Annotated in this window: 51 protein-coding genes and 4 pseudogenes; 13 read left to right on the forward strand and 42 right to left on the reverse strand. The window is 40.9% G+C overall.

Annotated elements, in window-relative coordinates; genetic code table 11:
* Nucleotides 1–14: 14 nt before the first annotated feature.
* The 3 genes from CSQ79_RS27615 to CSQ79_RS09660 all read right to left on the reverse strand — a co-directional run bounded on the left by CSQ79_RS27615 (nucleotide 15) and on the right by CSQ79_RS09660 (nucleotide 2,561).
* Nucleotides 15–770 carry a CheR family methyltransferase gene (locus CSQ79_RS27615; RefSeq protein WP_289500984.1) on the reverse strand — a complete coding sequence of 252 codons (756 nt, stop codon included), beginning with the start codon at nucleotides 768–770 and terminating at the stop codon, nucleotides 15–17.
* Nucleotides 697–1,215, reverse strand: a complete 519-nt coding sequence (locus CSQ79_RS27620; RefSeq protein WP_289500985.1) for a CheR family methyltransferase — start codon at nucleotides 1,213–1,215, stop codon at nucleotides 697–699. The genes CSQ79_RS27615 and CSQ79_RS27620 overlap by 74 nt, the downstream gene beginning before the upstream one ends.
* A 704-nt stretch (nucleotides 1,216–1,919) precedes the next feature.
* A complete protein-coding gene (locus tag CSQ79_RS09660; RefSeq protein WP_289500987.1) occupies nucleotides 1,920–2,561 on the reverse strand; it encodes a TraX family protein in 642 nt (213 codons plus the stop codon).
* A gap of 139 nt (nucleotides 2,562–2,700) precedes the next feature.
* Between CSQ79_RS09660 and CSQ79_RS09665 the strand changes: the two genes are divergently transcribed.
* The 4 genes from CSQ79_RS09665 (at nucleotide 2,701) to CSQ79_RS09675 (ending at nucleotide 4,734) form a co-directional block, all read left to right on the forward strand.
* Nucleotides 2,701–2,973 (forward strand): hypothetical protein, encoded by a 273-nt coding sequence (locus CSQ79_RS09665; RefSeq protein ID WP_099700971.1) that lies wholly within the window; start codon nucleotides 2,701–2,703, stop codon nucleotides 2,971–2,973.
* Nucleotides 2,936–4,045: an A/G-specific adenine glycosylase gene (locus CSQ79_RS09670; RefSeq protein WP_289500989.1), complete on the forward strand. Its 1,110-nt coding sequence runs from the start codon at nucleotides 2,936–2,938 to the stop codon at nucleotides 4,043–4,045. The genes CSQ79_RS09665 and CSQ79_RS09670 overlap by 38 nt, the downstream gene beginning before the upstream one ends.
* Before the next feature lie 162 nt (nucleotides 4,046–4,207).
* Nucleotides 4,208–4,366 (forward strand): VOC family protein, encoded by a 159-nt coding sequence (locus CSQ79_RS27625; RefSeq protein ID WP_289500991.1) that lies wholly within the window; start codon nucleotides 4,208–4,210, stop codon nucleotides 4,364–4,366.
* Between the two features lie 5 nt (nucleotides 4,367–4,371).
* Complete coding sequence (locus tag CSQ79_RS09675; protein WP_289500992.1) at nucleotides 4,372–4,734, forward strand: VOC family protein; 363 nt, start codon at nucleotides 4,372–4,374, stop codon at nucleotides 4,732–4,734.
* 336 nt (nucleotides 4,735–5,070) lie between these two features.
* On the opposite strand, the gene CSQ79_RS09680 is transcribed toward CSQ79_RS09675, so the two are convergent.
* Nucleotides 5,071–5,745 carry a hypothetical protein gene (locus CSQ79_RS09680; RefSeq protein ID WP_099700973.1) on the reverse strand — a complete coding sequence of 225 codons (675 nt, stop codon included), beginning with the start codon at nucleotides 5,743–5,745 and terminating at the stop codon, nucleotides 5,071–5,073.
* The gene (locus CSQ79_RS09685; protein WP_289500993.1) at nucleotides 5,745–6,149 is read right to left on the reverse strand and encodes a RusA family crossover junction endodeoxyribonuclease; all 405 of its coding nucleotides are present in this window, start codon (nucleotides 6,147–6,149) and stop codon (nucleotides 5,745–5,747) included. The genes CSQ79_RS09680 and CSQ79_RS09685 overlap by 1 nt, the downstream gene beginning before the upstream one ends.
* Nucleotides 6,150–6,436: 287 nt before the next feature.
* Here CSQ79_RS09685 and gatB point away from each other — a divergent pair, with 287 nt between their 5' ends.
* Both gatB and argJ read left to right on the forward strand, forming a co-directional pair.
* Nucleotides 6,437–7,921 (forward strand): Asp-tRNA(Asn)/Glu-tRNA(Gln) amidotransferase subunit GatB, encoded by a 1,485-nt coding sequence (gatB, locus tag CSQ79_RS09690; RefSeq protein WP_099700974.1) that lies wholly within the window; start codon nucleotides 6,437–6,439, stop codon nucleotides 7,919–7,921.
* 278 nt (nucleotides 7,922–8,199) lie between these two features.
* Complete coding sequence (argJ, locus tag CSQ79_RS09695) at nucleotides 8,200–9,540, forward strand: bifunctional ornithine acetyltransferase/N-acetylglutamate synthase (RefSeq protein WP_099700975.1); 1,341 nt, start codon at nucleotides 8,200–8,202, stop codon at nucleotides 9,538–9,540.
* 135 nt (nucleotides 9,541–9,675) lie between these two features.
* Here argJ and CSQ79_RS09700 read toward each other — a convergent pair whose 3' ends face one another.
* Both CSQ79_RS09700 and CSQ79_RS09705 read right to left on the reverse strand, forming a co-directional pair.
* A complete protein-coding gene (locus CSQ79_RS09700; RefSeq protein WP_099700976.1) occupies nucleotides 9,676–10,290 on the reverse strand; it encodes a hypothetical protein in 615 nt (204 codons plus the stop codon).
* 152 nt (nucleotides 10,291–10,442) lie between these two features.
* A complete protein-coding gene (locus CSQ79_RS09705; protein WP_099700977.1) occupies nucleotides 10,443–10,844 on the reverse strand; it encodes an NIL domain-containing protein in 402 nt (133 codons plus the stop codon).
* A gap of 133 nt (nucleotides 10,845–10,977) precedes the next feature.
* Here CSQ79_RS09705 and CSQ79_RS09710 point away from each other — a divergent pair, with 133 nt between their 5' ends.
* From CSQ79_RS09710 to CSQ79_RS09720, 3 genes and pseudogenes are all read left to right on the forward strand, one after another.
* Nucleotides 10,978–11,547 carry a thioredoxin family protein gene (locus CSQ79_RS09710; RefSeq protein WP_099700978.1) on the forward strand — a complete coding sequence of 190 codons (570 nt, stop codon included), beginning with the start codon at nucleotides 10,978–10,980 and terminating at the stop codon, nucleotides 11,545–11,547.
* Between the two features lie 54 nt (nucleotides 11,548–11,601).
* Nucleotides 11,602–12,663 carry a hemolysin family protein gene (locus tag CSQ79_RS09715; protein WP_099700979.1) on the forward strand — a complete coding sequence of 354 codons (1,062 nt, stop codon included), beginning with the start codon at nucleotides 11,602–11,604 and terminating at the stop codon, nucleotides 12,661–12,663.
* Nucleotides 12,664–12,697: 34 nt separating this feature from the next.
* A pseudogene (locus CSQ79_RS09720) lies at nucleotides 12,698–13,286 on the forward strand (Uma2 family endonuclease).
* A 140-nt stretch (nucleotides 13,287–13,426) separates the two neighbouring features.
* Here CSQ79_RS09720 and CSQ79_RS09725 read toward each other — a convergent pair.
* The gene (locus tag CSQ79_RS09725) at nucleotides 13,427–13,642 is read right to left on the reverse strand and encodes a DUF6737 family protein (RefSeq protein ID WP_099700980.1); all 216 of its coding nucleotides are present in this window, start codon (nucleotides 13,640–13,642) and stop codon (nucleotides 13,427–13,429) included.
* 137 nt (nucleotides 13,643–13,779) lie between these two features.
* On the opposite strand from CSQ79_RS09725, the gene CSQ79_RS09730 reads away from it, so the two are divergent.
* The 3 genes and pseudogenes from CSQ79_RS09730 to CSQ79_RS09740 all read left to right on the forward strand — a co-directional run.
* Nucleotides 13,780–15,036: a sulfotransferase family protein gene (locus tag CSQ79_RS09730; protein WP_099700981.1), complete on the forward strand. Its 1,257-nt coding sequence runs from the start codon at nucleotides 13,780–13,782 to the stop codon at nucleotides 15,034–15,036.
* A 512-nt stretch (nucleotides 15,037–15,548) separates the two neighbouring features.
* Complete coding sequence (locus CSQ79_RS09735) at nucleotides 15,549–16,463, forward strand: sulfotransferase domain-containing protein (protein ID WP_099700982.1); 915 nt, start codon at nucleotides 15,549–15,551, stop codon at nucleotides 16,461–16,463.
* A 236-nt stretch (nucleotides 16,464–16,699) separates the two neighbouring features.
* Nucleotides 16,700–16,918, forward strand: a pseudogene (locus tag CSQ79_RS09740) (hypothetical protein); the annotation flags it as partial.
* On the opposite strand, the gene murG reads toward CSQ79_RS09740, so the two are convergent.
* The gene (gene murG / locus CSQ79_RS09745) at nucleotides 16,915–17,979 is read right to left on the reverse strand and encodes an undecaprenyldiphospho-muramoylpentapeptide beta-N-acetylglucosaminyltransferase (RefSeq protein WP_099700983.1); all 1,065 of its coding nucleotides are present in this window, start codon (nucleotides 17,977–17,979) and stop codon (nucleotides 16,915–16,917) included. The pseudogene CSQ79_RS09740 and the gene murG sit on opposite strands and share 4 nt — an antisense overlap.
* A gap of 82 nt (nucleotides 17,980–18,061) precedes the next feature.
* Here murG and CSQ79_RS09750 point away from each other — a divergent pair, with 82 nt between their 5' ends.
* Entirely contained in the window at nucleotides 18,062–18,931 is an 870-nt protein-coding gene (locus CSQ79_RS09750; RefSeq protein ID WP_099700984.1) for a DUF8623 domain-containing protein, read from the forward strand.
* A gap of 274 nt (nucleotides 18,932–19,205) precedes the next feature.
* On the opposite strand, the gene CSQ79_RS09755 is transcribed toward CSQ79_RS09750, so the two are convergent.
* From CSQ79_RS09755 to CSQ79_RS09915, 33 genes and pseudogenes are all read right to left on the reverse strand, one after another.
* Nucleotides 19,206–20,078 (reverse strand): glycosyltransferase, encoded by an 873-nt coding sequence (locus CSQ79_RS09755; protein ID WP_099701033.1) that lies wholly within the window; start codon nucleotides 20,076–20,078, stop codon nucleotides 19,206–19,208.
* A 232-nt stretch (nucleotides 20,079–20,310) separates the two neighbouring features.
* Nucleotides 20,311–21,024 (reverse strand): sugar transferase, encoded by a 714-nt coding sequence (locus CSQ79_RS09760; RefSeq protein ID WP_099700985.1) that lies wholly within the window; start codon nucleotides 21,022–21,024, stop codon nucleotides 20,311–20,313.
* A 341-nt stretch (nucleotides 21,025–21,365) separates the two neighbouring features.
* Nucleotides 21,366–21,917, reverse strand: coding sequence for a dTDP-4-dehydrorhamnose 3,5-epimerase (gene rfbC, locus CSQ79_RS09765; RefSeq protein WP_099700986.1), 552 nt, complete (start codon nucleotides 21,915–21,917; stop codon nucleotides 21,366–21,368).
* A gap of 204 nt (nucleotides 21,918–22,121) precedes the next feature.
* The gene (locus CSQ79_RS09770; protein WP_099700987.1) at nucleotides 22,122–23,102 is read right to left on the reverse strand and encodes a glycosyltransferase family 2 protein; all 981 of its coding nucleotides are present in this window, start codon (nucleotides 23,100–23,102) and stop codon (nucleotides 22,122–22,124) included.
* Nucleotides 23,103–23,130: 28 nt separating this feature from the next.
* Nucleotides 23,131–24,081 (reverse strand): SGNH/GDSL hydrolase family protein, encoded by a 951-nt coding sequence (locus CSQ79_RS09775; RefSeq protein WP_099700988.1) that lies wholly within the window; start codon nucleotides 24,079–24,081, stop codon nucleotides 23,131–23,133.
* Between the two features lie 108 nt (nucleotides 24,082–24,189).
* Complete coding sequence (locus tag CSQ79_RS09780) at nucleotides 24,190–24,924, reverse strand: GAF domain-containing protein (protein ID WP_099700989.1); 735 nt, start codon at nucleotides 24,922–24,924, stop codon at nucleotides 24,190–24,192.
* A 101-nt stretch (nucleotides 24,925–25,025) separates the two neighbouring features.
* On the reverse strand, nucleotides 25,026–26,213 hold the full coding sequence (locus tag CSQ79_RS09785; protein ID WP_099700990.1) for a thioesterase domain-containing protein: 1,188 nt from the start codon (nucleotides 26,211–26,213) through the stop codon (nucleotides 25,026–25,028).
* Nucleotides 26,214–26,299: 86 nt separating this feature from the next.
* Nucleotides 26,300–27,940 (reverse strand): class I adenylate-forming enzyme family protein, encoded by a 1,641-nt coding sequence (locus CSQ79_RS09790; protein ID WP_099700991.1) that lies wholly within the window; start codon nucleotides 27,938–27,940, stop codon nucleotides 26,300–26,302.
* A gap of 2 nt (nucleotides 27,941–27,942) precedes the next feature.
* On the reverse strand, nucleotides 27,943–29,622 hold the full coding sequence (locus CSQ79_RS09795) for an HAL/PAL/TAL family ammonia-lyase (RefSeq protein WP_099700992.1): 1,680 nt from the start codon (nucleotides 29,620–29,622) through the stop codon (nucleotides 27,943–27,945).
* A gap of 120 nt (nucleotides 29,623–29,742) precedes the next feature.
* Nucleotides 29,743–30,825, reverse strand: coding sequence for a 3-deoxy-7-phosphoheptulonate synthase (gene aroF, locus CSQ79_RS09800; protein ID WP_099700993.1), 1,083 nt, complete (start codon nucleotides 30,823–30,825; stop codon nucleotides 29,743–29,745).
* Nucleotides 30,826–31,058: 233 nt separating this feature from the next.
* The gene (locus tag CSQ79_RS09805) at nucleotides 31,059–32,117 is read right to left on the reverse strand and encodes a glycosyltransferase family 2 protein (RefSeq protein ID WP_099700994.1); all 1,059 of its coding nucleotides are present in this window, start codon (nucleotides 32,115–32,117) and stop codon (nucleotides 31,059–31,061) included.
* A gap of 121 nt (nucleotides 32,118–32,238) precedes the next feature.
* Nucleotides 32,239–33,519 carry a glycosyltransferase gene (locus tag CSQ79_RS09810; protein WP_099700995.1) on the reverse strand — a complete coding sequence of 427 codons (1,281 nt, stop codon included), beginning with the start codon at nucleotides 33,517–33,519 and terminating at the stop codon, nucleotides 32,239–32,241.
* A gap of 122 nt (nucleotides 33,520–33,641) precedes the next feature.
* Nucleotides 33,642–34,499: an alpha/beta hydrolase gene (locus tag CSQ79_RS09815; protein ID WP_099700996.1), complete on the reverse strand. Its 858-nt coding sequence runs from the start codon at nucleotides 34,497–34,499 to the stop codon at nucleotides 33,642–33,644.
* 30 nt (nucleotides 34,500–34,529) lie between these two features.
* Complete coding sequence (locus tag CSQ79_RS09820; protein WP_099700997.1) at nucleotides 34,530–35,753, reverse strand: glycosyltransferase family 4 protein; 1,224 nt, start codon at nucleotides 35,751–35,753, stop codon at nucleotides 34,530–34,532.
* 268 nt (nucleotides 35,754–36,021) lie between these two features.
* Nucleotides 36,022–37,872: a heterocyst formation ABC transporter subunit HepA gene (hepA, locus tag CSQ79_RS09825; protein ID WP_099700998.1), complete on the reverse strand. Its 1,851-nt coding sequence runs from the start codon at nucleotides 37,870–37,872 to the stop codon at nucleotides 36,022–36,024.
* Between the two features lie 45 nt (nucleotides 37,873–37,917).
* Complete coding sequence (locus tag CSQ79_RS09830; RefSeq protein WP_099700999.1) at nucleotides 37,918–38,664, reverse strand: acyltransferase; 747 nt, start codon at nucleotides 38,662–38,664, stop codon at nucleotides 37,918–37,920.
* A gap of 11 nt (nucleotides 38,665–38,675) precedes the next feature.
* Nucleotides 38,676–39,449, reverse strand: a complete 774-nt coding sequence (locus CSQ79_RS09835) for an acyltransferase (protein ID WP_099701000.1) — start codon at nucleotides 39,447–39,449, stop codon at nucleotides 38,676–38,678.
* Between the two features lie 110 nt (nucleotides 39,450–39,559).
* Nucleotides 39,560–40,486 carry a beta-1,6-N-acetylglucosaminyltransferase gene (locus CSQ79_RS09840; protein WP_099701001.1) on the reverse strand — a complete coding sequence of 309 codons (927 nt, stop codon included), beginning with the start codon at nucleotides 40,484–40,486 and terminating at the stop codon, nucleotides 39,560–39,562.
* A 119-nt stretch (nucleotides 40,487–40,605) separates the two neighbouring features.
* Entirely contained in the window at nucleotides 40,606–41,874 is a 1,269-nt protein-coding gene (locus CSQ79_RS09845; protein ID WP_099701002.1) for a glycosyltransferase family 4 protein, read from the reverse strand.
* Between the two features lie 85 nt (nucleotides 41,875–41,959).
* Nucleotides 41,960–43,627 carry an FAD-dependent oxidoreductase gene (locus tag CSQ79_RS09850; protein WP_099701003.1) on the reverse strand — a complete coding sequence of 556 codons (1,668 nt, stop codon included), beginning with the start codon at nucleotides 43,625–43,627 and terminating at the stop codon, nucleotides 41,960–41,962.
* Nucleotides 43,628–43,690: 63 nt separating this feature from the next.
* The gene (locus CSQ79_RS09855) at nucleotides 43,691–44,914 is read right to left on the reverse strand and encodes a polysialyltransferase family glycosyltransferase (RefSeq protein ID WP_099701004.1); all 1,224 of its coding nucleotides are present in this window, start codon (nucleotides 44,912–44,914) and stop codon (nucleotides 43,691–43,693) included.
* Nucleotides 44,915–44,932: 18 nt separating this feature from the next.
* Nucleotides 44,933–45,439, reverse strand: coding sequence for a KdsC family phosphatase (locus CSQ79_RS09860; RefSeq protein WP_099701005.1), 507 nt, complete (start codon nucleotides 45,437–45,439; stop codon nucleotides 44,933–44,935).
* Between the two features lie 5 nt (nucleotides 45,440–45,444).
* Entirely contained in the window at nucleotides 45,445–46,281 is an 837-nt protein-coding gene (kdsA, locus tag CSQ79_RS09865; RefSeq protein ID WP_099701006.1) for a 3-deoxy-8-phosphooctulonate synthase, read from the reverse strand.
* Between the two features lie 119 nt (nucleotides 46,282–46,400).
* Nucleotides 46,401–47,648: a glycosyltransferase family 4 protein gene (locus tag CSQ79_RS09870; RefSeq protein WP_099701007.1), complete on the reverse strand. Its 1,248-nt coding sequence runs from the start codon at nucleotides 47,646–47,648 to the stop codon at nucleotides 46,401–46,403.
* Nucleotides 47,649–47,842: 194 nt separating this feature from the next.
* Nucleotides 47,843–48,934 carry a hypothetical protein gene (locus CSQ79_RS09875; protein WP_099701008.1) on the reverse strand — a complete coding sequence of 364 codons (1,092 nt, stop codon included), beginning with the start codon at nucleotides 48,932–48,934 and terminating at the stop codon, nucleotides 47,843–47,845.
* Between the two features lie 466 nt (nucleotides 48,935–49,400).
* Nucleotides 49,401–51,071 carry an FAD-dependent oxidoreductase gene (locus CSQ79_RS09880; protein WP_099701009.1) on the reverse strand — a complete coding sequence of 557 codons (1,671 nt, stop codon included), beginning with the start codon at nucleotides 51,069–51,071 and terminating at the stop codon, nucleotides 49,401–49,403.
* 134 nt (nucleotides 51,072–51,205) lie between these two features.
* Nucleotides 51,206–51,328, reverse strand: a pseudogene (locus CSQ79_RS28855) (glycosyltransferase family 2 protein); the annotation flags it as partial.
* Between the two features lie 65 nt (nucleotides 51,329–51,393).
* Complete coding sequence (locus CSQ79_RS09890; protein WP_099701010.1) at nucleotides 51,394–52,140, reverse strand: acyltransferase; 747 nt, start codon at nucleotides 52,138–52,140, stop codon at nucleotides 51,394–51,396.
* A 22-nt stretch (nucleotides 52,141–52,162) separates the two neighbouring features.
* The gene (gene kdsB / locus CSQ79_RS09895) at nucleotides 52,163–52,897 is read right to left on the reverse strand and encodes a 3-deoxy-manno-octulosonate cytidylyltransferase (protein WP_099701011.1); all 735 of its coding nucleotides are present in this window, start codon (nucleotides 52,895–52,897) and stop codon (nucleotides 52,163–52,165) included.
* A gap of 205 nt (nucleotides 52,898–53,102) precedes the next feature.
* Nucleotides 53,103–54,122, reverse strand: coding sequence for a glycoside hydrolase 5 family protein (locus tag CSQ79_RS09900; protein WP_143755447.1), 1,020 nt, complete (start codon nucleotides 54,120–54,122; stop codon nucleotides 53,103–53,105).
* 163 nt (nucleotides 54,123–54,285) lie between these two features.
* Complete coding sequence (locus CSQ79_RS09905) at nucleotides 54,286–55,278, reverse strand: KpsF/GutQ family sugar-phosphate isomerase (RefSeq protein ID WP_099701013.1); 993 nt, start codon at nucleotides 55,276–55,278, stop codon at nucleotides 54,286–54,288.
* Nucleotides 55,279–55,350: 72 nt separating this feature from the next.
* Complete coding sequence (locus tag CSQ79_RS09910; protein WP_099701014.1) at nucleotides 55,351–56,190, reverse strand: 2OG-Fe(II) oxygenase family protein; 840 nt, start codon at nucleotides 56,188–56,190, stop codon at nucleotides 55,351–55,353.
* 560 nt (nucleotides 56,191–56,750) lie between these two features.
* Nucleotides 56,751–57,183 (reverse strand): annotated as a pseudogene (locus tag CSQ79_RS09915) (NAD(P)-dependent oxidoreductase); the annotation flags it as partial.

Here is a 57,183-nt window from a genome sequence, read left to right on the forward strand (position 1 = left end):
AGCTAAATGAGAGACTACGAATTACTAAACTGCGTCTTTTGGTATACAGATGCTAACTCGTGTTGAGTGCATTCGAGTTCAACACAAGTACTCTTTAGTGCAACTTTTGTTTGCTCAAGTGTTTCAGAAACTTTACTTAATTGTGCAATTGTGTCTTCAAGTTCTGCTGCTTGTGAGATGCGATCGCTAACATCAATAAATGTCAAATTGACTCCCAATAGATGTTTGTTATGGTTGAAGACGGGGGCGATAGTAATGTCTAAGTATTTTATGCCGTCTGCAACGATCCACTCAACATTCTTCAAAGTAACTGGACGGCGATCGCGGTATATTGATTTCATTGCCGCACACTTACCTACCAACTTTCCTGGTTCTAGTTCTTTAAAAGAACGCTGCCAATCGTCTAAGGTTAATTTGAATAAGACATTTGCTTGCATATTGACCATGACTAGGCGATCGTTTAAATCTACTGCTAGTTGAGCAAAAGGGCTTGTTTCGTACGCCGTCTGCCAAATGTAGCTTTGATTTGCTACTGTATCGAGTGCTTGATTCTTACCTGACTTGGGTGTAATTAAGAGGTGATCTCTCAACTCCAAGTTTAATCCTTTATTATAAATTTGATGCTTTAAGTTGACTGGGGTGAAAACTTGTCTGCGGGTGGCTAATGATTCTGCTTTACCCAAGAACAGAAAACCACTATCTTTTAGAGCAAAATGAAAGCGCACTAGAAGACTTGCTTGAGTTTCTGGATTGAAATACATATAAGGCATTACGGCACGCTAGTAAATCAATCTTAGACATTGGTGCATCTTCAGCTAAATTGTGATGACCAATAACAACTATACGGCGTAGCTTGTGGTGAAAAACATAGCCTTGTGGTGTTTGCTCAAAGTATTTCTCGCGTAAATTGGAGGGAATTTCTGCTACTTCTGTAGCACTGTATGTGGCAAGACGTGCTTGTTTTATGGCAGCTTTATCTATATCCGTTGCATAGAACTGAACTCGCTGTAAGCACGATTCAATACCTAAAGCTTCGGCAAACAATATAACTAGGCTATACACTTCTTGCCCAGAAGCACAAGCCGCACTCCATACTCGAATTGATTCATCGGGCTGTTTATTAGCTATCATCTTAAAAATAATGTCGCTTGCTAGATATTCCCAAGCATCGCGATCGCGAAAAAAACAGGTGACATTAATTAAAACATCGTTCAAAAGAGCTAAATACTCCTCAGAATGACTTTGCAAATACTGCAAGTAGAATTGATAATTCGTAACATTAATGTTGTGCATGCGATGAGCAAACCGCCGCTGCAAGGTAGGATGCTTATAGCCTAGTCAAGTCACAACCTCGGTTATTTTTGAGGTAGTCTAACAAAGCTGCAAATTCGCGCTCATTTTGGGGCTGGTTCATCTGCAGTTAAATCAAGCAGTTCTTAAGTACGAACATTTAAACGACAAATTACACCTATGCAATTCTGATAAAATTTCGTGTTTATTTCATCTACTAAATGAAATAAACTAAGCTATGTTAAGCAATCTGCTAAATTTATTCAGCAAGATAGATACCTTGTAAGTAAGTGGGTGCAAATAAACGTAATTAAAAGGTTGGTAACTGGTCATTGGTCATTGGTAATTGGTAACTGGTAACTGGATAATTGAGAAAATACTTATTAAGAATCACCCATTACCCATTACCTATTACCGACTTTAACAAGTGTAATATTTAATTATGTCCACCTACTTATAACTTTTTCCAGCTTAGTCATTATTTAAGTATATCTTAATCTTTTTTCTCATTCTTTCATTGCTTTGAGTCAACAATGCACAGATTTTTATCTGGAAGGCTTCTATTTTTCATTAATGATTTTTCTTAATGAATTGTGATTTACTGCAACTCTTTCTAAAATTGGGATAAATTAGAACCACGCCTCTTTTAAGCGAAAGATCAGAAATAATATGAGTAAGTGTAACGGATAAAAGCTGTAGAACCAACGTGCTTTAGCTCCCTTTTGGTGATTAATAAAATGAAGAAATACTGGAGTAACTACTGCGGGTAGTTGAAAGATATTCGACAGGGCGATCGCATCAACTAAATGCAACCCAATCCACACTAACCACCAATGAATATTTGGTGTAAATAATGATAGCAAGCACATTGCAGCAACGCCATAAGCACCATACTCAACTCGGAGTAATTCTGCTGATACACTTCCCAAAATCCAAATTAAGTATTTATAATCTCGCCACTTCCGACCTAATCGTAGAGTCATCAACCCTAGCGACAGTGTAAATAGAATATTGAATCTCGTTCCTGATAAAGTAAGGGTATGTAGCGGTTGACTTAATATACCTAAGAGTACAAGTCTTTTTAAATATCGGGGAAAGCTGCGTGTATATTTTTCTCCCTGGGCTAGTAACCAAGCAAACAGTGGAAAACTCAGACGCCCAATAACTCGAAAAACGAAAACTTGAGGAAAAAAAACCAAGCCTACATGGTCGATTACCATAAAAATCGCAGCTAGCAATTTGATTTGATAGTTATTAAGCTGCAATTTCAACTTTCTAGTACCAACACGATTACTTAATACAGATTTGACTTAAAATACTAATCGCTCTTAATTACGGGCAATTAGGCATCCTAAGAGCAATTCATGACTTTATCTGCTTTCATTTTAAACAACTTCAATAAAAGTAGACATGACTCTGTGCTTTAAAGCAAATGGCGAACCTGATTTAAACGCAATTCCTGATTGGCTAGCTGTAGAATTTTCGTTTGCAGCTAAAGAACCTTACTTTTATAGCGTATGCGTTGTCCCCGAAATTGCTGATGTCGCATTAATTTTAGGAACTTTAGAACACGATGACACACCAGCAGGATGGATCGCACATTTACACGATTTAGGCTTCGAGGAGGTTGTGCAAGTATCTTGCAGTGAGTTTTTTAGTCCCCGGGCGGATCGCGATCGCTAATATCATTATGCATTCTGACGCGGAAAAACTATTGACGTGGTACAACAACCACAAGCGACGCTTACCCTGGCGTGAAGAAATCAATGTGTATCACACTTGGGTGAGTGAAGTGATGAGTCAACAAACAGTGTTGGCTGTCGTTGTTACCAAGTTCTCTGAATTTATCAAACAGTTGCCTACAGTTTACGATCTTGCCGAGTGTGATGAAGAGACATTACGTCAACTTTGGTCAGGATTAGGCTATTATGCGCGGGCGCGGAACTTGCAAAAAGGCGCACAAATGATTGTAGAACAGCTTCACGGTCGTTTTCCGCAATCTTATGAGGAATGGTTAAAAATTCCTGGTTGTGGTGTTTATACCGCAGCTGCGATCGCCAGCATCTGTTATCACGAAAAAGTTGCGTGTGTTGATGGTAATGTTATCCGTGTTGTCAGTCGTTTACTCGCGTTATCCGATGTATGGAGTAAATCAGGACAATCAATAATTCAAGATTATGTCAATAATATTATTCCTGCAGAACGTCCTGGCGATTTTAATCAAGCCATAATGGAATTAGGGGCGACCATCTGTCGTAAATCAAAGCCTCTATGCGATCAATGTCCTTTACAGAAACATTGTCTCGCATTTACTAATAATTGTATTGCCCAGTGTCCACCCAAAAAACCGCGACGTACTTCAGTTCATATTGAGTTGTTTGCATTGATTATTTGGCACAAAGAAACTAATACATTTGCTTTTGTAAAACGAACAAAAGGGTTTTTGAAAGATACTATTGGTTTTCCCTTAGTGAGTGAAGACAAAGTAATAGAATTAGAAAGTATTTTATACTCGCTATCAATACAAATTTCTAAACCAACTGACAATTTTTCTCATACTATTACTCATCATCGTATTTCTGGCAGAGTTTTCATTGTGCAAGTAATAGAAGAATATAGTGATTCTGCACTGATTCTGCAAACATTAGGTTTCTCAGCGCCTATCTACTGGGTAAAAAGAAGTGACATAATAGAAAAACTTGCTACCACACTAGACAAAAAAGTCTTTCAACTATTTTTAATGCAAAATCAGTAGCGATCGCCTCCCTTACTATAACTCTTGGATTCAAGAAGTTCTTTTTATTCTATTCAGCAACAGTATTTAAAATTCTACTTTTACTTCACTTGTGTGGAATAATTAATGTAATAAATAATTGAGCTACTACTGGAATTTTGTAGCTTATTGGAGGCTGGTAAATTGGTAGTCTCAATCCAAGGTTTATTTGAAACGCACTTAACTGTAAAGCACCTCGATACATCAATTGCGTTCTATCGTGATACAGTTGGGCTTGAACTAGCTTACGTGTTGCCAGAACGTCAATTGCGTTCTATCGTGATACAGTTGGGCTTGAACTAGCTTACGTGTTGCCAGAACGTCATGTTGCTTTCTTTTGGATTGGGGGGCATGGGCAAGCGATGCTTGGCTTATGGGAAATCGGCTTTGCTCCAAACTCAATGCAATTACATCTAGCGTTCGCAAGCACCATTGAAGAAATACTTGCTGCACCCTCTTCATTACAAGCTGCTGGAATTATCCCAAAAGGCTTTTACGGAGAACCTGTTGAAGAACCGGTAGTTATTGGCTGGATGCCTGCGTTGTCAATCTACTTTACTGATCCAGATGGACATTTACTAGAATACCTTGCCATGCTACCAGAGGTACCACGTCCCGAACTCGGAGTTGTCTCTTTGAGTGAGTGGAAAGCAACACAACGGTTACAATAGTACAACTTGGCGATCGCTCCATTCATCTCACAGTTAAACACTAGAGTTCTAAAAAAAAAGGCTATTTAAATATCCTACGTATAGCAGTCATATAAAAAGTTTCAGTACAATAATAAAACACAGCGGTGGTAGATAGTCTTTGCAACTTACTGATAACTCTGGCACGTTCATGCACAGCTTAATCAATAGACCTCCTGCGTGAATACTGGGCGAATAAATTCGCACCTAAATAAACAAAGTCCACCTCCGTGGACTTACTACTAAAAATCTCATTTTAGTGTACGAAGGTACACTTTGCCTGGATAGCCCCGAAGGGAGTCGTAGGGCATCTACGATTCATGCAGGAGGTCTAGTATGCAAAGAGCGCAATAGTTGATCTGTAACACCGAGAAGTTCATGAACAGAGTTTGGAGTCAATTGTGCAGCTTTAAAGCCATGAGCGATGGCATTACGCAAGGAAGAAGTATTTCTCAATAAGTCATACTCAGTTTTAGAAATTACACCCTCAGTTACTAATTGTTTTAATAAGTAAGCTGGATCGAATCCTTGTAAGCTCAATCCTTCCCTTTGTGCTAATAGCCTCAATGTCGCCTCAGCTAAAGCCCAAGCATAAAGGATAGCTGATTCAGGATGTTTATCTGCAAGTTCTTTTGCTACTTCCACCCGTGATGCTATTTCCTGTTCTTGAAGCGATCCCTCTATCTGAGTAGAGTGTATTGAGTCATTTGGATTAGTCATTACCAACTCAAATCTCCAACCAGGGTGTTTCTCAATTTCTTGAGCTAAGTAGCGTAAACTTTGGGCGGAGGAAGCATTAAGTGAAAAGCGTGATTTAACTTCAACAACAACTTTCTCTTCTCCTCGCTGTGCTACCATGTCAGGCTGATAGCCCCTAAGAAAGTCAGGCAATTCCTCAAGCTGTGGTTGAAACAGGACTTGATAACCTTTCTCACGATACTCTTGTGCTATTTTGAGTAAGCGTTCCCTTTCAAGATTTGCAGCCGATACCATCAGGTAATTACCTCCTGGTCTGGAGCATCCATTATGACAATATGCAGGAACTCATTGCCACGAGCAAAGCCTTCTGCCAGTGTCGAAGTCATATTCTCTATTTTAAAGTTACCTGATAAATCTCTTTTCCTGACTAAGACATCTGTTACCTGTTCATCGTCAACGTAAGCTAAACCAATAATTGCATCTTGAATCGGCTTGACTATGTTGTCTACATCAATTGCAATTGAGTCATAGAAGTAAGTCACTTGAAGCATAACCAACCCAGTGGTTATTTTTTGCTTAGATGACCAAAACTTCTCTGCTTCTTGCCGAACATAGATTTTCCATTCCCTTAGCCTTTCGCGTCTACGAGTTTGTTGGGATACTGGTGGACCGTCTACTATGAACTCAAACCTGATCAAAGTTTCCTTGCCAGAACTGAGAAACTACCTTTTCTAGACCTCAGTTCACTGATTGTATTGTTTAATAGACAATTATTTTACATAGCTAAGGTGCACATTCTATGCTATCTGGAGTGTAGATGTTTATAGATTGCTTGAAAATCCATTACTGCATACCTTATGACCACAAATTGCGCAAATTGTCAATGATGAATCTTCAGTGGCTAATCAACACTGAACTCAAATGCTATTCGGTGAATCGCAGTCTACAATAGTAGCCTAATAAAGAATAGCTGCTTGGTTTGATTATGACTACTGCTACTGCGGTAAAAACCGATTACGAAGCGATTATTGGTTTAGAAACCCATTGTCAGCTGAGTACAAAAACTAAAATATTTTCTAGTAGCTCGACTGAGTTTGGTGCAGACCCCAATACTAACATTGACCCGATTTGTATGGGTTTACCTGGGGTATTACCTGTTTTAAATGAAAAAGTTCTAGAATACGCCGTTAAAGCAGGTTTAGCACTTAATTGCGAGATTGCTAAATATAGCAAATTCGACCGGAAACAATATTTCTATCCTGATTTACCGAAAAATTACCAAATTTCTCAATATGACTTACCGATCGCAGAACACGGCTGGTTAGAAATTGAACTTGTTGATGGCGATGGTAATCCAACACGCAAACGCATTGGCATTACGCGGCTGCACATGGAAGAAGATGCTGGAAAATTAGTCCATGCAGGAAGCGATCGCCTTTCAGGGTCAACATATTCTTTAGTAGACTACAACCGTGCAGGTGTACCATTAGTTGAAATTGTCTCGGAACCAGATATGCGATCGGGACAAGAAGCCGCTGAATATGCGCAAGAACTCCGCCGCATTTTACGCTATTTGGGTGTCAGTGACGGCAATATGCAAGAAGGTTCTTTACGGTGCGATGTCAATATCTCAGTGCGCCCTGTGGGACAAAAAGAGTTTGGCACGAAAGTCGAAATTAAAAATATGAACTCGTTCAACGCGATTCAACGCGCGATTGAATACGAAGTTGAACGCCAAACTGCTGCGATAGAAGCGGGAGAAAGAATTATTCAAGAAACTCGCTTGTGGGAAGAAGGCGCTCAACGTACTATTAGTATGCGCGTCAAAGAAGGTTCGAGTGATTACCGCTACTTTCCTGAACCTGATCTCGCACCAATAGAAGTGACAACTCAACAACTCGAAAAATGGCGCAGTGAACTTCCTGAACTTCCAGCCCAAAAACGCCATCGTTATGAAACCGAATTAGGACTTTCACCTTATGATGCACGAGTACTCACCGACGATCGCACTGTAGCTGAGTATTTTGAAACTGCGATCGCCTCCGGTGCATCTGCTAAACAAGCAGCAAACTGGATAATGGGTGATATTGCGGCTTACCTGAATAAAAACAAGCTGGGTATCAACGAAATTGCACTCAAACCAGAAGCCCTTGCAGAACTCGTGACATTGATTGAAGACAATACAATCAGCGGTAAAATCGGCAAAGACATCTTGCCAGAGTTATTAACAAAAGGTGGTTCGCCCAAAGCGATCGTCCTCCGCGATAATCTAGGTCAAATCTCAGATTCGGGCGCGTTAGAACAAGTTATCGATCAAGTCATTGCTGCTAACCCGAAAGAACTAGAACAGTACCGCAACGGTAAAACCAAACTCCTTGGCTTCTTTGTCGGAAAAGTTCTTAAGGAAACTGGCGGACGTGCTGATCCTAAGTTGACAAATCAATTACTGGCGAAAAAGCTTAATGGTTAGTGGTTAGTGGCTAGTGGCTAGTGGTTAGTGGGTGGAATTTATCAAAAAATTCTCTCAGCTATAAACACCTAAATCTTCAAGGGGTCTTAACAAAAAATCTAGAATCGCGAGTAAATCAATGCTATCTAACCTGGTATACTTTGCAGAGTAGATGCACCCTGATGATCGGGAGAGTCGCACAAAAGACTCTCCTTTTTTATTGATAATGGCGCGAAATGAGTCATTGGGGACAATAAAAAAGCGCTGTAGGCAGGAAGTGCGGGCAAAGGCAGGATAGAATGTCACAATGGCAAGAAATTGAGGGTGGCGTGACTGCTCCCAGAGGATATAAAGCAGCAGGAATAACAGCGGGATTGAAACCTTCAGGACTTCCAGATTTGGCATTGATTGTGTCAGATGTCGAAGCGATCGCCGCAGGTGTTTTTACCACATCCCAAGTCCGCGCCGCGTGTGTCGATTACTGTCGCCAGCGCCTGCAAGCTAAATCAAGTGCTAGAGCAATATTATGTAATGCTGGACAAGCTAATGCTTCTACAGGTTCGCAAGGATGGCTAGATACTTTAGAAAGTGCCATGTTACTAGGGCAAGCACTGAATATTCCTTCTGATTCAGTTCTGATTGCTTCTACAGGCGTGATCGGACGTCGAATCCGCATGGATGCACTCAAAACCGGAATTCCTAAACTTGTCGCAGCTGCTTCCGACACAGGGTCTGATGATGCTGCGCAAGCAATTGTAACTACTGATTTAGTGACAAAATCTGTTGCTTTAGAAACGACTATGGGCGATCGCCCTGTGCGCATTGGTGGAATTGCTAAAGGGTCGGGTATGATTCATCCGAATATGGCAACAATGCTAGCTTTTGTTACCTGTGATGCTGCGGTTTCTCCTTCTTTATGGCAACAAATGCTGAGTCGCGCCGCAGATAAAAGCTTTAATCAAATCACTGTGGATGGTGATACCAGCACAAATGATACTCTGATTGCCCTGGCGAATGGTCAATCGCGCACTCCGGCAATTACAGAAATGGGGGCTGAAGCTGAGAAGCTAGAAGCAATGCTAACTGAAGTGTGTCAACGTCTTGCAAAAGCTGTTGCGCGTGATGGTGAAGGTGCAACGTGTTTAATTGAAGTGCAAGTTAGTGGTGCAACTGATGAGGAGTCTGCAAGGAAAGTTGCAAGAACAATCGCAGGTTCATCTTTAGTCAAATCTGCAATCTTTGGACGCGATCCTAACTGGGGCAGAATTGCCGCAGCAGCAGGGCGTGCGGGAGTTCCCTTTGAGCAAGAAAACTTGCAAATTAAACTGGGTAATTTTGAGTTGATGCAAAATGGCGAACCATTACCTTTTGATCGTGCAGGTGCAAGTGCTTATTTAAAGCAAACTGCAGAGGAATCTTTATTACCGAAAGAAGTTGTTGCAACAAATACAAGTAATGATTTATCTATAGTAGAAGCCGGAATATCACTACCGTTTGATCGCGCCAATGCTTCATTGCAAAGAATTGATAACCCTGTGATTATTGCAGTGAGTATTGGTCATGGCTCAGGTTTTGGGAAAGCTTGGGGTTGTGACTTAAGTTACGATTACGTCAAGATTAATGCCGAGTATACAACTTGATACTTGTAATAATATCAAATCTGATTAATTACTTACAATTAAAGTAATGAGTGATTAGCTAGTCACTAGTAACTAGCCACTCGCATCTCAATCATAGCCTGGTTATTCAATTGGAGATGATCTACACAATCGTACTCAAACAGTAGTCAAGGCAGGTTGAAATGGTTGCAGTAAAATTCCTAAAATTTTCTCAACTTCTTTGATATAGTATTCAATTGAGTCAATATAAACAATAGTTCCTTCTAAAATTAAGAATTTCCAGTTAGTTCCAGTAGTAACCGAACCATAAATGCGTTCAACTTCATTTCCTTGATTTCGATTAAAGCACTGAGCCGCTACCATCGCTGCCACGCACTGACCAAGCCCACCTATGATATCTTCCTTTTTTGCCTCAAAAATAATAACTACAGGAGTCGTAATAAATAACTGCTCTTGAGAACCACTAATAATATAGTTGCAAAAACCTTGTAAGCCTTGATTAGAATCGACATTAAATTCATTACCAGAGAACAAAGATATTTGATTATTGAGCAATCTTCTCACTTCTGCTAAAATTGGTGCAATTAAAAACTCTGACCTTGCTTTTTCTGTTGAGATAGAGGTTGCTAAAGGAATATAATCTTTTAAAAGAATTTTTAATGTTTCTGACGGTAAAACTGGCTTTGTATCACCAAATAAGCTACGACTTTCGTCTAGTATTAAGCCAAACTCATTTTTAACTTTAGCAAGACTGAAATCGCTATACGCCATCTTGAGAAGTCTCTAGTTTATTTGAAAGAATTAACAATTTCAATCCATCCAGAAGTTGAGCTATTATACATATCTTTCAGAATATATCAATCCTGAATTGTTTGGGGAAATCTCTTTCTATGTCTTCTCTTGGCGTACTTTTCCCAAAAGGGCTAAAGATTAATTGAAATAGCTTCTACTGGGCAGGTAGGGATACACTGTTCGCAGACAATACAGCGCGATCGCGTAAATGACAGGCGATAATCAGGATCGAGGGTTAAAGCTTCAGTCGGACAAACACCCGTACACAAGCCACAATCAACACAAATATCTTGATTAATCGCAATTTCTGCTACACTTTGCGAAACAGTAATATGAAGCGATCGCATCCATTCAATTGCCGCATCTAGTTGATCGATATCGCCAGATAGTTCCACAACGAGTTTACCGATTTGATTGGGGGCAACTTGCGCACGAATGATATTCGCGGCAACATTAAATTCTTTTGCCAGGCGATAAGTTACTGGCATTTGCACCGCACGTTTAGGAAAGGTAAGAGTAACTCGCTTTTTCACAGTAATATTCTCTCTGCACTCGATGACTGCCCCTACCTCTAGTGTATTGAGAAAACAAAGGAAGGCTAGAGGTTCGTGCCGATTCAGTTACACTAAGTAATACTAGGGCTGGACAAGTTTTAATCGAAACGTTATGAGTGTGACACCGGAAGCAAATACTGGCAAGCGCGTTAGAAATTTTTTGATTGTCTTGGTTGCGATCGCGCTGAGCGTTGCATTAGTTTTAGGCTTGAGAAACCAAACGAGTGCAGTTTCGTTGACGCACTTAGATGAGGAATCTGTTCCACTTGAAGTGGCACTGACTAATGGCAAACCATCGCTCATGGAATTTTATGCTAACTGGTGTACTAGTTGCCAAGCAATGGCACCAGATATGGCACAGTTAAAGCAAGAATATGGCGAATCGGTGAATTTTGTCATGCTCAATGTCGATAACAGCAAGTGGTTGCCAGAAATTCTCAATTATCGGGTTGACGGAATTCCCCATTTTGTGTTTTTGAACAAAGAGGGTAAAGCGATCGCACAAAGCATTGGCGAACAACCTCGTATGATTATGGCAACAAATTTAGATGCTTTAGTTGCAAACTCACCCCTACCTTATGCCCAAAGTAGTAGCGGTCAAGTTTCCAAGTTTACAGCACCTGTAGCACCTGCTGATAATGCAGACGATCCGCGACTTCATAGTAGTCAAGTAGTCAATTAAAATATCTCAAACACTCTTGCAGGCTTCACATTGTCTGCAACAAATTTAAATAATATGATAACTCTGGCTATCATTGTCTTAATAATTCTTACTGGTTCAGCACTCTGCTCCGGTATAGAAACTGCATTACTATCAATATCTACGATCAGGGTGCGTCAGTTAGCGCAGAACAAGATTCCTTCAGCGGTTGCACTGTTATCAATTAAAGAGAAGATTAGTCGTCCCATTGCAACGATTGTTATTCTCAATAATATATTTAACATTGTTGGTAGCATTGTTATTGGTAGTGTTGCAACCAATGTTTTAGGAGATGCGTGGTTAGGTGTTTTCTCAGCAATTCTTACCTTTCTTATTATCATTTTTGGTGAAATTGTTCCTAAAACTGTTGGTGAAAGATATGCTGAACAAATATCTTTACTAGCAGCAATACCTGTTAAAGGACTTACTTTTTTATTAAAGCCTATAGTTTGGATTGTTGAGAAAGCCACACAACCTTTTACGAAAGGAAAAAGAAGACCAACAACAAACGAAGCTGAAATTAAATTATTAGCAAATATTGGATATCAAGAAGGCATAATTGAAGATGATGAAGCCGAAATGATTCAGCGGGTTTTTCGGTTAAACGATCTCACAGCAGCCGATTTAATGACTCCACGAACCATTATCACGCATTTATCGGGAGACTTGACACTTGGAGAGTGTAAAAAAGAAATTATTGCTTCGCAACACACCCGAATTATTGTAGTAGGGGAATCTATTGATCAAGTTTTGGGGTTTGCGCTTAAACAAAAATTGCTAGCAGCAATGGTAGAGGGAAATAATGACCAAAAGATTGCTAATCTTGCGCGTAAAGTACGCTTTGTTCCTGAAACAATTCGCGCTGATAAATTACTGAAAAACTTCCTTGAAGCCCGCGAACATTTAGTAGTTGTTGTTGATGAATATGGTAACGTTGCTGGAGTTGTCACTTTAGAAGATGTGCTAGAAGTCCTCACTGGAGAAATTGTAGATGAAACAGATCGAATTATCGATCTTCAAGAAATTGCTAGGAAAAAACGCGAGCGCATGTTGCAGTTTAAAATTTTTGGAAATAAATCTACGAAGAACAAACCTTAAGTTTTAATTATTGATTAATTTACAAACATAAAAAATGATAACCATACTGCATCAGCAAATGTCACTAGAAGAGTTTCTCAAACTACCAGAAACTAAGCCTGCTAGTTGAGTTTGTTAATGGTCAGATTTATCAAAAACCAATGCCTCAAGGTAAACACTCGCGATTGCAACTCAAGCTGTGTGAAGCAGTAAATCAAGTAGCAGAAACAAAAAATAATGCTCTAGCATTTCCTGAATTGCGCTGTACTTTTGGCGGTAGATCGCTTGTTCCTGATGTTACTGTATTGACTTGGAATAGAATTCCTTTCGCTCAAGACGGGGAAGTTGAAAATATATTTGCATTACATCCCGATTGGACAATTGAAATTCTTTCTCCTGTTCGCGAAGCGTTGACGAAGTCAATTCAAAATGCTACCAAAGTTATTAGTAACATCCTGCATTGTTTAAGATATGGTACTCAATTAGGTTGGTTTATCGATCTAGAAAGTCGCTCTGTGCTAACTTTTTTCCCTGGGCAACAACCAATAGAACTGACTAATGATGATAGATTACCAGTACCAGAATATATAAAATTAAACTTAAGTGTGAATCAAATGTTCAACTGGTTAAAAGCAGGCAGCTAAATTAGGAGTAATATCTGAAGACAAGTATATCATCTCCGGTTGAATAACCAAGCTATAATTGAGTGGCTAGTGGCTAGCGACTAGTTGCTAATCAATCAGAACTTTAATTGTAAGTAGTTAACCGGATTTGATATTAATCTTTACTTTTGCAAATCATCATACACAACTAATCGTGGATAAATTAATAAGAAAAATCCCATCCACGCTAGTACAGGAATAGCAACTAGACTTGTTAACCAAAAAGTCTTAAATAGAATCCAGCTACCAGCAATGAGTGTCACCCCAGTTAGCATGATAGACCAAGGTTGACACCACCAGGGTTTGTAGTTCCAGACACTGATAGGTTTTTGTGACATTAAGGCGATCGCAACACGACTATTGCTTAGTTATATCATTTTGATGCAAAACTTCATATGCAATTGAGACTGATCTATAAGGATTATTGCAAAATTCTTTTGTAGTAACAACATGAACTAGTGCTTCACAAATCCTTATGACACAAGCCTTACACAATCTGACATTTGAAAACCCTTATCGTCCTTTGTGGTTGCGTGGGATAAACTGGGTAGGAGAAACTCTTAAGCAGAATGGCATTTCGTTAGTTAACCTTTCGGAAGAATCACTACTGACTGCTGCAAGGAGTAAAACAGCTTTATCTGATTGGGGTGATGAAAGTTTTCGGCTACCACTACGGATACTACTGGAGTCTTTAGAAAAAGACGCTGAACTCAACTTATTTGGGCGCTATTTCATGCGCAAATCTTGTCTTCAACTGCTGATGAATCGATTACGCATTCAAGAAGATATCAAACGTTATCCTGAAATATTACAAGTACCGATCGCACGACCATTATTTATTTTAGGAATGCCAAGATCTGGTACTACGTTACTGCATAATCTATTAACTCAAGATCCTACAAGTCGTTGGTTGCATCTATGGGAATTAGCAAGTCCTTCCCCGCCACCAGAGTACTGCAACCGCAACAGCGATCCTCGGATTCAAAAGGTAGAGAAATTTGTTCAACAGTACAACACTTTAGCACCACAACTTGCTACAGTGCACAATCTTAATCCCAAAGGACCTGAAGAATGCAATGCTTTGTTTGGACATGAATTTACTAGCTTGATTTTTGAACTGCGGGCAAATGTGAAAAGTTATGTGAGTTGGATGGAAACCTATGATATGGTCAGAGCATATCAATATTATCGGCAGCAGTTGCAACTTTTAGCATGGCACTATCCAGGCGATCATTGGGTACTCAAAGCACCTGCACATATATTTTACTTGGATGCACTGATTAAAGTTTTTCCTGATGCTTGCATTGTGCAAACACACCGCGATCCTCTTAAAGTGCTTCCTTCGGTCTGCAGTTTAACTGCAATAGTTCGCGGAATTTATAGCGATCGCATCGAACCAAAGCATTTAGGACACTACTGGAGCGATCGCATTGCTAAAGCTTTGGAAAGAGAAATGCAAGTCCGCGCTTCAGAAGCGCCTTCTCGTTTCTATGATGTAGATTACCACAACCTTGTGCAAGATCCTATCGGTACAGTACGTCAGATCTATACATATTTTGGTTATGATTTTCATCCCCAAATGGCAGAAAACATCAAAACCTGGTTGGTACAAAATCCCCAGCATAAGCATGGAGTTCATCGGTACTCTTTAGAGCAGTTTGGGCTAGATCCTGAAAGGGCTAATAGTCGATTTGCAAAATACTGTGAAAAATTTAATGTTGTGCGCGAGTGAGTTTACGAGCTACTACCTATACGCCTACGCTGCGACTCGAATTGTGCGCTCAAAACAGATACCCGAACGCTCTATCAAAAGAAAAACGGCTAAACTCCTCCAGTCACACGGGAGATCTACTAACCTCAATCCTCACTTACAATTTCAGCTTGCTTGCGCCCAGAGACAGTAGCGATCGCACTCATTTATTGCTGCTATTCTTGCACTACTCTAAGCTCAATTATTAATGATCTCACAAGTAAGTTAAGCTGCACTCTATTTTATAAATTGTAAAATTTTGTAGCTAACTGCGGAAATACCTACCTGTAATGTGTATGAACATATTATGTAGTTTGCCGAACTATATACAGAAACTGTCTATATCACCCTAGATAGTCGTACTGAAAGAATAAATTGCAGACTCGTAAGATAGCTTCTAATGTAAGTGCTACACGAGAAAAGTCAATCTAAATACATTAGATCACTTCACATTCATCAATATATTTGTCAACAAATATCAAAGGGCGTTAACTATGAGCCAAACTTTAGACGAATGGCCAAGAAAAGTACGTGAGTTACATAACCATCATTTTGATTCCACAATTTGGAACGACTTCCAATTCCGAGACGATGACATTATCATTGCAAGCTACGGCAAATCAGGGACAACCTGGTTACAGCAAATCGTTGCACAGCTAATTTGGCATGGTAAAGAAGACCTTGATCTAGCTGAGATGTCTCCCTGGTTGGATCTTCGCATACCACCTAAAGATATTAAGCTTCCTATAGTAGAAGCTCAAACCCACCGCCGATTTATTAAAACGCACTTACCAGTAGACGCTCTCGTCTTTTCACCTAAAGCTAAATATCTTTACATTGCCCGTGACGGTCGCGATGTCGTTTGGAGCCTATACAACCACCATGCAAAAGCTAACGAAGCATGGTATGAGGCACTTAATGATACTCCTGGGCGAGTAGGTCCACCTATTGAACATCCACCTGAGTCAATCTTGACATATTTTCGAGATTGGCTTGAGCAAGATGGCTACCCTTTGTGGTCAATGTGGGAAAATGTCAAATCTTGGTGGGACATCCGCCATCTACCAAATGTCATGTTAGTTCACTATGCTGAGTTGAAACGAGACATGGCAGCTCAAATTCAGCAAATAGCTGAGTTTTTTGATATTACGATCGATGAGTCTAATTGGTCAATGATTCTGGAACACTGTAGTTTCGACTATATGAAGCAACATGCATCAAAGATTGTGCCTCTTGCGGGAGTTTTTTGGGAGGGAGGTGCACAGACATTTATCTATAAAGGCACGAATAGAAGATGGAAGGATATCTTAACTGAAGAAGATATCGCCAAGTATGAAGAAACCGCGTTGCGTAATCTTGGGCAAGAATGTGCTCATTGGCTTGCTACGGGAGAGGTGATTCGCCCCTAAACAGAGTTTGTTGCAACACAATCGCTAGAATTGCCGTTGTTAAACTAGACTACCTAGTGTTAATTACTTTCGGCGGACGCTAGGATTCATCGTTTTATTAGCAGCGATCGCCTTTAAACTATCTTGGTCTTAAAATGATGAATCATGGTCGATGAGTAAGCGGGTCATTGTAGTTGGGGCTGGGTTAACAGAACTGACGACTGCGAAACTGATATCCTATGCGACTCAATTCAAATCAGAAGGACGATCCATCTGAGGTTGCCAAGCAAGGTTTTGAGGCACTAATGGCAGGTAAGGATGCAATTAGTGCAGGTTCAGTGATGACGAAAATTCAAGGTAACGTAAGCAAGGTTTTACCTGATACCATCGCTGCTGAACAACACCGCCAACTGACTGAGCCAGGTTCGGCTGAGTCGCCTCTAAGAAAGTTGGAAGGCATCTGCGGTATATCTTAATGAACTAACTGTCTTACCAGCTTCGCCAACCTTTCAGCACTATCAAAAACTGCCATTTTTCCTGCAGCATCAGCCATTTTTTGCAAGTCTTCGGGTGAGTGCAATAACTCCAACACTTGAGTTTGCAACATAGCAGGAGTTAATTCTTTTTGGCGAAATACGATAGCAGCACCTGACGCAGCTAAGACTTGGGCATTGTAGAATTGATGATCTTCCGCAGCAGTTGGCAGTGGAATAAAAATCGCAGGTTTACGAGTAATCGCTAACTCAGTGACAGTACCAGCCCCCGATCGCCCAATCGCTAAATTTGCTCTTTGCAGCAAACTTGCCACATTGTCGTAAAAAGGTAGCGGAAAATATTGCGGATGGTGGAGACTTGCAACGTCAGGATCGTTGTTTCCTGTCAAATGTACAATCCACATACCAGCGTCAAACCATGCTGGCGCACACTGACGGATCAGTTGATTGACTGCAACTGCACCCTGACTACCACCGACAACAACGATGAGAAAAACATTGTCGGGAATTGGCAGAGCGAGGGGAGGTACTTTCTCACTTAAAAACTGCGATCGCACAGGTGTACCAGTATAAATTGTTTGAATGCGTGGTAGATATTGGGCTGCAGGTTCAAATCCCAGTGCCACAGCAGTACAAAATGAGCTAAAAAAGCGCGTGACTTTGCCAGGAATCGCATTAGATTCGTGCAGAATGACAGGAATTCCCAGCGATCGCGCCGCCATAACAGCAGGGGCAGCGATGTACCCACCTGTGGTAAAAACACCTTGAAATGAGCCTTGTTGCAGTAGCTGGCGGACTTGAAAAACCGAACTGGCAATTTTACTGAGATTGCGTAGCGTCCCAATTCCTAACCGTTCTTGAAATCCTGCGACCGAAATTTTGTGGAGTGGATATTGTGCAGGAACTAGCTGTGTTTCTAAGCGATCGGGAACACCCAACCACTCAATCTCATAATCTGGTAATTGTTCAGCTAGTGCGATCGCTGGAAACAGATGTCCGCCAGTACCACTTGCCGCAATTAATAATTTTGTTGGTATTGCCATTGAGTTACAAAGTCAACGCCCAGGTTAGCTTAAGATTAAACAATTAACTGTTTTATAGTAATCAAATATCAAGCTATCACCGATGCGTAACTTTATGTTTTTTTTAACCCCTTCCCGAAAGTTTCATCAACAAAATAAGTTGTCAGCTAGCAGTTGGGTAGCACTTTTACTGATGACACTCACCTTATCAGTACAACCACACCGCGTTCAAGCTCAAGCAACACCCGACGCGCCTCCTGCGTTAAAAAATCTCCTAGCACGTATTGATGCAGCTGCTAACGCACATAATGCCAATGCAGTCGTGCAATACTATGGAACAAACTTCACGCATTCTGACGGCTTGACGCAGCAAAGTATGGCGCAGTCTCTAAATCAACTTTGGCAAAGCTACCCACAATTAAGATACACAACACGCGTTGAATCGTGGAAGCCAGAAGGACGCGCGATTGTTGCTGAAACAATTACCAATATTAGCGGTAGTCAAGTACAAGACAATCGAAATTTAATGTTTAATGCGACGATTAGATCGCGACAGCGAATTGAGAATGAAAAAATTGTCCGCCAAGATATCTTATGGGAACGCAGTCAATTAAGAGCTGGAGCCAAGCCACCAACAATTGAGGTAAGATTGCCCCAACAAGTTAAAGCAGGACAACAGTTTAATTTTGATGCGATCGTCCAAGAGCCTCTTGGAGATGATTATCTTTTAGGAGCGGTGATTGAAGAACCTGTGCAATCAGCCAATTATCTGAATCCTGTGCCAGTTGAATTGGAATTACTTCCTGCTGGCGGTATTTTTAAACAAGGTCGCGCACCAGCTGCTGGAAGTCATCGTTGGATTTCTGCGATCGTCGTTCGGGGAGATGGTATGACTATGGTGACTCAACGACTGCAAGTTGTTGGTGCAAATGCTGCAAGTAATAATCAGTCAACAACTCAATCTGCAAGATAAAATTTACACCTTGCAGCAACGAGTGAAGTAAGAATTGCGTTGTAGGAGTTGATTTAGTACTTTAACCATGACTGCAACGCATCTTTAAATATTATTATTTTTGGTTGAATAGTTTTGCATGAATTGTAGATGCCCTCTGACTAAAGTCAAGTTTATTCATGCAAAGTGTACTTTATTACACAAAGTAAAAGTTTTATCAATAATTCCACCAGGATGGAATTTATTTATTGAGTAGAGATTCATTCCTACTCGCATTCAGGCAAGATGGTGAAACTTATTTAGTCGCTAAGCTAGATTCCCTATCTTTCTTTGTTTTTGTTGGCTTGAGCGATCGCACAAACTGTTTAATATAATTTCTCTCGCGCCCTAAGAAAGAATAATTTCCTTTTAATAAGTCTTTTCTTACATAAGCTCTGTGTAGGCTCAAAGAGATGTCTTCTTTAGTGATATAGCCAGATGCAACCGCCTCTTTAAAGTAGTTAAACCACAGTTCTCCATGCGGATGATTGCGATATTTCCACGGTTGACTAAACAGTCCCGTATAGTGAATAAGCTTAGTATTTTTATCGCAAACATCAAGCATATTCCAACCAGGATCTAGCTCTCCAATGGTATAGGGATGATGTGTTAGAAAAGTCTGGTTCATGACCATGAAATCGGTTTGATTATACAGATTTTGGTCAATTTCATTGAAAATTGTTTCCAAATTAAATTGAGTTCTCTCGCAATCAATTAACATGACGCTAAGACCCCAATAACTGCCACTACCGCGATAACCTTTCTGCGCTCCTTGTTTGGCTAAGAAATCACAACCGTTCATTGGTGTATCAAATAGCTTGCCTATATCAGTTAGACATACTATGTCAGAATCTACATAAATTGCCTTTCCTTGAAAGTTACAAACTTCAGGAATGATAAATCTATAAAGGCTAAATTCAGTAGCATTACGACACTTGATCTTTAATGACATCGGAGCCAGAAAAGGCTCCCCATCATTTAAGGTAATGGAGTTATGCGTACCGTTTAATACATATATATCAAGTTCTCTTTGAGAGTGCTTGCGTAGAGAGTGAATCAAAGTCTTTCTTTCTAAAAGGCTCGCTTCTCCTGATCCAATGAAAACTTTAACCCGCTCTTGTTTTTCCATGACATTTCTTCCTTTTTTTTGGAATAAATTAAAATCATTTTTTGCCCTTGACATCAAAGTGTTTCTATCTCTAAAATAAGTTTACAAAACATTTTTTTTTAGAGCATAAAAACACTTGTAGAAATAAGTTATCCTATGCTAGTATAAGCAAAAAAGCTAATAATATAGAGCTTTTAACTTTTTGAAATATATGAGTTCTCCTTAAGTAACTTCAATCACTAAATCAACTGAGTTAATAAGCTCCTTTGCGTAACAGAACAACTAAAACTGTTTGCCAAAGGATATTTATGTCTAACCAGAAATTCCAGTTTTCTTTATAGAACAAATCCATTTGCAGCATATCGTTAAAAGTGACTTCACTACGTCCACTGACCTGCCACAATCCTGTTACGCCAGGTAACATTGTTGCTCGTTGCGACATATCATCGTTGTAGTCTTTGATTGCTAAGTAATAATCTCTCAACTGCAAAGGACGAGGACCTACCAAGCTCATGCTACCTTGCAATACATTAAATAGTTGTGGTAGCTCATCTAAACTTGTCCGGCGCAGGAATTTACCGACACGAGTGACACGCGGATCTTCCTTCATTTTAAATAAAACACCACCTTCAGACTCGTTATGCTGCTCAAGCTCTTTGAGTCGTTCTTCTGCGTTCACCTCCATTGTACGAAACTTCCAAATGACAAAAGCTTTACCATTTCGCCCGATGCGATGCTGACGAAAGAAAATTGGTCCTTGAGAATCTAGGCGAATAAATAAAGCGATGGCGAGTAGAAGTGGACTTAAAAAAAGTACTCCTAATCCAGCACCAAGAAAGTCAAGAAATCTTTTACCGAGACATTGCAGTGTATATTGCCACGATCGCACTCGTAGAATTGGCTTTTGATACAAAGAGCTGACACTGACTTCAGAAGTTGGACTAGGAATAAAATTTGGGGAGGACATACCTATCTCCAAAAAAAAATGCACGGTCAATGTGTTAAAATGTATATAGGTATTCTTAATGCTCCACATAACTGTCTGTTGCTAGCTAGCTTAGGTAGAGCGACTAGTCAGCAGCAAGTTTGGTAGCATCTACAAAAATTCAGACCTTAAAAGGTGAATTTGAGCCACTAATCCCATAGTGGCTTTTGCTTATTCAGCTAAATTCGATATGCCTCTTGTGAAAGAGGAGATAGGAGAAATATCCTACAAAGGTAAATAATCTACTTAATGAGGAGCAGAAGCATCTAACGACTTTAGGCGCGATCTAATTCAGGAATTTTGTAAAAAACCAAGCCCAATCATTAAGCATAGCTGCCCACAAGTAGAGAGTCCAACAAAGCCCAAGCAGCATCTTTAGCAGAAATCTCACTGACAGGGATTGGCCAATCAATGCCCAAAACAGGGTCATCATAGCGCAAGCCCCGTTCATAGCCTGGAGTGTAAAACTCACCGACCTGATAGACGACTTCTGCACCATCTGTCAGTGCTTGATAACCATGAGCAAACATTTCTGGGACATACAATGCACGCCGATTTTGAGCAGATAACTCCACACCAATATGTTGCAAGTACGTTGGTGATTGTGGGCGCATATCGACAATCACGTCATAAATTGCACCAGAGATACAGCGCACCAGTTTAGTTTCACAAGCGGGGGCGACTTGATAATGCATCCCGCGTAGCGTTCCTTTGTGATGGTTAAACGACAAGTTGCATTGTGCTACTGTTGCTTTTAATCCGTGTGCCGCAAATTCTTCGGCGCAGTAGGTGCGGGCAAAAAAACCACGATGATCTGGTTTTTCTTCTATGTCAATAATGTATGCACCTTTAAGTGAGGTTTCGCTAAATCGCATTATTTTCTCCGTAGGTTGGGTAATGGGGAGCCAGTGCGTTGCGGAGCCAGTGTTGTGCGGAGGTTTCCTCCGTCGTAGCAACTGGCGTTGATGGGTAATGGAAAAGCTTTTAGCACTTGGCAATTAGCATTAAGCTACACAGACGCTAACCGCTAACCACTAACGGCTAATCGCTATTTAATGACCAGTTACCAGTTACCAAGTTTAAGATGTCACCATTCTTCTACGTTGTATCGAGAAGTAAATAGGCCATATCGCTGCTTTAATTAACTCCTTGATCAGTGCATTTTTGTATTTCAATAGCCAAATACACAAGTGAAGATAGCAACGGATTTGCTGGTATAAGCTTAAGGAAGTTGTATTGATAGAATTGATATATCCTAAAAAGACTCTGCCTTGAGGAAATACGAGTTTTCCGTCCTTAAGAGTTGGGTCAAGCCAAGTAGCACGTAGATAAGGATTTGACAGTGCTTTGCTTGCACGTTGAGCATGGTTGCGATTAAAAAAAAAGTACTCAGGAACTTCGTGATATTGACCAAGAAGTGCCATTTTAACTAGTAAAACTTTATCTGCTCCTGGATAGTTACCTAATAAAGGAGTTTTTGCCAAAACATCTCGGCGCATGACTCCAAATAATTGCAAACAGCGATGTGGTTTAGCAAAAGAGTCAATAATAAGATTGCGAAACCGTATATGAGGCTTTGATGAGTGTGTTAATAAGGGATTCTCATCACAATTATTCGGTAGAACTTCTTCGCGTTCGTTAATAAGTTTAGTCTTAGGATAAGATACAACAACTGATGGATTTTTTTCAAGTATGCTGACACATTTCTCTATAAACTCTGGAGCACATAAATCATCGTGAGCAGCCCACTTAAAGTACTGACCTGTAGCTAATTCAAAGACGCGATTGAAATTATTATGTCCTCCAATATTTTTATCATTTCGATAGTATTTTATTCGGTTGTCTTTGGCTGCATAAGCTTCACAGATTTCCCTAGTTTTATCAGTTGATGCATTATCTGAAATAATCAGTTCAAAATTTGAATAAGTTTGTGCCAGAATTGAATTTAAAGCTTTTTCTAATAAATCATCTCCGTTATAAACAGGTAAACCAATGCTAACGAGTGGGCAATTACTATCTTCTTTCACTACCAAGTTTTTGTGAGTAGTATTTAATTGCATAAAGTCTAGAAAAGCTACTATTAATAAATTATTGTTGAGAACGCGAAAAAGCTAAGTTAGTTTGGCGATCGCTAATCACTCTTAACACAGCATCGTGCCAAAAATTGGCAATTTCATGATAGCCTTGGGCGTTAGGATGCAGTCCTATATCTAGATCAAGCGATAGTGATGCTGTTAAGTCTTGAATACTTAAACCTCTCATATCTACAAAGTGTATTTTTTTGTCTTGAGCTACTTTAGAGGCAACAATACTAGGAATTGCTGCATTGAAATACATTGCGCGCAGACTACGAATTGCTGGCTTCGCTGCAGGATGAACAGGTGGAATTGAAGCAACAAGTAGTTGGGAGTAAGGACAACACGCAGTAATTTTGTCGATCAGAGTACTAAAATCTTCAATCATTGTTCTGAGCGAACTTTTGCGCGTATCATTAGTACCAATCATTAATAAAATTAAGTCTGGTTGAGCTGTATCAAGCCACTCATCAATTGATGCGGTAATTTCCTTCATTGTCCATCCAGGATGACCTTCATGAGTTTTATCTCCAAGTGTGTCAGGTCCACTGGTTCTTGAGCCAACAAACTTAACTGCTAATCCATCAGCAACAAACTTTTGCCAAAGCTCGGGGCGATAACCACCACTATCTCTGTCATTTGTTCCTTTGACTCCTTGGGTAATAGAGTCACCCAGAAGCATAATTTTTAGTGGTGAGTTGTATTCAGGAATAAATGCACATTTTTCTTCTAAGTCAGCGATCGCATCGCTGTTTGCTAGCACATCGTTACTAGGATTAGCAGAAATGTCAACCTTTACGGAAGTTAAAGCGAAACGACTATAGTTGTGCTGATTTCTTGTCAGCTTACTTTTAATTGAGAGAGTAATAATAGTAATTTTAATAACATGACTGTAATACAACAGAAAAATAACTTTTGTAAAAACAGTATGTTGGATCAGTCGATGTAAGATTTTTCTGCTCATATTTGGTGACTAGTGTCAAATACTCGACATTAAAATTAAGAGTAGTACTTTTAGCACTACTCTTATTCCATACATAACATCATAAAAACTGTGTTTATACTCGAAACTTTACACGACAGAGTATTCTGAGTTATACAACCCAATAAGAGATAAAAGAAACTCTTTCGCTACTTTCAAGAATTGAAAGTTAACAAGTTGGTGGTGTTGATACAGTATTTTGACTTTTAATTTCTCTTGAGTTGATGCATATAGTGTCAATATGCGATCGCTTACTATCCCAATACGAGCAGCAACATTTTTGAGTAACTGCACTTCATCTATAGTGAATTGGCGCGATTGAAAAGTCCCAACATGAAAAACCCCCACTACTTGATTGTTTACGAGCAACGGTAGACCTAACATAGATTGAAGTCCTTTGTGACGTAAAATTGGACTGAAAACGTCTACTTGGGACATATCTTCAACAAATGTCAACTCGCGTTTAGCAGCAATTTTACCTGCGAAGCCATATCCGATCGGAATGTGAATACCTGCGGCGACTTCTTCTTCCAAACCACAAGCTGCTTGTACAATCAAATCTTGTTTGTCTTCTGAGCAGAGTAATACTGTTGCCGTATCTACCTTAAGAACTTGACGAATACAATCGAGCAGGGGATAAAGTAGATTTTGCAGTAAAGAAGGAACTGGTACAGATTTTTCATCTAAGGGTAGCAAAAGCCAGTCAGCTATTTCTGCTACCTCCGCTTCAATTTGAGTTGCAGTTTCCTCAAGTTCACTCAGGGCTGTGCTTAGAGAAGTGGGGAGGTGGCTATTATTGTTTGTGACGTTTTTGTGCAAGTTCATAATTTTTAAGAAGGCAAAAAGGATCTAGTGAGCTATTAGGCGATCGCTTTCTATATTAATGTGTCACATCAAAGCCCTTTGCAACTCCCCAACAGGCTACATTATACTTGACTCAACTCATCAACAGTCACTTCAGAACGTGCTTGTTCCAAGCAAGCTTCCAATGTTTTACTTAGAACTTCAATATGGGGTTCTTTAAGAATTGTCGAGTGATTGCCAGGAAGATCGTGTGCTTCTAATCCACCTTCGGCAAGATCGCCCCAGCCATATTCGGGATCTTTTGTGTACCAATCATCAGGAGTAGGCATTCCTGTAGGATAGTAATACCATCCTTTGCCTGGCACTTCGGTGGCACGAAACAGCGTTAATTTACCTGCATAAGGTTGAAATGTATAGGTGCGCATTGCTTTTCTAATGCTATATCCTACATACTTTCTGTGCCAAAAATAAGGCAAGCTCCCTGCTAGTTTGAGATAAGTGCTCCAGTAGACAACGTACACTTTTCTTTCCAGACTGCGGTAGGCAATTTTTACTGGATGTTTCAGCCCGAAACGCCAGAAGTTACGCCACTGCCGCGAGAACCACTCAGGTACAGTCACTTTTTTGAAACAACCTGGAACAAACGTATCGAGTAAGCCTACAAATGCAACCTCTTCACCTTTAGCGTGTAACTGCTTTGCCATTTCAAACGCCACCACACCTCCAGAAGAGAATCCTGCTAAGTAAAATGGTCCTTCTGGTTGAACTGCGCGAATTTCTTCGATGTAAGCAGCAGCCATATCCTCAATTCGGTTCAAAGGAGTTGTGACGCCATCTACTCCCCGTGCTTGCAATCCATAAAAAGGTTGATCGGCACCTAAATATTGAGCAAGATCCTGAAAAGCGAGAACATGAGCACCATTACCATGCATACAAAATAACGGTGGTTTAGAGCCACTCGGTTGGATAGGAACCAGCGATTTAAAGTAAACCGATTCCGATTCTTGACCAATGACTTCAGCGAGTTGTTCGAGTGTTGGCGCTTGAATTAAAGTTGCTAAAGATAGCTTTTTACCAAATGTTTGCTCGATTTGGTCGAATAGCCGTAGTGCCCTTAGTGAATCTCCTCCGAGATCGAAATAATTGTCTATGATGCTAATTGGTTGAATTTCCAATACCTGCTCCCAAATTTGGGCAAGTTGGAGTTCTATAGAATTGCGTGGTGCAATATAAACTTCTCCTTCTGAGTCTGGCTCTAGCTTTGAGTTTAGTTCTGTTTGGGAGACACTCATTTCTTCTACTGATTTCATGATTTCTCTTCAATTTACGTAAAGACAACTGATTGCTAAGAGCCGAAAGCTCGTTCACACCCTAAATTCATCTGTAAGGTTTTTAGCTAATTGCTTTTTTGTTTGAACAAATTACCTAAAGCTTTGAAGACACCTTTATTTGAATTATTAGTTGTAGCTGGTGTTGTGGCTGGCGTTGGTGTTTTTGTAACAGCAGTTTTGGTAGCAAAGCTTCTTGGTTTGACTACTTCATTTGCAGCCTCGTCGCGCAAAACCCGTTTTAAGACTTTTCCCGTAGGGTTTTTGGGTATAGAATCAACAAACTTAATCGCTTTAGGTACTTTATAAGCTGCCATGCGTTCAGAACAGAAAGCAATCATTTGTTTTTCTGTTACGGTTTGCTCTGGCTTAAGGACTATATTGGCTTTGACGATTTCAGTTGTTTCTAAATTGGGAACGCCGTAAACGGCAACTTCGGCTACTGCGGGATGTTGATAGATAACGTTTTCTACTTCTGTGGGGTAGACCTTGAATCCAGCAACATTAATCATGTCTTTGGAGCGATCCACAATATAGAAGTAGCCATCTTCGTCAATTTGACCAATATCGCCAGTGAAAAACCACCCATTTTTAATCACTTCTGCGGTTTCAAAGGGGCGATTCCAATAGCCCAGCATGACATTCGGACCGCGAATAATAATTTCGCCGAGATCTCCTGGTAGGGCGTCTTTGCCATCCGCATGGACGATTTTCATCTCGACGTTTTCAATCGGCGTACCTATTGACCCAACTTTGTATTTAAAGTCATTGTTGTAGCTAGCACAGGGAGATGTTTCTGTCAAGCCGTAGCCTTGATGAATTTCTAAGCCATACTTGTCAAACCACTTTTGAGCAACCTCTACAGGAAGTGGTGCAGCGGCTGAGAAGTAGTAGCGAACTGAACTCAAGTCATAGCCTAACGTTCCCATATTCAGAAGTAGGATGTAGACTGTCGGTACACTAAAGAGCATTGTGATCTGCTCAGTGACGACTGACTTGAGAATTTTCTCTAAATCGAAATGACGATGGAGAACGATTGTGGCGCAGGCGTTTAATCCAGCATTGAGGACGGCATTTTGACCGAAGCAGTGGAACAGTGGTAAGTACAGTAAGATGCGATCTTCGGCACTCATGCCACAACAACGGTTTTGCGAGTAGCTGTTAGAAACAACATTACCGTGAGATAAAGTCGCACCTTTAGGAAATCCTGTAGTTCCTGAAGTATAGACGATCGCAGCAGGTGCATAACGATCCATTTCAATTGCTTTGGCTTCTGGTGCAGCACTTGCCATCAACTCAGCTAAGCTTACTCCCTGACTGCTTTCGCCTTCAGCAATCAAGATATGTTTTAACTCAGGTAAGTCGGCTTCGGGGACATTCTCGACAAGTTCTGCAGTGGTGACAATTGCCTTTGCACCTGAATCATTGAGAATAAAGCTGACTTCGGTGCTTTTAAGCATGGCATTAAGCGATACAGCAACCGCACCGATTTTTACTATGCCGAGATAAGCAATGATGAATTCAGGAATATTCGGCAAAAATAAAGCAATGCGATCGCCGCGATGAATATTGCGATCGCGCAACCCATTGGCAAAGCGATTTGCTAGTAAATCGAGATCTTTGTACGTGTAAGATCTTTCTTCAAAAATGAGCGCAGTCTTATCGGGAAATAAATGATGACCGCGTTCTATATGTTGGGCAATATTCATCACTACGAGTCCTTATTCAAGCTAGTTAAGAGATCTTTTACCGCTGCAGCGATCGCACCTTCAGTAGCAATATCAGCCGCAACTTTAGCAATATGTTCGTCTAAAGGTTGTTCGCGATCGTCCCAGATGTAAGGGCGAGTTGCTGATGGTGGCTGTCCCACAACCTCACGCACAGCTTGATACAGACGTCGCGTGACTGGAGATAAACACTCGCTAGCATCATAATGACCTACACAAGCATACGTTCTTAAATCAACTGCTTGCACGCCAAACATGAGAGCGATCGCCATATACTGCTGAAAGATCTCAACAGCGTTGCGCGTTAAATTCGCAGCAGCGAATCCTTGGCTGTTGATATTTTGGTTGTATTGTTCGGCATGGGTAGGATAGCGATCGGCAATTGAATTTCCGTAGAAGCTCAACAACGGCATAATCGAGTTACCAGTAATCTGCAATCCTTTGAGTCCCATATTGACAATGCGTTCTTTGTTACCAACCAAAGAAGCCGGTAAGCCGTTATTAAATTCTGGGGCGACGAGATAAGCAATTTGTACATCAAGGTGTTTTGCCATCATCCCGATGTAGTAGCGCAGGTGATCCATTCCCATCCCGACGTACTGTCCCAAGAAATTACCGCCGTGATAGCTTGCTTGATTTTCGGCGTCGATCAGCGGATTATCGGTCGCCGAGTTCATTTCGACCTCAATTTGTTGGGCAACTTGCGATACACCATCAACAATTGGTCCCATATATTGTGCCAAGCAGCGTAGCGAGTAACGATCTTGAATCGGAGCTTGACCGCGATACTCGTGCGTACCATCTAATTCGTCACGAATCAAGCGCGAACCTGCTAAGAGATCGAGCATGGTGTATGCTGCCCATTTTTGCCCTGGATGCGGCTTCAGTTCGTGAATAAAGGGATGGAATGATTGATTTGTGCCGTTTAAACCTTGTAAAATCAGCGCGTGTGCGCCCATTGTCAACGCCATCAACAGCCGCGTATCGTACACGCAGTTAGCCGCAATTCCTGTCATGACAGAGGTGCCATTCATCATGGCTAATCCCTCTTTTGCTTGGAGTTGCAACTGTGGTAATCCCAAACGATTTAGGGCAGAAATTGCATCAATTTCTTCACCATCAAAGTCAACAGTGTAGCGTTCGTCTAAACCAATCAAAGCACCTGTAATATAAGACAATGGGGTTAGATCGCCACTTGCACCAATCGAGCCATATTCAGGAACGTGGGGTGTCACTCTAGCATTGAGAAACTTTTCCATCCGCTGCACGATCTCGCGGCGAATTCCTGAAGCACCATGTAAATGTGAATTAACACGCAACAGCATTGCGGCACGGACATCAGTCAGTGGTAACTTGCGTCCAGCACCGACTTTGTGATACCAAACAAGATTATGCTGTAATAAATCGGCATACTCGCGTGAAATGACAACATTCGCCATTCCACCAAAACCACTTGTGACACCATAGATTGGTCTACCTGTTGCCACTGCATCGGCAATATAGTCACAAGATGCTTGCACGCGCTGCGTAACGTCATCTGCTGTGCTGATTTGTACCTCGGCACCATGACGTGCCACACTCACAACTTCATCGATAGTGATGTTGCGATTACCTATCGAGACAGTTTTTGTAGAATGTGTCTGTTGTAAAGCTGCTGTATTCATTTAGAAATTCCTTGCAAATAAGAGGGGTCAGGGGTCGGAGGTCAGGGGTCGGAGGTCGGGGGTCGGAGATCAGGGGATGCTACGCAGACCTACGGTTCGGAGGTCGGGGAATAAATTTGCTTAAATGCTTACCAGTGCAGGCATAACTGGCAAATGTGCATCTGGTGTTTGCTCCCAGCGACCAAAGGTTTTGCTGACAACGACAACATCGTGCATTAATTGGGCAAAACTTTCTGGTGTTAGTGACTGCGGACCATCTGATAATGCTTTGGCTGGGTTGGGATGCACTTCTACCATGAGTGAATCAGTTCCGGCGGCGATCGCTGCTAAACACATTGGCGGGACATATTCAGCTTTGCCAGTACCGTGACTGGGGTCTACCATAATCGGGAGGTGCGTGAGCGATCGCAATACTGGTACGACAGCTAAATCTAGAGTGTTGCGTGCATACTGCCGATCAAACCCGCGAATTCCCCGTTCGCAGAGAATCACATTTGGATTACCTGCTGCCAAAATATACTCTGCTGCCATTAACCATTCTTCTACTGTTGCCGAAATACCCCGCTTTAATAAAATTGGCTTACCTGTAGCACCAACTTTCTTCAGTAACGAGAAGTTCTGCATATTCCGCGCGCCGACTTGCAACACATCTGCAACTGCGGCAACTTTCTCAATATCAGCAGTATCCATAACTTCAGTGATGATGCCCAACCCCGAAGCTTGACGCGCTTTATCAAGCAATTCTAGAGCGCTTTCACCGTGTCCCTGAAAGGCATAAGGTGATGTACGGGGCTTATAAGCACCTCCACGCAGGAATTTTGCGCCTGCAGCTTTGACTTTTTGCGCGGTTTCCACAATCATTTGTTCATTTTCTACCGAACAAGGTCCTGCAACTACTACAACGGGATGTTCTTGTCCAAAAACAACATCGCCATTTGGTGTAGGGACAACAACTGTACTAGGTCCATGCCGAAATTCTTGACTTACTCGTTTATAAGGTTTATCAACTCGGACAACTTGCTCAATGAAAGGACTAATTTGTTGAATGTGTTCTACATTAAGAGCCGCTGTATCTCCGAGTACACCAATAACAACTTTGTGTTGACCAATACTTTTTTCTGTAATGACATTCTGACTATCAATTTCTTGGCAAATTCGCTCTATTTCTTCTTTTGGAGTACCTGCTCTTAAAACTACAATCATTGATTGAATTGCTCCGCGAAAGGGTTCTCTTGATTTTTAAAATTGCCAACAAAAAATGGACTGTACTGCTTTTAGACAGTAAGTCCACGGTAGATGCTCTGCGACTGAAGTCGCGGCTACATAAACGAAGTGTGCCTGCGCATACTATGAAGTTAGAATTTTATTACTGAAGTCCACGGAGGTGGATTTGTTTAGCTGCGAATTTATTCGCACTTGTATTCAAGCTACAACGTTCAATTACGCGATGCTACTGCCATCTGTTTTTGTTGCACCTTTAATCCAGGTTCTTGCTTCAGTGGCAGATATTTTTGAGCATAGCGAGTCGTAATATATTTATTGAGCTTCTTATCTATGGATATTAAAATATCTATTATCATCCGACGAATACGCCCGCGCTGCCCAAAGCTCAGCTCTACGCTCAAGGGTTGGATAATTGACATATATCGCCGCCACCCTAACTTGTTGTATTTGTTCTTAAAGTAGTCATCCTCAGTTAAATTCCATTTATCGCGCAAGCGGTGTAAGCTAGTCAATTCCCAAGCATCACTCCAGCGCAGCATATAGAAAGTCATATCCGCCCATGTCAGTGAAGCACTGGGTACATAGGTAACAATAGAATCTGGCTCTAAGTAAACACTACCACCTACTTCGTTAACTAAAATACAAAAATCTACGTGTTCTTTTGTGTTGAGTAGCTGGTCGTCAAGCATACCGACTTGAGTAAAGATATCGGTACGCACCATCATGCAATGAAATTCAGCTAGTCCTGTTTCACTGCGTTGTAGTTTCGGGCGGACATCTGCAACTTTGCGCCCTTGCAAATAAATTTTCTCAATCATTCGCCGTCGGACATTTCCGTCTTTCGTTTCCACACGTACGCCAGATTCTCCCCCTGCGCAATGGACTATTTCGTGTAAGGGTAGATGTTGGCAGATTAGGGGACTCACGATAGTAGCGTTAGTTGTCTCTGCACACTCAATGAGCTTTTGCAGCCAGCCTGGTGTAACTACTACATCATTGTCAATGAAGACAACATATTTGGTATCTACTTGAGCAAGTCCTATATTGCGTGCATGATTTGGCGAAAGATAGTGTTCAGTTCTAATCAGTTGAAAATTTTTCTCTCGCGCTTTTGCTGCTAAATAGTTCTTTATTTGTGATGGCGAACCACCATCAACGTAGACTAACTTAAAAGGAGTTTGTGTATGCTCGTAAATACTTTCAAGTGACTCGCGACTATAGCTAAAACGCTCTCGTGGTGCAACAACAATTGTAACTTGTGGTTCTACCATAGATGAAAACTCTTATTTAAAATTGATTGAAATAGAATGCGAGTACGAATAAATTCGAGGTCTAGTGCTTCGCTATTAGCGTGGGTAGGTAAGATATCTAATCTTCCCTGTGATAACTTATTTAAGCGATCGCCTCTTTAAAATTTGGATTCATTGCACTATTTGGATCTTTATTAATTAGGACTTGCTCATAAATTTGGACGAGTTGATCGTTGAGCTTATTTGTGTCGTAGTGCTGTTCTACATATGCTCGACCAGCTTGACCCATCTGTTGCCAAATTTCTGGATGGTCGCAAAGATAAGCTATCTTTTCAGCTAAGGTATCTACGTCCCGTTCTGGTACTAAGAAACCAGAAACGCCATCTTCGATCAATTCAGGAATGCCACCGTGTCTAGTACCTATAACAGGTAGACCCATCGCCATTGCTTCTTTTAAAGTGTTAACTGGAGCATCCTGATTACCATCTTTTGCTGTCACGCTAGTAGCAATAAAAATATGTGACTTGTCGAGAATTTCAATAATCTCTTGCTGATTTTTCCAGCCTAGTAACTTAACTATATGACCAACTTTCAGTTCTTGAATGAGGTTCTGTAAATCTGTTTTTAAAACTCCATCACCAATAATGTTGTACTCAATATTAGGGTGACTTTCTGCTAGCTTAGCCACAGCACGAATACTGTAAGCCATTCCTTTTTTTTCTACAAGACGACCAGTTGTAGCAAGGCGGATTTTACCATCATCAGGGAAACGTGGTTTAAAGAAAAATCGTTCGCAGTTGATTCCTGAACCAAGCACAACAATTTTCTGAGGATTACAACCAAATTTAATAACTCGTTGCCTAAAATACTCGCAGTTTGATAGAAAGAAATCTCCTTTTTTGAAGAGTTCGTTATAAACTTGCTCTCCGTATTCTTGGACATACCAACTAATATCAAAGCCCCGAAATGATGTCAATAACTTACCTTTAATAGCACCAATGTCACGCAGTAACATACCTTTAAGGGCATACATACCAAACTGACAGTGGATAATATCGTAGGATGGTTTGCCTAAAAACGGTACCATTAAGTGAAACCATTCTATGGGCTTTAGGTGCTTTTTGTATTTAAAAAGACTGAGCGATCGCATCAGTCCTATAGGATGCCTGCACCCACTAGCTAATAGCAGTGTCCAAGCTTGAAGTAACCTTAAAGTAGGATTTTTAGCTCTTTCAGGAGCATAGTAGGTTCGCTTCAGAAGCTGGTAACTTTCCACATCGGGGTGAACTTTGAAAGTATCTTCTGGTCTGTTGAGTGAATAAATATCAACTTCGTGTCCCCGATCAATCAATCCTGTAATTTGATTCAGAATAAAAGTTTCTGACAGTGCAGGAAATGATCCAACAATGAATAGTATACGCATGGTAATTTTTGAGTTTTTTTTAAACTTCTCTGAATTTAATTAAACTAAAAAGGAAACAATCGAAGTTTTTTTTAAAAAGTTTTTCAATATTTGTTCTTAAAAAGATGTAAGTTGTAAATTTACTAAGTTAGGTGCTTTTTAAAGAAGCTTTCTATTTTCTTAGAAAGATTACGTGAAGTGAATTTCTTTTTATCTCCGTGTCTTCCACCTTTGACAATTTCAAACGTTGCCTCTACTTCTACTTTTTGCAGAGCATTAAATAGTAATTGGCTTTGATTAAGTGGTACTAATAAATCCTTATCTCCATGCACGATTAAAAAGGGAGGAGCTTCTTTACTTACGTAAGTAATCGGATTAGCTTTTGCTGCTTTGTCCTGATTTTCCTCGATTAACCCACCAATAAGCGCTGCTTCTGGTGAATTTGCCGGAGTAAAATCGATGTTGCGGGAAAAGTCATTGATTCTCAAAAAATCTGTTGGACCAAACCAATCACAAACAGCTTGGACGCGGCTAGAATAATTCTGCCAACCGCCGCTTCCTTCAAACTCTTGGATGTGATGCGTAGTACCTAAAAGTGCCGCCAGATGTCCACCAGCAGAGACGCCCCAAACACCAATGTGGTGCGGATCAATATGAAACTTTTGAGCATGAGCGCGGAGAAAGCGAATAGCGCACTTACAATCTTGAATTTGAGCAGGAAAGATCGCTTCGTGGCTCAAACGATATTCAATACTGGCACAAAAAAAGCCCTGACGGGCAAATGAAACTAAATGCTTGAGTCCTTCTTTTTTGTCACCTGAGCGCCAAGCACCGCCATGAATCCAAACTAACACGGGCATTAATTTTGTTGATATTTTGGGGTGCAAAATATCCATTCTTAAGGCACGTTCTTGATTTTGAGTAAATTCAATATCCTGCAGATGAACGATACTGGTGGGAATTTTTAGCTGTGGTTTAGCGTGCCAGAAATTCAAGAACATCAAAATTGTGGTTAATTTACTACAGCTTGCTTAAATACCTAAGCTATCGGGATACCAAGGATGAAAACTGGCTGCTACGGAGCTTGGGGAACGAAATCGCTTGACTCCTGTTGCGATCGCCTCTTGCATAACTTCTTCTACTTCTTCAATCATTCTTTCTTTAGAAAAACGCTGTTCAACATAACTACGACACCTTTGCCCTAGAGTTGGATCGTGCTTTTGCCAGTTTTGAAGTGCTAGTAACTGCTGGGCTAAACCTGCAATGTCACCTGGCTCAACTTGAAAACTTTGAAACTCACCGCTGAGTACTTCAGGGATACCACCGTAGCGCAAGCCAATTGCAGGAGTACCGCAAGCCATTGATTCTGCTATAACTCGCCCAAAGGTTTCTGGCAACATACTCGGTAGTACAGACACATCCGCAGCGCGAAACATTTCTGGTACGTCACTACGCTTTCCTAACCAATGAACGCGATCGCTAATTCCTGATATTTGGCATAAATCTATGAGTTCCTGCTGATACACATCTCCTGCAACAAGGTTAAACTCAGGAGAATAGGACGCCCCTGTAATGATTAATCGTACTTGATCGGGTTGTAAACCTAAACGAGCAAAAGCCGCAATCAACATTTCGATATTCTTTGGTCGCGTAATTCGCCCTGCATAAAGCACGACAAATGCGTCAGGAGGGATACCTAATGCTCGACGAGTGATATCGCGATCGCCGCGTATTGCAAAACGCTCTAAATCGATACCGTTGTATACAACTTTGATGAGATTGGGACTAAACCCTGCTTTTAAATATGAGCTACGTGCTGCTTGGGATACAGCAATCAAGCTGGTACAAGAATTTAATCCCATCTGAATTTGAGCAGGAAAATGACGTTTTTGCGGTGGGTAGGAACGCAGGTGACAAACTAAAGGTATGCCTTTGACTCGCGCTAAAATTCCACCAAAAAATGTTTGGTAGTAATAGTTAGCGTAGATGAGATCAAATTGATGATGAATTGCTTTTAGCAGTGAAGTAATAAAACTGATGCTTGATGATGGTTTACAGCCTTGGATTCGATAAGTAGAGGCTTTGACTACTGATTTACAAAACTGTTGATAGTGTGGTAGCAGATCTCCTTCTTTACAATAAAGACAGTGTAACTCGTGCCCCCTTTCAGCTAATCCTCGACAGACGTCAAGAAGGCTCCATTCCGCCCCACCACCATCCGAAGAGGCTATATTGAGGAGAATTAAAATTTTCATAAAAATTGATGATATGACAATTTCGCGTGCTCGATGATACAAACACGCGAAAGAACGAATTTATTTACTTTTAAGAACTCTTACTGAAAATTTTGGGGTGTAGGCACACTTATCCTGTCTTCCAGGACAGTTAAAGTTAACTCGTGGTACCTTCTCTAACTATCCATAGCGCTGTGAGTTTAGCGCTAGACTTCCTGCGATATAGGATAACAGACTATTAAAGATTAGGAAAGTGGTAGCCGATAATTACGCTACCTTATGAATAACATTAAGACACGCGACTCATTTCATGCTGTAGCTGATGATACTTCCACAGTTTTCCTCGCTGACTCAGTAGTTCTTGATAACCGCCTTGTTCAATAATCCGTCCTCCTTCAAGAACAACGACTTTATCGGCACGGACAATTGTTGAAAGTCGGTGGGCGATCGCAATTACGGTACGACCAACAGCGAGTTTTTCTAAAGATTCTTGAATCAATCGTTCTGAAACAGAATCTAAAGCACTCGTTGCTTCATCCAGGATGAGAATTTCTGGATTGCGCAATAACGCCCGCGCGATCGCAATTCGTTGTCTTTGTCCGCCAGATAACCGGACACCGCGATCGCCTAACTGAGTATCAAAGCCTTGAGGTAACTCTTGAATAAAGTCTAAAGCATTTGCCAGACGAGCAGCTTCCCAAACTGCTGCTTCATCAACATCTTCCAGTGCATAGGCAATATTGTCACGTACAGAAGTATTGAAAATAAATGTATCTTGGCTGACAACTGCTAATTTACGCCGCAGTGAACTAATTTCAAATTCGCGTAAATCGACTCCATCAACAAGAATTTGACCAGCAGTTGGGTCATAAAATCTTGGAATCAAGTCAGCTAATGTTGATTTACCTGCGCCGGAAGAACCGACCAAGGCTGTCATTTCACCTTTTTTGATTGAAAGTGAAATATTGTGTAAAACAGGCTCATCTGCGTCGTAACCAAAATCGACTGCGACGTACTCAATCGCTTGCTTGAGGTTTGTAAACTTTTGTTTACCGTTGCGCGTATATGCTTTGTCATCTTTACGCAGCAATTCTTTGATGTCTCTGAGTGAACCATGAAGACCACTCATTTGCACTCTAGAACCATCAATTTGACGCAAAGTCGGCATCATGCGGAACAGCACAAACAAGAAAGTCAATAATGAGGCTAATTCTAAATATCCTCTTGGAATTAAAGTGGTCACTGCTACCACTAACATCCCAATAAGAATTGTTGTGGCAATTCCTTCTCTAAGCGGTTCTACAAGTGCTTGCGCCGATATCGCTTGCAGCGTTGCATTGAGCAAATTCTGATTAGCACCATAAAAGCGTTTGCGCTCAAAATCTTCTGCAGCAAATGCATGAACAGTGCGAATTCCATTAACTAATTCGAGTGCAACTGATGTATATCTACCACTGGCTTTTGACTTCTCAAAACTGGCTTCCCGAATTCGTCCTAATAGGGTCGATATGCCTATCGATAGTAAACTAAACAGCATCCCTGACACTAAAGTTAGTTGCCAAGACAGCAAAAACATTGAAAATAAGTATACCGAAAGCGTAATTGTTTTAGTAAGCAGTGTAGAACTGATATCAAAAGCGTGTTGCAAGTGAATAACTTCGGAAGTAAGGCTGTTAATGATTTCTCCCGACCGTTTTTTGGCAAAGTAACTGATTCGCAGCGAAATTAACTGTTCAAAGAGAAGTCGCCGTAAGCGATATGCCAAGCTAGAAGCTGAAATTCTGGTATAAAGCTTTCCTAAGTAGCTGAAACCTAAACGCAAGAAGGTTGTTAAGAGTATTAGACCAGATATCCGAAACAGTCGTTCGTTGACAGGAGCATTAACTCCTAATATGACATTATCAATCCAAGCTATTCCTGTATGAAGTTGTGCAGAGTCAGGGTGTGTCAAGCTTTGTAGAAAAGTTAGGATAAAACCAATTCCAAACCCTTCAAAAGCTGCCGCTAGGATAGTAAATGTAAATGCAAAGATTGCCGCTCTACCAAAATACTTAAACTCTCTGATCAGAAAAGAGTTTTCTCGCCAAAAGCTTGTAGTTTGGAGAATGCGGTGAATTGGTGCAGGAATTTTAACAGGCATAAATACTAGAAAAATTGATTTTAGATTTTAGATTATCTGTAGCGATTAACCGTTACTGCGCATACCAACAACACGAGCAGGTACACCTACAGCGATCGCACCATCGGGAATATTTCGATTCACAACCGCACCTGCACCAACGACAGCACCCTTACCAATCCGGACGCCATCTAGCACAATCACACCAAAGCCTAACCAGGCATCATCTTCTACGACAATACCACCTTTAGTTTGCAGCGGTTGCTTGCTCATTAATTCGCCTGGCGCTATACCGTGGTCATAAGGATAAAAAGCACAGTTAGGGGCAATTTGAACGCCACGACCGATTTGAATTGGTGCTTTATAGGCAGAAAACTGACAGCGGGGCTGAATGTGCGTATCAGAACCGATCTTGAGAATGCCACCTTCACCTGTCTGAATACAAGTATCTCCATAAAGATGAACTCGATCGGCAAGTTCAACAGCACCATTATTGATGATATTTGGTTTTTTATCTTCAAAGATCGTGACGCGATCGCCAATAAAAATATGTTTACCAAGTTTTAGCTGTGAGTGATAAAGCGTTGCACTGGGGGCAATATAGCCTTTAGCGTTAAATCTTGCCAAGCGACGACGCGCGTAATAGGGAGGAGCAAACCATGTTGCAATCCATGTTGCTAGGCGTCCAATTCTGCTTAACCCTGCAAATTGCATCCAAAATGCTGCCCAAGTTGTCGTCGCAACACCCTGTATTCCACGAGATTGCCAGGTGTTGGCAAAACGAGTCCAAACTTGAGATGAAGTAGATACCATAATGACCTGACCTAATTTTGGTACAACAATTCTTGATGTAACTGCCGTTTTGAAATAACTTTAGCTGGAACACCCACAGCAACCGAATAGGGAGGAATATCTTTTGTGACTACTGCACCAGCACCAATGACGCTACCTTGACCGATCGTGACGCCATCTAAAACTTTGACTCCAGTACCTAACCAACAGTCATCTTCGATGACAACTCCCTTGCAAGTCAATCCCTGCTCTTGAATACTACAGCTGGGATCGGCAAATTTATGATTATTCCCGTAAATTCCTGAATGTGATGCTATCAAGCAGTTTTTACCAATTTTGACCGAACCAGGACCCGCGATACAAGTGTAAGGTCCAATGTAAGTTGCTGCACCGATTTCAATTAACCCATTATCGTGTGCTTTGATATCGACGCCACAGTCTAGATTAACTTGTTCGTGAAAATAGATGCTGCAATTTTCTCCTGCTGTGTTAATTCTTACACCTGACTCGATGTGGACGCGATCGCCAATGTAAATTTTGTTATTACTTGCTTGAGTTTTATTTGTCAGAACAGCACTACTTAAAAAAGCACCGCGATTGATATTGACATTATTACCAATTTCTATATTGCGAGGTTGAATAAATTCAACACCAGTTTGAATTCGTACTGAATGACCTATTCGTGCAAAAATAGAGCGATAAATAGAGTTTCTTAAAACGATCCCTGATCCTCTAGGAATCCATTCAATTAAAGCAGTAATTAATGATTCTTTTTTATATAAATTTGCTGTAGAGGTTCTTTCCATTATACAAATCAATTTAAATATTTTTTAATAAAATCTAATTTGTTTTTAAATATGGAGTAGGCATCTTACCTGCCCCTTAAATTCTAATTCACTGCTAATTAAACACATTCTTAACTAGACATCATACAATACAATACTTTTTCATCGAGCATATCCAATAATTTGCTATCATGCTGACTATCAATCTTGCGGGCAAAATGAAAATCACTGCGAGTAATTTTCGTGTAATCTTCAATTGTTAACAACCGAGCATTTCCACTACGAATATCAGCAGGAAACTCTACAAAACGTTTATCATCGTTGCATAAATTAAATTGCGCACTATTTACTAAAACAGTTTGCATAATTGATTCTTCAGGAGCTAAAGTTTTTTGATAGTACTTTAAAACCTCAGGATGCTCGTGCAAATATTCTCTAAAATATCTAACACACTTTCGCGATAGCGTGTTCCAATACCAGCCACCGTAACATTTAAATTGTTCATTAAAAGGATGATTTTTGGCTTTTAGCCCCAAAAGTGAAAATCGCCACTGAACTAACAGAGGCGTAAAAGGTTCAATTCTTCCTAGTTTTCTTAGAAACCAACTTGTCCATTCGGGAAGGCTAATATACTGTCCAAAAAAGCGTTTTTCTCCTGCTTTACCCCAAAGACTTTGTGGTGAAAGAACATCCCAATAACGAATGAAACCGTCATACTCAGTTTGAGTCAAAAAGCTCTCAATCGTAGATATTGGTTGTGTGGGATAATCTTGACCAGAAAGACAAACAAGCCATTCAAAATTTGGACGATTAGCAAATAGCCAATCAACAGCTTCAAGATACATTGTTAATAAAGATGCGTCACCCCGTTTAGCAGCTTTTTTGCGTTGAATTAAGTCAATTCCTGAGTAATGACTGAGACTAGATAAATCGAGGTAAGAAGTACTAAAGTCATGATTAATCAAAACCTGAGAGTGAGGACTTGATTGTTTAATGACTCGTACTAGTCGCAGCACTTGTTCAGGATTTTTATGGCTTTGAATAAAGTAGCAAATCATGCGTGTATATTATTAATTAAAAGTTGCCTTTTGACTAAAGTCGCCGCTACTAAAAGCAAGTGTACCTTCGTACACTAAAATAAGACTTTTACTAGTAAGTCCACGCAGGTGGAATTTGTTTATTTAGTAGCAAATTCATTCGCCAAGCATTCTGATGATTTTTCGAGAATGTGGTTATACAAATTGAGATGTTGTTGCGCACACAATTCAATTGAGTATTCTTGAGATGCGATCGCCCGACACTGTAGATTCATGTCACTAGAAGATTGTGTGAGTAGTTGAGCAATACCTTTACTAAAGTCTTGAGCATCTTCGGGTGTAGCGAGGTATCCTGTGATACCATGTCGTACTAAATCAGGAACACCACCCACTTTAAATGAAACAACAGGCGTTCCACACGCCATACTTTCTAACGCGACGTTACCAAAAGTTTCAGCACGAGTCGGAAACAAAAATAAATCAGCAGCCGAATAACAAACCGCTTTATGGAGATCGTCACTGACATAACCGAGATTGAGTGTAGGCATTCCGACAGTTTGAGCGATCGCTTCACCGCCATGTCCTATAATCACTAATACTGTTTCTGCTTTGAGTGATGCAGGGAGGCTTTGTAAAGCTTTCAGCAGAAGATCGCCGCCTTTTTGGAAGTGATCTAACCGCACCGCTGCGAACATAAGGACGTTTTTATCTTGGGGAATTCCTAGTTGGGCGCGACATTGATCGCGATCCAAGGGTTGATAGATATCAGTATCGATCCCGTTAGGAATTTCATAAATTGGGTGGCGGTTTAATATACTTTGCTGTGCGACTTGAGTTAACCACTTACTTTTAGTGACAAATGTGATGTTAGAACGATTGTAGATCCACTCCTTGAGTTTCCACTCGATGCGCGTACCATCGCGACGGATATAGGGATTCGATTCTGGATAAGGACATTTCCCACAACCAGTTTTCCAGCGATCGCAGTCGTAACTAAAGGCGCAATGTCCTGTAAAAGCCCACATATCACACAGCGTGAATACCGCAGGCTTATTCTGTGTCAGGTAAGGTAGTGCTAAATAATTGAAAAAACCGCTGTGCGTACCGTGAAAGTGCAGAATGTCAGTGTCGATGTAAGCTGGATGCTGTTTGATTTTGAAGGAACTAACTCGGTGGATATCGTTTAATCCGAGTCTTGATGTGAATTTTTTAAGATATGTTCCAGCTGTTTCCCATCTTGACCAATGTTCGAGGACTTGCACATAAGGAGAATCGGTTGTTTTGTTTTCACACAAAATCTGAGAATCAACTCCAGCGGATCTTAGCCCCATATGAAGGCGATGCATCGAAACTGCACCACCTCCGCCCAGCTTACCCGAATCACTTGTCCACAAGTGAAGAACTTTCACTGTTTTAAACCTCTGGGATTGTTCGCGTGTCAATCAACTTTAAATGTTGTTCGCGCGATCGCGTTACGGTTATTAGAAAACTGACTTAGACAGCAAGGCTAGTAGAAGTTGTTCGTGCTTTAACTATAGGTGTGTCCTTCATCTGCTGTTTAATCTCGTCAGCTAACCTAATTGCTAAAGCCACAATCGTTAGGGTAGGATTCGACAGTCCACTTGTGGGGAAGACCGAGCTACCAGCTACATACAAATTACTTACACCATGAACTTGACAGTGTTCGTTGACAACACCTTGGCGAGGATTAGTACTCATGCGCGTTGTCCCGATGTGATGGTACGAACCTTTTATAGATTGCCAAGAAGCATCATCGTCTGTCAATTCGATTTGCATTTGACCCAGCGCAAACTGCTCAAATTTTTGGGCAATAACCTGTTGAGATCGCTTCACAGTATATTTGTCTATTGGACTCAAGCGCCAGTCGAGGTTGACGCGATTTAGTCCTAAGCGATCGCGTTCTGTACTCAGTGTAATTCGACTGTCTGGATTTGGAGCTTGCTCTGATATTAGGTGGGTTCGGTAAACAACAGATTGCTCTGTAGGTTTACGGAATAATTTTGCATAAGCTTTAGCAAGGACGCGATCAGAATTTGCAATGACTTGACCCAAATCCTCAATGGCAGAAGTTTCTTTTTTGGGAAGACCAAACTCATACTCGTGACCTTCAACAATAGCAGTCAACTCTTGAGAAGCTTTTGACTGGCGCATTTTATACTGTAAGCGCTTGAGCGCAAGGAGCCACTCTTCAACAATAGGTTTAACACGCAGACTAAAATTGAGAACTTGCTCGCGCTCTTGCATTTGTTTAGACAAACCAAAGCCTGTTCCCATAAAGGTGTTCTCGACTTCAATGTAAGGCGGTGCTACCTGATTAAAATACGATACTGTGCCTGACCATAGAATCGGATGTTCCATAAAGAATCTACCAACTAGGTCGTATTGATTTCCTAGTCCACAGGTTTGATCTTTGTTAGATAGCAACAACAACCGTGGATTTTCAATACCACCCACTGCCAAAATATAAGTTTTGGCTTTTACACAAAACTGCTTACCGTCAATACTTGCAACTCGAAGTCGAGTCACTGCACGTGCTGTATCGTTTGTTTCAATCTCTACAACGTTAGCATGAAGATAAGTTTTAATATTTCGTGCTTGCTCAAGTTCAGTTCTATAAGCCTCACCAAAGCGGACGTGTGTTGATGGAATAACTTGCCACAAATGCGTAGTAATCTCTTCTCCAAGCGATGGTATTTCCATCTGAAGTTGAGCTAAACCTGCTTGCCAATACGCTAAATCATACTCAAAAGGCCCTAAATGACAAGCTTGCTGCGCGCGATGATAGTAGGGATCTAACTCAGATTTAGTGATAGGCCAACCACTATATGGCATCCAAGAGCGTTGTTCAAAATCAATTTCATCAAGTGGACGACTCCATCCTCCCCAGAGATTCGTAGAGCCACCCAAATAACGGGCACGCGCTTCTTTTAAAGGAAAATATCTTGTTCCTACATTGTCACCTTCGTATAGTGATTGTGTTGCAGGCTCATACCCTAAACCACCACTTTCCAAAATACAAACTTCGTATGGCTGGTTACTCAATTCCCGCGCAATCGTAATTCCTGCGGCTCCAGCACCGATTATACAAATATCTGTTTCTAACAGTGTTTCTGCTGGTACGGTTAATGCATCAATAATCATGATTATTTTTGTTAAATTTTCCAAGTACTAACTGCAATCAGAGATTGAACCACGATTTATCTACTAAGCTGCAACCAATCCTCTAACTTCACTAATTGTTGATTGCAAATCTACTTCGTGCTTAATTCTTCCTTCGATATGTTCTGGATAGAAGTATTTTTCTACAACTTCTTTACCAAATCCTACAATACATTCAGCATCAAACAAAAACTCAAGTGTTAAGCATGCTGAACTAAATGTAAATATTTTAGGACTTTGCGACTGAGTAAGATCAAATTTGAGAAACAACTCCATAAATAGAACTTCAAAAGGCAAGTAGAATAAGAAATCCTCGTTAAGCAAAATAATTTTTGCATAAAGATCATTCAGTTCAGCCTGCAGTTGTAAAATCTTTTGTTTCGAGTCTCGCGGATGCGGCTTAATCAAAAGGATTGAGTTAGGTGGTATGCCTTGTGTTAACAAGAACTCTCTATATGCTTTGACTTCCCTTTCTCTAGGCATTCTATGAGCCTCAGAAAAATTGGAAGACAGCAAGATTGATACAGAATAATTTTGTATTACTGCTTTTAGTTTGTTAATGTAATCAGCATCAATTAAGTCATCTAATGCTTTTCTGAGAGTTTGAAAATTTTTTAAGTACACTGACCTATCCAGAACAACTGTTTCCATAGGCGGAACTTCACCAAAAGCATAGGGCAACGAGAAATAACCAATATCAAACTCTTGTTTACGAAATTTTTTCTTTTTAGGTAAAACTCCTTTGATTTGTTTTTTGACATTCTTATATAAATTGCTTAAGGAAAGAGCAGCTTCTTGCGATGTATTTTGTGGTAAAAAAGCTGTGTGAGAAAAGTAAATTCCAATACCATCTCCATAGCAAATTTTCTCAGCAGATTCATAAACATTCATTAAGAGTTGATTTTCTGTATTCCATGTTCTGGAAAAATAGATTTCATCAGGATTCTCAATTCCTACAAGGTTATGGACTGACTTAGCGACTTCAGACAGGCTAGAAGTGTTAACTTTATCTGTTAAAGTCTTTATTTGTTCTAAGGATAGATAAACAATTTTTTTCCATGAGTAGATGGAGTTAGCCATCTTTTGAATAAAAGCAGCAAACTCTTCGTTTTGTCCTTGAGGGGCAAATAAAGGGGTAATAACAAGATAATCTTCATAATTACAGTTCAATTGCTGTTCTTTGGCTCTATAGTTGAGCACTGACAAAGCTGTAACTAACTGAATGCTACCAAAGCAAGCTACCAAACGCTTGATTGTTTTTTGTGACATATTTATTGACTGACAAAACTATTGACAACTAGCAATTAGCATCTCGCAAATTTCTCTAACCGCCCCTTGTCCGCCAGGGAGTTTAGTAATATAAATTGCAATACTTCGATTTGCACTCATAGCATCAGCAACTGTCATGGGACAACCGACAGCTTGCAGTACCTCAAGATCGTTAATATCATCGCCAACATAAGCTACTTGAGAAAGCGAGATATCTAACTTTTGACAAAGAGTTTTTAACTGAGAGAGTTTGTCTTTTACACCTAAGAAAGTGTGAGTAATGCCTAAATCTTGAGCGCGATTGAGTGTTGATAATGCAGATTTCGCAGTAATGATGGCAACTTCTACACCAGCTTGCTTTAACAGCTTAATTCCTTGACCATCTTTAATATTGAATTTTCGCAGAACTTGACCAGTTTCTGTATAGTAAAGTCCGCCATCAGTGAGTACGCCATCAACGTCTAAAGCTAAAAGCTTAATTTGTGATAAACGCGATCGCAGTTCTGATGTAGAAATATCTGTCATGACAATTACACAGTTGTGGGGACAGCTTGCAAACTATTACGCACGTTGAGTACTTGCTTGAGAACAGATTCTAGTTCAGCTAAAGGAATCATATTCGGACCATCACTCGGTGCATTATCAGGATTTTCATGAACTTCCATAAATAATGCATCGATGCCAATCGCAGCAGCAGCACGGGCTAAGTATGGCACAAACTGGCGCTGTCCTCCTGATTTATCACCTTGTCCTCCTGGCATTTGTACGCTGTGGGTTGCATCAAACACAACAGGATAGCCAAACTCACGCATTTGTGGTAAAGAACGAAAATCGACAACTAAGGTGTTGTAGCCGAAACTTGTCCCGCGTTCAGTTAACAGAATTCGCTTGGTTCCGCCTGACTCGAGTTTGCGCACAACATTTTTCATATCCCAAGGACCTAAAAATTGTCCTTTTTTCACGTTGACAACTTTACCTGTCGCCGCAGCAGCGAGTAATAAATCAGTTTGGCGACATAAAAAAGCCGGAATTTGCAAAACATCCACAACTTCTGCGACAATTGCAGCTTGATAACTTTCGTGAATATCTGTAAGAACCGGAACTCCAACTTCTTCTTTCACTCGTTGCAAGATTTGCAGTCCAGTTTCTAAATTTTGTCCTCGAAAAGAATTGATTGAGGTACGGTTAGCTTTATCAAACGAAGATTTAAAGATGAACGAAATCCCCAAGCGATCGCACACCTTGGCAATCTGTTCTGCCATAAATAGCGTAAAGTCCCCAGATTCAATCACACAAGGACCACCAATCAAAGTAAGGGGACAGTTGTCACCAATTGAAATATTGTTTGTAATTTGAGTTTGAATCATTTGTTAATACACTTTTGTTGCAAATAAACATAACATCAAGGCTGGTAATTGGTCATTGGTCATTGGAAACGCACCAAGAATAATATCTATTACCTGTTACCCATTACCCATTACCCACTTTACTTTAAAACTTGATAAAGCTCTCGATACACCTTATCTTCAGCCAAGTTTTGACAAGCGAAAGCATAAGCTTTGTCTGAAAAATTCTTTCTTATTTCTTCATTTTCAATAAGTGTCGATATCTGCTCCAATGCATCTTTCGGACTATCGCTGACTAAAAATGCCTCATTAATTCCGTGTTCTAATCCTTCGGCACCAACTGTCGTAGTTACTAAAGGTTTGCTATGACATAAAGCTTCAACGTTTTTTATTTTAAGCCCTGTGCCAAAATATACTGGGTTGATGACAATATCTGCTTCTTTATATACACTTTCTAGGTCATTAGTCCAACCAGTTAGTTGGACATTAGCAGGAATTTCAACATCAGTTAATTCTTCGCAAATTCTTCCTACTATGTGTAACTTAATCTTGTACTTAAATTTTTCTATAAGCTTAACCCATACCTTCTTGAGAAAGTGGGCGATCGCTTTTTTATTAGAAGCATTAGGTCCAGCAACATAAGTAATATTAATCGGTGATTTATTTAAAAACTCATGTTTTTGAGGTTGACTAGGATGTCCTACCTGAATAACATGATGCTCAGGTAGCATTTTCTTAAAAGTTTCTTTATCTTTATTTTGAATTGCTAGTATAACATCAAAGAGACTTAATAGCTGTTTTTCCTCTTCTGCTGTAATTTTTATTTCTGATTCTCCATTCGCTCGAAACTTTTCATATCTTTGATACACTACATCATGTGTATCGATCAAAGTTAATGGTCGTGTTTCAACTTTATTAATGTCTTTGACTAAATAGGCAAGTCTAATATATTCAACAATAATTGCTTCTGGATTTAATTCTTGACATACACTACGAAAGTATTCTTGATGTTCTTGACTAAAAAAATTAATAAGTTCTATTTTTTGATTTTGCCTATTTTGAATTTTTAAAGATTTTTTAAAAAAAAGATTCTTCAACGATCTTACTTTTTTCTTAAAAAGAATTTTCCCTTTTCTTAAAATATCAGACTGAGTAGTAGTATTGCAATCAATACTCAAAAAACCACAGCTTTTATTAAAGACTTTGAACTCATGGTCGTAAGCAAGTTTAATTAAATCAATCTCTGTGTTTGTCAGCTTGCCAATAAAAAATACAGAAACATCGAACTTTTTTCGGACTAAGTACTGATACAAGTCAGAAATTCTTTTTGCTGAGCCTTGCTCTTGACGCCAAAATTTGCGATCTGTAGCGAGTAGTATCGTTTTCATATCTTTAGCTCCCCTGATGTAGATGCTCGATGTTAGATACCCATAGTCTTTGAGAACAAAGATTTAGCTATGGATATTGAGTAAAACTTAATATGAATATGTGCTGCGATCGCCGTTGGCTATTATAAACTCCCTGCACAAATTTGTAGATGCCTTCTAATAAGAGTCAAGGCTAGCTAAAAATAGCTGTGCATTCAAACTTTTGTCAAAACTTTAGATGGAGATTGCGTAAAATTTAGTTTTGGCATTCGGCGGGTAACGCGCTCTAAAGAATCAGCGAGTCTACCTTTAACCTGAAATGCTTGTTGTACTAAAGATGGGGCATCACACCAATGTTTGTAAGCGGGAACGACTGTACCCATCAAAAAACAACGCCAGCTGTTCAACAGGATATAATGTTGCGTTTCTCTAGCCCGTAGTTGACCATTATCGACCATAGCACGACGAAATGCTACGTCATCTCGGAGTCGTTGTAGCATAGCTAGCAACTGAGTTGGTGAAGTCGCCTCTAAGTAATCTAACTCGTTTCTGCGCTCTGCTTGAAAAGCAGATTCGCGACCAAGAATTGCTGGTACACCAGCATGCCATGCATTATATAACTTCAAAGCAGGTCTGACCGTATGGTCTTGGTTATCAAAGCTGCGCACAGCAACAACAGCATCAACATCACTATAGTTGTTCCAAGAGTCTTCACCGGCGATTTGCCAACGCAAACCCAACGCTTGCACTTGTTCAGCCCAAGATGGGTGTTTCAGTTCTGGTGCTAAGTTTTGTTCGCGACCAAAGAAAGTGATATTTTCAAAGCGATCGCCACGTGCAGGATCGCGAGGAATTAAACCTGGTTGGGGTGCCCAATGAGGAATGTAGTAGCTATTGTTAATTGAGTAACCGTCTTGAGAAAGTAACTCTTGAGGATTAAGGACAATATGAAAATGTGCCCAAGGGTGTCGCCGCGAGCGATCGGCTACAATACACACCAACATCACTTTAGAGTCAGGTTTCCACTTCTGCCAAAAAATAGATTTGTGATATGCAATAACGATGCCTTCAGTTGGCATTTTGCCAGTTAGCTGACAAGGAAATCCATCTGCTTTTAAGCGGAGATAAGTTTGTAAAGTACAAGCAAATATCCCAGGATTAAAAAGTTGCCAGTGCTGATCAATCCATTCTAGATCAGTATTGTCGGGTGAAAAGTTTTCCGGCCAATGCTCTTGAGCAATATAAAAATAAATAGGTGGTAATGCTTCAGTACCAGAGTTATCAATGACATTTTGAGTTAGCAGCATTGTTAAACTACACTTGTGTTCGTGAATTATGGAAAAGTTCCCTACAACTGAAGTCGGGGCTACTCAGGCATAGTTTTGAGTTTTGTTAGCGTAGCGGTGCCTTAGCACATTTTGAGTTTTGAATTAAGAGAGTTTTGAATTTTTCGCGTAGCGTGGCAAAGCATTAGAATTTCTTAAACTCAACACTTCACGGCTCTCTTAAACTCAACACTCATAACTCATAACTCATAACTCTAAATTGGTGGACTTTTTCTATTTAGGTGTGAATTTATTCGCTCAACATTCTTGTTGATGTTAACTACTGAATTTTCAAGCCCGTATCTGAGCAAGCCATCCTTATAAGCCTTGGGCGATCGCAATCTTCCCAAATTACCGTCGCTGTAACTCGTGCCAAATTTCCGTTTTTGTCTGACCTGAGGTTTTCTATTCTCATATGCTTAGTCCTTGTTAGACGTACAACGGCTTACTATCTATACATTGCTACTGCATCTGATGCCATAACTGTTGATGCCATAACTGTTTTCACGCGATCCGCCAGTCGAATTGCCAGCGCAATGATGGTAAGAGTGGGATTAGCGGCACCTCCCGTCGGAAAAACAGAACTACCTGTAATGAACAAATTGGAGACTCCATGAACTCGGCAGTTTTCATCGACAACGCCCTGCTTCGGATCGATATGCATGCGTGTTGTTCCCATATGATGTCTTCCGCCGACACACTTTGGTTTACGTCGATCCAGCGTAACCAATGATTGAAACTGACCTAGCCCAGCGTGCTCAATCTCTTCTCTGAGAATTTCCTGTACCTGCTGGAGGCTATGGATTTCTAGGTCGCTCCAATGCCAGCGGAGCGGCTGGATTTTCCTTAAACCAAGGCGATCGCGTTCATCGCTAAGCATGACTCGAATGTCTGGATTAGGTGGCTGCTCTGTAACAGACCATACCTGGAATGCTCTAAATCTCTTTTCATTACCTTGGCAGTGCGACCAACCACCGTGACTGATATCGTAAGGAAATTCTTTCACGTTAGAAGCGCGTCTGTAGATGCGTGTCACGATCTCGTCAATGCCGCCAATTGCATTGTTCAAATGTTGGAGCAAATCCTTTGGTACCTTTGCATGGCGGATTGACGACAGCAAGACTTTAAGTGACTTAATGGCTGGTGACTCATAGATAGATTTGGGAACAAGGAGCAAATAACTATTCAGTAACTGCTGACGGCGCATTACTTCTTCAGTCAGAGACAGTTTTCCCATTACCGGTATGTTGTTCGTCCAGCGGATATCGTATAAACCTGCTGAATTAAAAATCTGTCGCTCTGAAGGAATAAACATCCCCAGACGAACAACTGGATGTTCCATAAAAAACCTGCCAACCAAATCGTGTTGATTGCCTAAACCGACATTTTGAGTCTTGTTAGATAGCAGCAATAACCGGACATTTTCAATACCACCCGTAGCCAAAATAAATACTTTTGCCTTAACCCAAAATCCATTCCCCTGAAAACAAGCTACTCGGACGCGAGTTACAGTTTTAGCTATATCATCAGTTTCAATCTCCACCACGTTGGCATTGAGGTAGGTGGTAATATTTTCAGACCGCCTGATTTCACTACGAAGTTCGTGGGTGAAAATCTTACGGGGGGAGAACTGATACGTGGTAGTGGCTATTCGGCTTCCAGTGAAGGGCAGTCGAGGAGTTTGCTCATCTTCCCAATCTTCAGCATCATAAGCAAAAGGTCTCAATCTACAAAGATGTTGGGCGCGTTCGTAAAACGGATCGAGGTGAGACTTGCTAAAGGGCCAACCACTATATGGCAGCCCATCTCGTTTTTCAAAATCTATTTTGTCCAGCGGCAAAAGCCTAACGCTATTGTGCCAGAAGTTGGCGGCACCACCAAACTGACGACAGAGCGACAGGCTCAGATCTTGATAGAGTTCATCAATAATTTCGCCCTTGCATAAAGACTGAAGGTCTTCATCGGGCGGCTCGGTTTGTCCACTCTCTAGCAGACAAACTCGAAAGTTCTGTCCTATAAGTTCACGTGCTAGTGTAATTCCTGCTGGTCCAGCACCGATAATGCAAACTTCAGTTTTAATAATCTCGTCTGTGGGTATTGTGCGTGCATCAATTAACATGTAACGAGTCTCCTCTTAACTCAGTTAGCGTCGGCATTGGTAATTGCCGCAACAACCTTGTTTTCGTATCCAGCACTAACCAAAGCAGGTGCTTGTTTTTCTTGCTGCCAGCAAATGACCACATTTCAGATAACTGAAATGATAATTTCATAATCAGATTTAAAGCCTCTAATAGAGTTAGCTAGCCAGGCTAACTGCTGATCTAATAAGTGTGCGCGATTGAATGTTGGGATAGCAATTGTGAGTAAACTGTTCATCTCTTTACGTTTTGCCCGTTCAATGGTAAAGAGCTGCACTCACTTACTGATGAGTCATCTAAAGTTTATGCAACATTGTTTTTAACGAGATTACTGCGCGTATTAATAACACGTGCAGGCGATCCCACAGCGATCGCACCATCGGGAATATCTTTAGTCACAACAGCACCTGCACCAATCACGGCTCCTTTACCAATATGAACTCCATCTAAAACAATGACTCCGTAGCCTAACCAAGCATCATCATCAATCGTGATGCCACCTTTAGCTTGCAACGGCTGATTCTTGATCGGTTCATGAGGTGCAATGCCATGATCGTAAGGATAAAAGGCACAATTTGGTGCAATCATCACACCACAACCAATGTGAATTGATCCTTTGTAAGCGGAAAACTGACAGCGAGGTTGAATGCCTGTATCTGCCCCAATCTTGATGCTACCGCCAGCACCAGTTTCTATACAAACATCTTGATGAATGCGGACGCGATTTCCTATCTCTACAGAACCTGTACCGTCGTCCTGATAAATTGTGACGCGATCGCCAATGAAAACATTAGTACCCAGTTGCACATCCGCATGATAAATACTGGCACTAGGTGCTACGTAGCCTTTGGGATGGTAACGAGCTAAACGACGGCGTTGTCTATAGGGCGGAGCAGTCCAAGTCGCGAGGCGAGTAGCAAAATGCCCAAAATAGCCAGACCAAGCAAACTTCATCCAAAAGCGCGTCCAAAGTGAGCCAACACTCGGTATATCACCTGTGTGTGACTTGGAAGCACGAGTCCAAATATGCTGACTTGAGGAAGATGCCATAACAGAACTTATAAAATGATGATTAAACTATGCTTTTGGCAAATAAGGACTTCGCTTGTAGTAAATCAGCAGGAGTATTGATTTCAAGCACAGCTTTTTGAGTTTGGCAGACAATAATGGAGTATCCGTGCTCTAAAACTCGCAATTGTTCTAAACCTTCACACTGTTCTAATGGTGTCGGAGTCAGCTGAGCGTAGTCAGCTAAAAAGTCCCGTCGAAAAGCATAAAGTCCGAGATGGTGAAACACCGGAACCGCACCTTGGTTACGGAAGTAGGGAATGGGAGCACGCGAGAAGTAAAGGGCGCGATTGTTGCGATCGCACAGCACTTTTACTGCATTCGGGTTAAAGTAATCTGTTTCTTGATCTAACGGGCAAGCCAACGTTGTCATATCCGGTGCTTTGCCTTCCAAATAAGGAGAAACCAATTGCATCAGCATTTCAGCCGTGACAAAAGGTTGATCTCCTTGAACATTGGCGATCGCTTGCATCTGCGGATATCTTTGAGCAACTTCAGCAACGCGATCTGTACCCGTTTGATGAGCACTGCTGGTCATTTCTACTGCGCCACCAAATTCTCGCACGCAATTTGCTACGAGTTCGCTATCTGTGGCAACAACAACTTTACTAAAAGCTGGACAACTTTGAGCGGCTTCATAAACCCACTGCACCATAGGACGATCTTTAATCATCACTAAAGGTTTACCAGGGAAGCGTTGCGAGTCGTAACGTGCAGGAATGACAGCCAAGATTTCCATAATGACTCCGAAATAGTAATGTGTTGTAGGAATAGCAGAGGTCAGAGGGCGCTGGCGCAGACCTTCGGTTCAGAGGTCAGGGATCAGGGTTAAGATAGTTCAATTGCTATACATACATAAACGAAGAAGCAGAAGTGCAGAGGTTTCCAATACTAGAGTGATTTCATAGTCCACGAAGGTGGACTTCGCTTCTATAGCCGCGACTTCAGTCGATAGGCGTGTTATACGCAGTTGAGTTAGAAATTGCAGAACCTAATTCCCGTATTACCTGACGTTCAGTTGCATCTAACTCAGCGAAAAATTCCCGATCGATTAAAGAAAATCCCGCATCGGTGTGAAATACCCAGCCAGCAGCACCATTAGTTTTTGCTTCTTGTGCAGCTTGCAAAAACTGCTCTTTAGTAAAGTCTCCACCGCGCCAACCATTACGATGATCCTCCTGTACATAAACAGGACGATTGCTATTAATGCTGCGGAGATGTTCCTTAGTTTGAGCAACACGAGTTCCTGTGTCGCCATACCATCTCGAATTACGTGTAAAGTGTGGCGCTATGACATCAATACCAGTTTTGACCTCCTGCGTCAAAACATCAGGGTTAAGCGTGTTTCCTCGCATCCACGCAGCATAGTTAGAAGTAAAAATGATAGCGCGTGCATTCTCAGCTTTAGCAATGAAGTAAAGCTGGCGAATATCCGAGTGCGAAAGTGCAGCTTCCCCTCCTAAGTTATGTTCATTTTGCAAGTCAAAAATCACATTGGGTTCATTGCGCAATGCTCTCACAGCAGCTTGAACTGCTCTATCGCGGGGAATTTCGCTATACCCTGTAATTGTCACATCAACAACAATACCTCTGTCGTTAGCAGCACGAACCAGCGCCAAGAGTTCTTCTGATTTTGTTAAATTGCCTTCTTCATCAAAAAAGCCGCGATTTCTCCAATCTAAGAACACGCGGATCAGGTTAAAGTTATATTCTGCTAAGCGATCTAAATCAGATTCACGCCAGTGAACTGCATCAAAATAACTCACACCTAATAGAAAAGTTGGCTGACCATTAATTGTGAACTTATCGCCAGCAATTCCGACACGAGTTTCTCTTGACGCTTTGAGGTTTGTTACGGCTTCTGGAGCAACCCTTGGAGATTGTGCATATGTGACAGATGGTGGTAGCACGAACAGCATACTACTGCCCACTACCAGCAAAGTGCTTATTAGAGGACGTCGCATAGTTTTATTGTGCTTTTTGTGATTGTGTTATGGCATTGGTCAATATAGCCTTAGAATCATTGCTCCAACAGGCAAGGCTTACCCTACCCCTGTTTTCTTTTAACTCTGAACCCCGACCCCTGAACCGAAGGTCTGCGCCAGCGCCCTCCGACCTCTGTATACATTAAATTCCGCACCGCACAATATCGTGCAGTCGAATCAAACCGATACAATGCTGTTGCCCATCTACAACAGGTAAAATCGAAATTTGTGATGGTCGATTTTCCATCAATTCCAGCGCATGAAAGGCAAGTAATTCTGGAGAAACCACAACCGGATTTGCGGTCATGATTGCGATCGCATTAAACGATTCCAAATCTTTGTGTTGAGCTTTTTGCAACAAGCGCCGCAAATCTCCATCTGTAATAATTCCGAGTAAGTGACCCAACTCATCTACTACATTAACGGCTCCCAAACCACCCTTACTAATTGTCGTTAATACTTCAATCCAAGAAGCTTGAGGCGACACAGTGGGATTTTCGACCCCACTGTGCATTAAGTCTCGCACTCGCAATGTCAAGCGCTTACCCAAGCGTCCTGCAGGGTGGTTCACAGCAAAATCTTCGGGCGTTAACCCTTTGACTTGCATCAGAGTCATCGCCAGCGCATCTCCAATAGACAAAGCAACAGTTGTACTCGTCGTTGGTGCAAGATTGAAAGGACACGCTTCTTTATCTACAGCAGCATCCATCACAACATCAGCATTACGAGCTAAGGTAGAGCGCAGATTGCCTACTAAAGCAATAATAGGCACTTGTCGAGCTTTGAGGTGCGGTAACATGACAACAAGCTCATCAGTTTCACCGCTGTTACTTAAAACCATCGCAACATCATCTGATGTGACGATTCCCAAATCGCCATGTAGCGCATCGGCAGGATGCAAATAGACAGCTAGTGTTCCAGTACTTGTCAAAGTTGCAGCAATTTTACGTGCCACAATTCCTGACTTGCCAACACCAGCTAACACCACTTTGCCCCGACAATTGGCTAATATCTCAACTGCCTTTTCGACGTGTTCCGATTGCAAGCGATTTGCTGCTTTAGTAATTGCTTCTGCTTCTAACTTGAGCAGTTCTACAACTTGTAAAACATAAGTTTTATTGTCAATACATTGCATATTGTTGCTCCCTGCTCGCAAGCTAACTATTATTTTTAATGACAAAATGTGCTGTGAACTAAATTATTTAGCTCAACTAATAAGTTGTTTGATTTTTCTCCAATATTTAATGTGATTAGCCTCTTGATATTTTGAGTTATCAAATAAGGGCTTTTTCACTTCTCCAACCAAGTTCACAAAATATCTTGGGTGCTCTGTCAATGAACGTATAGTAACTCCATGTACTGCATAAATTGAATTTAAGAACAATACAAGTACATTGCGCTCATACTTAATTGCTTTACAAGCTTCAACAGCATAACCAGTCAAAGCATTGCTTCTAAATCCTTGAATCTTACCATTTTTAAACTTATAAAGTTGTAAGTTTCCTCCTGTAGAATCATCTTTTGGATCGCGTAGATAAAATAAACCAGCAAATAGCTTATCGGCGAAATCAATATGCGCACTTCTTACCGAAGTTGGACGAATGGTTACAGGAGTGTTTACACAAATCAGTGCATCCAATAACACATCTGCGTTGTCAAAGGTATCAATTTTTCTGACTCCGGAAGTAAGTGAATCAAAGGAGCCATAGTCTTGTTCAAAATTAGGATACAACTGAAGAATATGATCTTTAAATATCTCGATAAACTGCTGAAAAAATAGGTTTGATGAGTGAAGTTGGATAAAATCTTTCCATAGAGGACTTATTTGTTCATCATTGAAAGTGTCTTCTGCAATGTAATGAAATCTGACATTACTAGAAGTTGTTGTTGGCACATTATCTTTACTCTGCTTTAAGGTATCAATTGATGGATATTCTGCCATTAATTTTGCACATAGATCCTCATCTAGAGCATCTTTAACAACAATGTGAGGAAATGGTTCAGCAATAACGTCGCTAGCTTGTACTTTGGATAACAGGGTTCTCATTTTCTGGCTCTACAAAAGTAAGGGTAAAATGCGAAAATACGCAACTAGGAAAGCCAGAAATCTTCTAGTGTCGTAGATATGAACCATGTCGCAATAACACCTTTATATGTTTTAGTTCCGAACTTAAATGGAGAAAGGTAATTACTTTTATTTCAATGTGAATTCAATTGAACTAGAGCAGTTAGCTCTTAGCTAATTCTCAAATAATTACGACTAATTGCTTTCATATGTTTTCACTGCTCAGCTCTTGTTCACCAAACTAATCTTGATTGCCCGTTCTCTCACTTGCCCAAAATCTACTTTTGCTAGAAGTTTCTTTAAGCCTTCCCATTTGCAAAAGTGTTAAAAAAGTCAAGAACACTGTTAGGGTGCAATGTTCTTAACTTGCTTGCCTCAATAATGCCCTGCGACTGAAGTCGGGGCTACTCAAACGAAGTGTGCCTCCGCACACTATGATTGATAGATTTATGAGGGTAAGGCATGCCTTACCCGTAAGTCCACGGAGGTGGACTTTGTTTATCTAGTAGCGAATTTATTCGCCTAGAATTTGTTATTTGTGCTTAACCAACACCGAGAGGAAGACGAGAAGCGAAGTGAGCATCTTGTTCGCGGCGGAGTTGATCGCAAAGACGACCATGAGGAAGTTCAACATCATCATAAGTCAGCACAGCATCCTTAGGTAAATCGCGCTTCAAACGACAACCCTCAGCCAAGCCCATCGGCAACAATCGTTGTGCCTGCACAACAGGCGCATTCTCACACTGCCCATAAGTCATATACTCGCCAATGCCATCAAGCACTTCACCCGCCTTCAAGTCAATCTTAGCAGTAGTGACCACCTCAACCACTGGACCGGCTAGTGGAGAAAGCACGCGATCGCCAAACAACACCGCCCGCGCCACAGACAGCGGCACCTCAAAATGACATAAGTGATAAGGAGTATAGAAGCTATACAGTGGACCTTCACCTAACTTGTACAAATTGAGATAATGG

This window comes from Gloeocapsopsis sp. IPPAS B-1203 (assembly GCF_002749975.1).
Lineage (GTDB): Bacteria > Cyanobacteriota > Cyanobacteriia > Cyanobacteriales > Chroococcidiopsidaceae > Gloeocapsopsis.

Excerpts from the sequence above, each read along its gene's own strand:
- CSQ79_RS09860 (WP_099701005.1), bottom strand. The coding sequence starts at position 45,439 with ATGACAGATATTTCTACATCAGAACTGCGATCGCGTTTATCACAAATT.
- CSQ79_RS09760 (WP_099700985.1), bottom strand. The coding sequence starts at position 21,024 with ATGTCCTCCCCAAATTTTATTCCTAGTCCAACTTCTGAAGTCAGTGTC.
- CSQ79_RS09875 (WP_099701008.1), bottom strand. The coding sequence starts at position 48,934 with ATGCTGCTAACTCAAAATGTCATTGATAACTCTGGTACTGAAGCATTA.
- gatB (WP_099700974.1), top strand. The coding sequence starts at position 6,437 with ATGACTACTGCTACTGCGGTAAAAACCGATTACGAAGCGATTATTGGT.
- CSQ79_RS09780 (WP_099700989.1), bottom strand. The coding sequence starts at position 24,924 with ATGAACTTGCACAAAAACGTCACAAACAATAATAGCCACCTCCCCACT.
- CSQ79_RS09680 (WP_099700973.1), bottom strand. The coding sequence starts at position 5,745 with ATGGTATCGGCTGCAAATCTTGAAAGGGAACGCTTACTCAAAATAGCA.
- CSQ79_RS09770 (WP_099700987.1), bottom strand. The coding sequence starts at position 23,102 with ATGCAATTAAATACTACTCACAAAAACTTGGTAGTGAAAGAAGATAGT.
- CSQ79_RS09820 (WP_099700997.1), bottom strand. The coding sequence starts at position 35,753 with ATGAAAATTTTAATTCTCCTCAATATAGCCTCTTCGGATGGTGGTGGG.
- CSQ79_RS09815 (WP_099700996.1), bottom strand. The coding sequence starts at position 34,499 with ATGTTCTTGAATTTCTGGCACGCTAAACCACAGCTAAAAATTCCCACC.
- CSQ79_RS09735 (WP_099700982.1), top strand. The coding sequence starts at position 15,549 with ATGAGCCAAACTTTAGACGAATGGCCAAGAAAAGTACGTGAGTTACAT.
- kdsB (WP_099701011.1), bottom strand. The coding sequence starts at position 52,897 with ATGGAAATCTTGGCTGTCATTCCTGCACGTTACGACTCGCAACGCTTC.
- CSQ79_RS09790 (WP_099700991.1), bottom strand. The coding sequence starts at position 27,940 with ATGAATATTGCCCAACATATAGAACGCGGTCATCATTTATTTCCCGAT.
- CSQ79_RS09810 (WP_099700995.1), bottom strand. The coding sequence starts at position 33,519 with ATGCGTATACTATTCATTGTTGGATCATTTCCTGCACTGTCAGAAACT.
- CSQ79_RS09830 (WP_099700999.1), bottom strand. The coding sequence starts at position 38,664 with ATGGTATCTACTTCATCTCAAGTTTGGACTCGTTTTGCCAACACCTGG.
- CSQ79_RS09775 (WP_099700988.1), bottom strand. The coding sequence starts at position 24,081 with ATGAGCAGAAAAATCTTACATCGACTGATCCAACATACTGTTTTTACA.
- CSQ79_RS09795 (WP_099700992.1), bottom strand. The coding sequence starts at position 29,622 with ATGAATACAGCAGCTTTACAACAGACACATTCTACAAAAACTGTCTCG.
- CSQ79_RS09700 (WP_099700976.1), bottom strand. The coding sequence starts at position 10,290 with ATGGCGTATAGCGATTTCAGTCTTGCTAAAGTTAAAAATGAGTTTGGC.
- CSQ79_RS09900 (WP_143755447.1), bottom strand. The coding sequence starts at position 54,122 with ATGCGACGTCCTCTAATAAGCACTTTGCTGGTAGTGGGCAGTAGTATG.
- hepA (WP_099700998.1), bottom strand. The coding sequence starts at position 37,872 with ATGCCTGTTAAAATTCCTGCACCAATTCACCGCATTCTCCAAACTACA.
- rfbC (WP_099700986.1), bottom strand. The coding sequence starts at position 21,917 with ATGCGATTTAGCGAAACCTCACTTAAAGGTGCATACATTATTGACATA.
- CSQ79_RS09840 (WP_099701001.1), bottom strand. The coding sequence starts at position 40,486 with ATGATTTGCTACTTTATTCAAAGCCATAAAAATCCTGAACAAGTGCTG.
- aroF (WP_099700993.1), bottom strand. The coding sequence starts at position 30,825 with ATGATTGTAGTTTTAAGAGCAGGTACTCCAAAAGAAGAAATAGAGCGA.
- CSQ79_RS09880 (WP_099701009.1), bottom strand. The coding sequence starts at position 51,071 with ATGTTAATTGATGCACGCACAATACCCACAGACGAGATTATTAAAACT.
- CSQ79_RS27615 (WP_289500984.1), bottom strand. The coding sequence starts at position 770 with ATGCCTTATATGTATTTCAATCCAGAAACTCAAGCAAGTCTTCTAGTG.
- CSQ79_RS09855 (WP_099701004.1), bottom strand. The coding sequence starts at position 44,914 with ATGTCACAAAAAACAATCAAGCGTTTGGTAGCTTGCTTTGGTAGCATT.
- CSQ79_RS09870 (WP_099701007.1), bottom strand. The coding sequence starts at position 47,648 with ATGAAAACGATACTACTCGCTACAGATCGCAAATTTTGGCGTCAAGAG.
- CSQ79_RS09750 (WP_099700984.1), top strand. The coding sequence starts at position 18,062 with ATGCGTAACTTTATGTTTTTTTTAACCCCTTCCCGAAAGTTTCATCAA.
- CSQ79_RS09835 (WP_099701000.1), bottom strand. The coding sequence starts at position 39,449 with ATGGAAAGAACCTCTACAGCAAATTTATATAAAAAAGAATCATTAATT.
- murG (WP_099700983.1), bottom strand. The coding sequence starts at position 17,979 with ATGGCAATACCAACAAAATTATTAATTGCGGCAAGTGGTACTGGCGGA.
- CSQ79_RS09890 (WP_099701010.1), bottom strand. The coding sequence starts at position 52,140 with ATGGCATCTTCCTCAAGTCAGCATATTTGGACTCGTGCTTCCAAGTCA.
- CSQ79_RS09755 (WP_099701033.1), bottom strand. The coding sequence starts at position 20,078 with ATGGAAAAACAAGAGCGGGTTAAAGTTTTCATTGGATCAGGAGAAGCG.
- CSQ79_RS09785 (WP_099700990.1), bottom strand. The coding sequence starts at position 26,213 with ATGAAATCAGTAGAAGAAATGAGTGTCTCCCAAACAGAACTAAACTCA.
- argJ (WP_099700975.1), top strand. The coding sequence starts at position 8,200 with ATGTCACAATGGCAAGAAATTGAGGGTGGCGTGACTGCTCCCAGAGGA.
- kdsA (WP_099701006.1), bottom strand. The coding sequence starts at position 46,281 with ATGATTCAAACTCAAATTACAAACAATATTTCAATTGGTGACAACTGT.
- CSQ79_RS09905 (WP_099701013.1), bottom strand. The coding sequence starts at position 55,278 with ATGCAATGTATTGACAATAAAACTTATGTTTTACAAGTTGTAGAACTG.
- CSQ79_RS09710 (WP_099700978.1), top strand. The coding sequence starts at position 10,978 with ATGAGTGTGACACCGGAAGCAAATACTGGCAAGCGCGTTAGAAATTTT.
- CSQ79_RS09665 (WP_099700971.1), top strand. The coding sequence starts at position 2,701 with ATGACTCTGTGCTTTAAAGCAAATGGCGAACCTGATTTAAACGCAATT.
- CSQ79_RS09805 (WP_099700994.1), bottom strand. The coding sequence starts at position 32,117 with ATGGTAGAACCACAAGTTACAATTGTTGTTGCACCACGAGAGCGTTTT.
- CSQ79_RS09725 (WP_099700980.1), bottom strand. The coding sequence starts at position 13,642 with ATGTCACAAAAACCTATCAGTGTCTGGAACTACAAACCCTGGTGGTGT.
- CSQ79_RS09910 (WP_099701014.1), bottom strand. The coding sequence starts at position 56,190 with ATGAGAACCCTGTTATCCAAAGTACAAGCTAGCGACGTTATTGCTGAA.
- CSQ79_RS09850 (WP_099701003.1), bottom strand. The coding sequence starts at position 43,627 with ATGATTATTGATGCATTAACCGTACCAGCAGAAACACTGTTAGAAACA.
- CSQ79_RS09715 (WP_099700979.1), top strand. The coding sequence starts at position 11,602 with ATGATAACTCTGGCTATCATTGTCTTAATAATTCTTACTGGTTCAGCA.
- CSQ79_RS09730 (WP_099700981.1), top strand. The coding sequence starts at position 13,780 with ATGACACAAGCCTTACACAATCTGACATTTGAAAACCCTTATCGTCCT.